Annotated in this window: 48 protein-coding genes and 4 pseudogenes (1 of these 52 cut by a window edge); 30 read left to right on the top strand and 22 right to left on the bottom strand. The window is 74.0% G+C overall.

The window, feature by feature from the left end; translation table 11 throughout:
- From ACFV0O_RS33985 to ACFV0O_RS33965, 5 genes and pseudogenes are all read left to right on the top strand, one after another.
- Positions 1-97 (top strand): annotated as a pseudogene (locus ACFV0O_RS33985) (RidA family protein) (its annotated part extends 86 nt beyond the left edge of the window); the annotation flags it as partial.
- A gap of 79 nt (positions 98-176) precedes the next feature.
- Positions 177-686, top strand: coding sequence for a DUF6232 family protein (locus ACFV0O_RS33980; RefSeq protein ID WP_380347595.1), 510 nt, complete (start codon positions 177-179; stop codon positions 684-686).
- Complete coding sequence (locus ACFV0O_RS33975) at positions 686-1,009, top strand: hypothetical protein (RefSeq protein WP_380347594.1); 324 nt, start codon at positions 686-688, stop codon at positions 1,007-1,009. Before ACFV0O_RS33980 ends, ACFV0O_RS33975 begins: the two co-directional genes overlap by 1 nt.
- 138 nt (positions 1,010-1,147) lie before the next feature.
- Positions 1,148-1,789 (top strand): TetR/AcrR family transcriptional regulator, encoded by a 642-nt coding sequence (locus ACFV0O_RS33970; protein WP_380347593.1) that lies wholly within the window; start codon positions 1,148-1,150, stop codon positions 1,787-1,789.
- A 10-nt stretch (positions 1,790-1,799) separates the two neighbouring features.
- On the top strand, positions 1,800-2,534 hold the full coding sequence (locus tag ACFV0O_RS33965; RefSeq protein ID WP_380347592.1) for a tyrosine-protein phosphatase: 735 nt from the start codon (positions 1,800-1,802) through the stop codon (positions 2,532-2,534).
- Positions 2,535-2,614: 80 nt separating this feature from the next.
- On the opposite strand, the gene ACFV0O_RS33960 is transcribed toward ACFV0O_RS33965, so the two are convergent.
- On the bottom strand, positions 2,615-3,559 hold the full coding sequence (locus ACFV0O_RS33960) for a pentapeptide repeat-containing protein (RefSeq protein ID WP_380347591.1): 945 nt from the start codon (positions 3,557-3,559) through the stop codon (positions 2,615-2,617).
- 125 nt (positions 3,560-3,684) lie between these two features.
- On the opposite strand from ACFV0O_RS33960, the gene ACFV0O_RS33955 reads away from it, so the two are divergent.
- A complete protein-coding gene (locus ACFV0O_RS33955; RefSeq protein ID WP_380347590.1) occupies positions 3,685-4,338 on the top strand; it encodes a GNAT family N-acetyltransferase in 654 nt (217 codons plus the stop codon).
- A 44-nt stretch (positions 4,339-4,382) separates the two neighbouring features.
- Here ACFV0O_RS33955 and ACFV0O_RS33950 read toward each other — a convergent pair whose 3' ends face one another.
- Positions 4,383-5,168 carry an SGNH/GDSL hydrolase family protein gene (locus ACFV0O_RS33950; protein ID WP_380347589.1) on the bottom strand — a complete coding sequence of 262 codons (786 nt, stop codon included), beginning with the start codon at positions 5,166-5,168 and terminating at the stop codon, positions 4,383-4,385.
- Positions 5,169-5,520: 352 nt separating this feature from the next.
- Positions 5,521-5,874: pseudogene (locus tag ACFV0O_RS33945) on the bottom strand (winged helix-turn-helix transcriptional regulator); the annotation flags it as partial.
- Between the two features lie 97 nt (positions 5,875-5,971).
- On the opposite strand from ACFV0O_RS33945, the gene ACFV0O_RS33940 reads away from it, so the two are divergent.
- Together ACFV0O_RS33940 and ACFV0O_RS33935 are read left to right on the top strand one after the other, a co-directional pair.
- Complete coding sequence (locus tag ACFV0O_RS33940; RefSeq protein WP_360259910.1) at positions 5,972-7,186, top strand: pyridoxal phosphate-dependent aminotransferase; 1,215 nt, start codon at positions 5,972-5,974, stop codon at positions 7,184-7,186.
- Between the two features lie 18 nt (positions 7,187-7,204).
- Positions 7,205-7,537, top strand: a complete 333-nt coding sequence (locus ACFV0O_RS33935; RefSeq protein WP_380347588.1) for a YnfA family protein — start codon at positions 7,205-7,207, stop codon at positions 7,535-7,537.
- A gap of 60 nt (positions 7,538-7,597) precedes the next feature.
- Here ACFV0O_RS33935 and ACFV0O_RS33930 read toward each other — a convergent pair whose 3' ends face one another.
- From ACFV0O_RS33930 to ACFV0O_RS33915, 4 genes are all read right to left on the bottom strand, one after another.
- Positions 7,598-9,265: a fibronectin type III domain-containing protein gene (locus ACFV0O_RS33930; RefSeq protein WP_380347587.1), complete on the bottom strand. Its 1,668-nt coding sequence runs from the start codon at positions 9,263-9,265 to the stop codon at positions 7,598-7,600.
- A gap of 231 nt (positions 9,266-9,496) precedes the next feature.
- Positions 9,497-9,748: a hypothetical protein gene (locus ACFV0O_RS33925; protein ID WP_360259916.1), complete on the bottom strand. Its 252-nt coding sequence runs from the start codon at positions 9,746-9,748 to the stop codon at positions 9,497-9,499.
- Positions 9,749-9,864: 116 nt separating this feature from the next.
- Complete coding sequence (locus tag ACFV0O_RS33920; RefSeq protein WP_360259918.1) at positions 9,865-10,293, bottom strand: (2Fe-2S) ferredoxin domain-containing protein; 429 nt, start codon at positions 10,291-10,293, stop codon at positions 9,865-9,867.
- A 273-nt stretch (positions 10,294-10,566) separates the two neighbouring features.
- Positions 10,567-12,222, bottom strand: coding sequence for an FAD-binding dehydrogenase (locus ACFV0O_RS33915; protein ID WP_380347586.1), 1,656 nt, complete (start codon positions 12,220-12,222; stop codon positions 10,567-10,569).
- A 336-nt stretch (positions 12,223-12,558) separates the two neighbouring features.
- Between ACFV0O_RS33915 and ACFV0O_RS33910 the strand changes: the two genes are divergently transcribed.
- Positions 12,559-13,497, top strand: coding sequence for an SGNH/GDSL hydrolase family protein (locus tag ACFV0O_RS33910; protein WP_380347585.1), 939 nt, complete (start codon positions 12,559-12,561; stop codon positions 13,495-13,497).
- A 105-nt stretch (positions 13,498-13,602) separates the two neighbouring features.
- On the opposite strand, the gene ACFV0O_RS33905 is transcribed toward ACFV0O_RS33910, so the two are convergent.
- Complete coding sequence (locus ACFV0O_RS33905; protein ID WP_360259927.1) at positions 13,603-14,718, bottom strand: HoxN/HupN/NixA family nickel/cobalt transporter; 1,116 nt, start codon at positions 14,716-14,718, stop codon at positions 13,603-13,605.
- 236 nt (positions 14,719-14,954) lie between these two features.
- On the opposite strand from ACFV0O_RS33905, the gene ACFV0O_RS33900 reads away from it, so the two are divergent.
- The 4 genes from ACFV0O_RS33900 (at position 14,955) to ACFV0O_RS33885 (ending at position 19,592) form a co-directional block, all read left to right on the top strand.
- Positions 14,955-15,890 carry a hydrolase gene (locus tag ACFV0O_RS33900; protein WP_380347584.1) on the top strand — a complete coding sequence of 312 codons (936 nt, stop codon included), beginning with the start codon at positions 14,955-14,957 and terminating at the stop codon, positions 15,888-15,890.
- Between the two features lie 153 nt (positions 15,891-16,043).
- The gene (locus ACFV0O_RS33895) at positions 16,044-17,897 is read left to right on the top strand and encodes a CocE/NonD family hydrolase (protein ID WP_380347583.1); all 1,854 of its coding nucleotides are present in this window, start codon (positions 16,044-16,046) and stop codon (positions 17,895-17,897) included.
- Between the two features lie 54 nt (positions 17,898-17,951).
- Positions 17,952-18,647 (top strand): aspartate/glutamate racemase family protein, encoded by a 696-nt coding sequence (locus tag ACFV0O_RS33890; RefSeq protein WP_380347582.1) that lies wholly within the window; start codon positions 17,952-17,954, stop codon positions 18,645-18,647.
- Between the two features lie 189 nt (positions 18,648-18,836).
- Positions 18,837-19,592, top strand: a complete 756-nt coding sequence (locus ACFV0O_RS33885) for an alpha/beta hydrolase (RefSeq protein WP_380347581.1) — start codon at positions 18,837-18,839, stop codon at positions 19,590-19,592.
- A gap of 284 nt (positions 19,593-19,876) precedes the next feature.
- Here the strand turns inward: ACFV0O_RS33885 and ACFV0O_RS33880 are convergent, their stop codons facing one another.
- A complete protein-coding gene (locus ACFV0O_RS33880) occupies positions 19,877-20,185 on the bottom strand; it encodes a cupin domain-containing protein (protein ID WP_380347580.1) in 309 nt (102 codons plus the stop codon).
- A 36-nt stretch (positions 20,186-20,221) separates the two neighbouring features.
- Here ACFV0O_RS33880 and ACFV0O_RS33875 point away from each other — a divergent pair, with 36 nt between their 5' ends.
- Positions 20,222-21,079, top strand: coding sequence for a hypothetical protein (locus ACFV0O_RS33875; RefSeq protein ID WP_380347579.1), 858 nt, complete (start codon positions 20,222-20,224; stop codon positions 21,077-21,079).
- Positions 21,080-21,274: 195 nt separating this feature from the next.
- Here ACFV0O_RS33875 and ACFV0O_RS33870 read toward each other — a convergent pair whose 3' ends face one another.
- Positions 21,275-22,162: an aminoglycoside phosphotransferase family protein gene (locus tag ACFV0O_RS33870; protein WP_380347578.1), complete on the bottom strand. Its 888-nt coding sequence runs from the start codon at positions 22,160-22,162 to the stop codon at positions 21,275-21,277.
- Positions 22,163-22,204: 42 nt separating this feature from the next.
- Positions 22,205-22,900, bottom strand: a complete 696-nt coding sequence (locus tag ACFV0O_RS33865) for an SDR family oxidoreductase (RefSeq protein ID WP_380347577.1) — start codon at positions 22,898-22,900, stop codon at positions 22,205-22,207.
- A 69-nt stretch (positions 22,901-22,969) separates the two neighbouring features.
- Between ACFV0O_RS33865 and ACFV0O_RS33860 the strand changes: the two genes are divergently transcribed.
- Positions 22,970-23,803, top strand: a complete 834-nt coding sequence (locus ACFV0O_RS33860) for a LysR family transcriptional regulator (RefSeq protein WP_380347576.1) — start codon at positions 22,970-22,972, stop codon at positions 23,801-23,803.
- Here ACFV0O_RS33860 and ACFV0O_RS33855 read toward each other — a convergent pair.
- Positions 23,793-24,647 carry a helix-turn-helix transcriptional regulator gene (locus ACFV0O_RS33855; RefSeq protein ID WP_380347575.1) on the bottom strand — a complete coding sequence of 285 codons (855 nt, stop codon included), beginning with the start codon at positions 24,645-24,647 and terminating at the stop codon, positions 23,793-23,795. The genes ACFV0O_RS33860 and ACFV0O_RS33855 overlap by 11 nt on opposite strands.
- Positions 24,648-24,749: 102 nt before the next feature.
- Here ACFV0O_RS33855 and ACFV0O_RS33850 point away from each other — a divergent pair, with 102 nt between their 5' ends.
- Positions 24,750-25,493, top strand: a complete 744-nt coding sequence (locus ACFV0O_RS33850) for an SDR family oxidoreductase (protein ID WP_380347574.1) — start codon at positions 24,750-24,752, stop codon at positions 25,491-25,493.
- Here the strand turns inward: ACFV0O_RS33850 and ACFV0O_RS33845 are convergent.
- The 4 genes and pseudogenes from ACFV0O_RS33845 to ACFV0O_RS33830 form a co-directional block, all read right to left on the bottom strand.
- Positions 25,481-26,146, bottom strand: coding sequence for an HAD family hydrolase (locus ACFV0O_RS33845; RefSeq protein WP_380347573.1), 666 nt, complete (start codon positions 26,144-26,146; stop codon positions 25,481-25,483). The two genes, ACFV0O_RS33850 and ACFV0O_RS33845, sit on opposite strands and share 13 nt — an antisense overlap.
- Before the next feature lie 86 nt (positions 26,147-26,232).
- Positions 26,233-26,952 (bottom strand): annotated as a pseudogene (locus tag ACFV0O_RS33840) (putative Ig domain-containing protein); the annotation flags it as partial.
- Between the two features lie 213 nt (positions 26,953-27,165).
- Positions 27,166-27,762, bottom strand: a pseudogene (locus ACFV0O_RS33835) (trypsin-like peptidase domain-containing protein); the annotation flags it as partial.
- 214 nt (positions 27,763-27,976) lie between these two features.
- Complete coding sequence (locus ACFV0O_RS33830) at positions 27,977-28,882, bottom strand: hypothetical protein (RefSeq protein WP_380347572.1); 906 nt, start codon at positions 28,880-28,882, stop codon at positions 27,977-27,979.
- 170 nt (positions 28,883-29,052) lie between these two features.
- Between ACFV0O_RS33830 and ACFV0O_RS33825 the strand changes: the two genes are divergently transcribed.
- Both ACFV0O_RS33825 and ACFV0O_RS33820 read left to right on the top strand, forming a co-directional pair.
- Positions 29,053-30,174: an alpha/beta hydrolase gene (locus tag ACFV0O_RS33825; RefSeq protein ID WP_380347571.1), complete on the top strand. Its 1,122-nt coding sequence runs from the start codon at positions 29,053-29,055 to the stop codon at positions 30,172-30,174.
- 121 nt (positions 30,175-30,295) lie between these two features.
- Entirely contained in the window at positions 30,296-32,785 is a 2,490-nt protein-coding gene (locus tag ACFV0O_RS33820) for a glycosyltransferase family 39 protein (RefSeq protein ID WP_380347570.1), read from the top strand.
- Between the two features lie 86 nt (positions 32,786-32,871).
- Here ACFV0O_RS33820 and ACFV0O_RS33815 read toward each other — a convergent pair whose 3' ends face one another.
- From ACFV0O_RS33815 to moaA, 3 genes are all read right to left on the bottom strand, one after another.
- Complete coding sequence (locus ACFV0O_RS33815) at positions 32,872-34,449, bottom strand: alpha/beta hydrolase (RefSeq protein WP_380347569.1); 1,578 nt, start codon at positions 34,447-34,449, stop codon at positions 32,872-32,874.
- A 104-nt stretch (positions 34,450-34,553) separates the two neighbouring features.
- A complete protein-coding gene (locus tag ACFV0O_RS33810; protein ID WP_380347568.1) occupies positions 34,554-35,327 on the bottom strand; it encodes an HNH endonuclease family protein in 774 nt (257 codons plus the stop codon).
- Between the two features lie 235 nt (positions 35,328-35,562).
- Positions 35,563-36,558, bottom strand: coding sequence for a GTP 3',8-cyclase MoaA (gene moaA / locus ACFV0O_RS33805; protein WP_380347567.1), 996 nt, complete (start codon positions 36,556-36,558; stop codon positions 35,563-35,565).
- A 129-nt stretch (positions 36,559-36,687) separates the two neighbouring features.
- On the opposite strand from moaA, the gene ACFV0O_RS33800 reads away from it, so the two are divergent.
- The 5 genes from ACFV0O_RS33800 to ACFV0O_RS33780 all read left to right on the top strand — a co-directional run bounded on the left by ACFV0O_RS33800 (position 36,688) and on the right by ACFV0O_RS33780 (position 41,773).
- Entirely contained in the window at positions 36,688-37,305 is a 618-nt protein-coding gene (locus ACFV0O_RS33800; protein ID WP_380347566.1) for an NTP transferase domain-containing protein, read from the top strand.
- Positions 37,306-37,457: 152 nt separating this feature from the next.
- On the top strand, positions 37,458-38,312 hold the full coding sequence (locus ACFV0O_RS33795; protein WP_380347565.1) for a hypothetical protein: 855 nt from the start codon (positions 37,458-37,460) through the stop codon (positions 38,310-38,312).
- A gap of 227 nt (positions 38,313-38,539) precedes the next feature.
- Complete coding sequence (locus tag ACFV0O_RS33790; RefSeq protein WP_380347564.1) at positions 38,540-39,382, top strand: hypothetical protein; 843 nt, start codon at positions 38,540-38,542, stop codon at positions 39,380-39,382.
- Between the two features lie 159 nt (positions 39,383-39,541).
- Positions 39,542-40,456 carry a (2Fe-2S)-binding protein gene (locus ACFV0O_RS33785; protein ID WP_380347563.1) on the top strand — a complete coding sequence of 305 codons (915 nt, stop codon included), beginning with the start codon at positions 39,542-39,544 and terminating at the stop codon, positions 40,454-40,456.
- 213 nt (positions 40,457-40,669) lie between these two features.
- Positions 40,670-41,773: a DUF2637 domain-containing protein gene (locus tag ACFV0O_RS33780; protein ID WP_380347562.1), complete on the top strand. Its 1,104-nt coding sequence runs from the start codon at positions 40,670-40,672 to the stop codon at positions 41,771-41,773.
- 74 nt (positions 41,774-41,847) lie between these two features.
- Here ACFV0O_RS33780 and ACFV0O_RS33775 read toward each other — a convergent pair whose 3' ends face one another.
- Together ACFV0O_RS33775 and ACFV0O_RS33770 are read right to left on the bottom strand one after the other, a co-directional pair.
- On the bottom strand, positions 41,848-44,268 hold the full coding sequence (locus tag ACFV0O_RS33775) for a SpoIIE family protein phosphatase (protein ID WP_380347561.1): 2,421 nt from the start codon (positions 44,266-44,268) through the stop codon (positions 41,848-41,850).
- A 284-nt stretch (positions 44,269-44,552) separates the two neighbouring features.
- Complete coding sequence (locus ACFV0O_RS33770) at positions 44,553-45,140, bottom strand: ATP-binding protein (RefSeq protein ID WP_380347560.1); 588 nt, start codon at positions 45,138-45,140, stop codon at positions 44,553-44,555.
- A gap of 538 nt (positions 45,141-45,678) precedes the next feature.
- On the opposite strand from ACFV0O_RS33770, the gene ACFV0O_RS33765 reads away from it, so the two are divergent.
- From ACFV0O_RS33765 to ACFV0O_RS33750, 4 genes are all read left to right on the top strand, one after another.
- On the top strand, positions 45,679-46,389 hold the full coding sequence (locus ACFV0O_RS33765; RefSeq protein WP_360264890.1) for an urease subunit gamma: 711 nt from the start codon (positions 45,679-45,681) through the stop codon (positions 46,387-46,389).
- Positions 46,386-48,107 carry an urease subunit alpha gene (locus ACFV0O_RS33760; RefSeq protein ID WP_380347559.1) on the top strand — a complete coding sequence of 574 codons (1,722 nt, stop codon included), beginning with the start codon at positions 46,386-46,388 and terminating at the stop codon, positions 48,105-48,107. The genes ACFV0O_RS33765 and ACFV0O_RS33760 overlap by 4 nt, the downstream gene beginning before the upstream one ends.
- Positions 48,108-48,134: 27 nt before the next feature.
- The gene (locus ACFV0O_RS33755) at positions 48,135-49,184 is read left to right on the top strand and encodes an agmatine/peptidylarginine deiminase (protein WP_380347558.1); all 1,050 of its coding nucleotides are present in this window, start codon (positions 48,135-48,137) and stop codon (positions 49,182-49,184) included.
- A 198-nt stretch (positions 49,185-49,382) separates the two neighbouring features.
- Positions 49,383-49,982: a TetR/AcrR family transcriptional regulator gene (locus tag ACFV0O_RS33750; RefSeq protein ID WP_380347557.1), complete on the top strand. Its 600-nt coding sequence runs from the start codon at positions 49,383-49,385 to the stop codon at positions 49,980-49,982.
- A gap of 593 nt (positions 49,983-50,575) precedes the next feature.
- Here ACFV0O_RS33750 and ACFV0O_RS33745 read toward each other — a convergent pair.
- Positions 50,576-51,388 carry a protein phosphatase 2C domain-containing protein gene (locus tag ACFV0O_RS33745; RefSeq protein ID WP_380347556.1) on the bottom strand — a complete coding sequence of 271 codons (813 nt, stop codon included), beginning with the start codon at positions 51,386-51,388 and terminating at the stop codon, positions 50,576-50,578.
- Between the two features lie 1,680 nt (positions 51,389-53,068).
- Between ACFV0O_RS33745 and ACFV0O_RS33740 the strand changes: the two genes are divergently transcribed.
- From ACFV0O_RS33740 to ACFV0O_RS33730, 3 genes are all read left to right on the top strand, one after another.
- Positions 53,069-53,635, top strand: a complete 567-nt coding sequence (locus tag ACFV0O_RS33740; protein WP_380347555.1) for a hypothetical protein — start codon at positions 53,069-53,071, stop codon at positions 53,633-53,635.
- Between the two features lie 102 nt (positions 53,636-53,737).
- Complete coding sequence (locus tag ACFV0O_RS33735; protein ID WP_380347554.1) at positions 53,738-54,403, top strand: DUF3105 domain-containing protein; 666 nt, start codon at positions 53,738-53,740, stop codon at positions 54,401-54,403.
- A 122-nt stretch (positions 54,404-54,525) separates the two neighbouring features.
- A complete protein-coding gene (locus ACFV0O_RS33730; RefSeq protein ID WP_360264939.1) occupies positions 54,526-55,155 on the top strand; it encodes a DUF305 domain-containing protein in 630 nt (209 codons plus the stop codon).
- The last annotated feature ends 226 nt before the right edge of the window (positions 55,156-55,381 follow it).

The raw sequence follows: 55,381 nt of genomic DNA, 5'->3' as shown, positions 1-55,381 counted from the left end.
CGACGCCCGACCGGCCGCCACGATGCAGGTGTGCGGGCTCGCCGACCCCCGGATGAGGATCGAGGTCGAGGTCACCGCCCGCCTGGCCGCGGCCTGACCCGTACGGATGATCCACCGTCACGATGTCGGTACCGGTTGCTATGGTGCTCCCGCCACTACGCTCAGGGGGAACGGACTTGGCCCGGAACGTGATCGACGTCAGCGTGAGCCGGCGGGTGCTGTGGATCGGTGGCGACGCGTACCCGTTGCAGCACATCGCCCGGGCGCGACAGTTGGTCTGGTGGCCGCCCAAGCGCTCGTGGACGATCATCCGGTTCGTCCGGCAGCTGTTCGGGCTGGTGTTCGCCACCGCCATCCTCGGCACCCTCGTCCGGAACTCGGTCGAGACGTCGCAGGCGGCGGTCCTCCCGGGGCTGTTGCTGCTCGCCGGCCTGGCCTTCATCACCTACCGTCTGGTCACCAGGCTGCGCCGGCGGGCGCTGTACAAGCTGGTCATCGAGACCTCCAACTCCTCGACCACTGCGGTGGTGAGCCATGACCCGCGGCAGATCGGCGACCTGATCCAGATGATCATGGAGGCGATCGACAACCCCCAGGCCGAGTTCGCCCTCCAGGTGGAGAACGTCCACATCGGCGACAAGATCAACCAGTACGGCGACCACAACATCGGGAAGCAGGTGGGCTGATGACCGGCAACATCCACTTCGGCGACTCCGTCACCCAGCACGGCGACCACAACATCGGCATCGTCAAGAACCAGGCCCCGGCCGACCCCCAGGCCGCGATGCGCGAACTCGTCGCCGCCGTGCACGCCCTGCGCGGACAGGTGCCGGCCGAGGACCGCGAGGTGCTGGACGAGTCGCTGGAGGCCCTCGGTGACGGCACCGCCACACCGCCGACCGTCCTGCGGCGCGCACTGCGGAACATCTCCGGCGTCGCCTCCCTGGTGACGGCGGGCGCCCCGGTGGTCGAGTCGATCCGCCGGATCCTGGAGTCGCTCGGCTCCTGAGGACCGGATGCCCGCGGGAACGACGGATGCGGGAACGGCGGACGCCGGGCAGCGGGCAGCGGGAACCGGGCAGCGGGCAGCGGCGGCAAGACCGGGTAAGAAACCTTCCCGAGTCAAGCGTCCTGTTAGCCTGACCCCATGAGCGGACTGCGCGAGCGCAAGAAGGAGCAGACCCGGCGGGCCATCTCGGAGGCCGCCATCGCCCTCTTCCTGGAGCACGGCTTCGACCGGGTGTCGGTGGCGGAGGTCGCGGCGGCCGCCGAGGTCTCCAAGCCGACACTGTTCTCCTACTTCCCCAGCAAGGAGGATCTGGTCGTCCACCGCTTCGCCGACCACCAGGAACAGGCGGCGGAGGTCGTCCGCACCCGGCTCCCCGGCGAGCCCGTGATCGAAGCCCTGCTCCGCGACTTCCTGACCGGCCTCACCCGGCGCGACCCCGTCACCGGCCTCAACGACCACCCCGCCGTGCTCGCCTTCACCGCCCTGGTCCACGGCACCCCCAGCCTGGCCGCCCGGGTCGGCGAGTACGTGGCCCGTGCCGAACGGTCCCTGGCCGACGCCCTGCGCGAGACCCCCGACCTCCCCGAGCCCCGCGAGCTCTCCGCCGCACTGCTCGCCGCCCAGGTCACCGCCACCCAGCGGGTCCTCGCCCTGCACAACTGGCGCCGCATCCAGGACGGCGGCCGCACCGCCGACGACCTGCACGCCGAGGCGGCCGGCGACGCCACCCGCGCCTTCGACCACCTCGCCCACGGCTACGGTCCGCCCACCGCTGGCTAGAGTGCCGCACATGACAACGCGTCACCACGCCTTCGATGCCCTGCACAACTTCCGCGACCTGGGCGGCTATCCGGCCACCGGGGGACGGTCCGTCCGGTGGGGCCTGCTCTACCGCTCCGACTCGCTCGGCAAGCTCGCCTCGCCCGCCGACCTCGACCGGCTCCGGGCACTCGGCGTCCGCACCGTGATCGACCTCCGCTACCCCTGGGAGATCGCCGCCAAGGGCCGGATGCCCGACGTGGCCGGGGTGGAGTACCACAACCTCTCCATCGAGCACCGCCCGTACGACCAGGCCGAGATCGACCCCGAGCTCGACCCCTGGCGCTACCTCGCCGACCGCTTCGCCGAGGTCGCCGAGGACGGGGTGAAGGAGATCCGCCAGGTCCTCGACGTGATCACCGACGCCGACGCCCCGGTGGTCTTCCACTGCGCCTCCGGCAAGGACCGCACCGGGCTCGTCGCCGCCCTGCTGCTCACCCTGCTCGGCGTCGCCGAGGACGACATCGCCGCCGACTTCGCCCTCACCGAACTCGCCACCGCGCACTTCGTCGCCGAGTGGCACGCCGCCCACCCCGGCCGCACCCTGCGCTGGCCCGGCTACGGCCGCGCACCGGAGGCCGTCATCCGCCTCACCCTCGCCGACCTGGCCGCCCGCCACGGCTCCGTCGAGGGCTACCTCACCGGCACCCTCGGCATCGACCGCGACCGGATCGACGCCCTGCGCACCCGGCTGCTGACCGACTGAACCGCACCGCGCGCGGGAGACCGGCCGCCCCGGCCCAGCGGCCTCCCGGCCCCTGATCCCTGCCCTCGTGGCCTCGTGGCCTAGCGGCGGCGCCCCCGGGCCGGACGGCCGTCACCCTTGCCGGCCGCGGCGCCCGGCCGTGCACCCGACCGGGGCTTCGCCGCCCGGCCCGCCGCCGGCGCCGCCGTGGCGGGCCAGTGGGCGGGCCGGGTGAGGCCGGCCGGGAGGCGGGTGGCGGCGTCGCCGCGGGCGGCGTGCAGCTGGGCCTGGGTGAGGTAGAGGGCCGTGCTGAGGTCGGCGCCGGCCAGGTCGGTGTCGCGCAGGTCGGCGCCGATCAGGTCGGCCAGGCGCAGGTCGGCGCCGGAGAGGTCGGCGGCCACCAGGAGCGCCCCGCGCAGGTTGGCCCCCTGCAGGTCGGCGCCGCGCAGCCGGGCGCCGAAGAGGTCCCCGCCGCGGTGCTCGCGGCGGCGCGGGACGGCGGCGCGGACGAGTTCGCTCGCGCGCAGCAGGAGGTCGCTGACGCGCCGGCGGTGGGCCGGGACGTCGACGGCGAGGATCTCCTCGGGGGTGCCGCCGGCCAGCCGGTCGGTCTCCTCCAGGGCCTGCCGCAGGTCGGCGTGGACGGAGCGGGCGGGTTCGAAGGTGAGCGCCTCGGTGAGGTAGCGGAGGAGTTCGTGCAGCTGCCGCACGACCGGGAAGACCTCGAACATCGGCCCGGCGCTGTCAGGCTCCTCGCGCCAGCTGCGGCCGCCGAAGGTCACCTGGGAGACCCGCTGCCCGGCGCCGAAGCAGTCGTAGACGGTGCAGCCCTGGAAGCCGCTGTCGCGCAGCCGGGCGTGGATGCCGCAGGTGAAGTCGGTCCGCAGGTTGCGGCAGGGGCTGCCGGCGGCCTTGTTCACGGCGAAGTCGGTGCCGGCCGAGAACGGCAGGGCGACGCAGCAGAGCCCGAAGCAACTGCCGCAGTCGGACCGGAGCGGGGTCGGTTCGGCCGCCGTGGGGTCCTGCGGCGGCTCGGTCTCGCGCACGTTCCGGGTCCTTCCAGCCGGGCGCCGGTGCGACGCCGTGGTCCGGGAAATCCTACTGGGCAGACCCCCCGCAGCGCCGGTAAGGTATCCATGACAGGAGAGACCATTACACGGGGGTACGCGCCATGCAGGAACCGGGCATCAGGGAGCTGGTCCGGATGTGGATCTCGGGCTGGGCCGTCTCGCGCGGCTCCGCCGAGCCGGTGGACCAGCCCTGGGGCTGGACCATCGACGTCGGCGCGCCGGTCGGCGAGGTGGGCCGGCACGTGCTGCCCGAGCCGACCGAGACCGAGGTCCGCAAGATCGCCGCGGACACCACCGCGCCGACCACCTGGCTGAAGCTCTTCGCCGAGGACGCCACCGTCCGCCCCTGGCTGGGGCCGCAGTGGCGGCTGGACGCGCCGGGCTTCCTGATGAGCGTCCCGCTCGCCCCCGAGCGGCCCGAGCCCCCGGCCGGTTTCACCGTGACCACCTGGGAGCGCGGCGGCGTCCTCCGGGTCCTGGTGCGCACCGGTGCCGGGCACCTCGCGGCACGCGGCCAGGCGGGCCTGGCCGGCCCGGTGGCCGTCCCGGACCAGATCACCACCGCGCCGGAGTTCCGCCGCCGGGGCCTGGGCGTCCTGGTGATGAGTACGCTGCAGTCCGCCGCGTACGAGCGGGGCGCGCGCACCGGCGTGCTGGTCGGCACGCCGGAAGGGCAGGCGCTCTACACCGCGCTCGGCTGGACCACCCACGCCCCGATGGCGAGCCTCGTCCTGGAGCCGACGGACAGTCACTGACCGCCCGGGGACGAGCGCGGCCGAGCCCCCGGTCCGGCCTGGGGCTACGAGTACGGCAGCAGCTCGGCCCGCTTCGGCGGGCGGCCGTCGCCGGAGGAGCGGCCGGTCAGGCGGCGGCCGATCCAGGGGCCGAGGTGGGTGCGCAGCCAGCGGGCGTCGGCGCGCATCCGTTCGGCGCGACCGGGCGGGGCGGCGGCGGGCAGCGGGGCGCGCCAGTCGAAGGAGGCGGGGCGGCCGAGGGCTTCCAGGACGCCTTCGGCGACCCGCCGGTGGCCCTCCGGGGAGAGGTGCAGCCGGTCCTCGGCCCACAGCCGGCGGTCGTCGAAGCAGGGTGCGGAGAAGAGGTCGACGACGGCGAAGCCGTCCTGGGCGCCCAGCTCCTGCACGAAGGCCTTCATCCTCAGGATGGTGGGCAGCAGCCGGGCGCCGCCCGCCATCCTGCGGGTGGGGTCGGTGCTGGTGAACAGGACGACGGTGGCGCCGGTGGCCCGCAGTTCGCGGGCGCAGTCCCCGAGCAGCCGCTCGACCCGGTCGATGTCGCAGCCGGGGCGCAGCACGTCGTTGAGGCCGCCGGCGAGGGTGACCAGGTCGGCGCCCATGGTGGCGGCGGGGGCGAGCTGCTCGTCGTGGATCTGGCCGATGAGCTTGCCGCGGACAGCGAGGTTGGCGTACCGGAAGCCGCCGTCCGCGCGTTCCGCCGCCAGCGCCGAGGCGACCCGGTCGGCCCAGCCGCGGTAGTGGCCGTCGGGCAGCAGGTCGTCGCACATGCCTTCGGTGAAGGAGTCGCCGAGGGCGACGTAGTCGGCGTAGCTGCGGTGGGTGGTGGGCACGGGCTGGCCTCCGCTCTCCTGGGACGGCGTCGCGGTCCGACGATCGTACGTGTGCGCCTGCGCGGCCCTGCGGCGAGGCCCCTGACCTCGGCGCTCATCGCACACCGACCGTTCGTTTATCGGCCCGCGCCATCCTGGGGTCACGGGGCGGCGGCCGGCGACGGGGGCCTTGCCGCCGCCCCGTTCGCCGCTCCGGCCGCTCCGGCCGCTCCGCCTGTGCCGCCCGCGCCCCCGGGCCACCCGAGTCGCCCGGGTCGCCGGCACCGCCGAGTGCGTGCACCGTCCGTGGCGCACCGTCCGTGGCGCGTCAGCCCTCGACGGGCGCCGACGCGTCCTCCGTCTTCCGGGGCGTGAACCAGTGCTCGCGCACGGCGTCGGTGGGCCGCTGCTCGCCGAGGGCGGCCAGGCCCCACTCACCCAGCGCCTCGATGACCGGGCGCAGTTCGCGGCCGCGCCCGGTCAGCTCGTAGACCGTCGCGTTGGCCGGGCGTTCCAGCCGCCGCCTGGTGACCAGTCCTTCGCCCTCCAGCTGCTTGAGCCGGCCGGCCAGGATGTCGGTGGAGACCCCGGGCAGGTCGGCGTGCAGGTCGGTGTAGCGGCGCGGACCGTCGAGGAGTTCACGGGCGATCAGGAGGCTCCAGCGCTCCCCCACCGCGTCCAGGGCGCGGGCGACGGCGCAGTACTGGTCGTAGCTTCGGCGTGACATGTCGATCAGCATAGCCAAAAGGTTGGACTTTCCAAGTGCCAACTTGGTAGAACAAAGTGGAAGCAGCGGAGCGGTGGTGACGGTCGGGAGGCCACAGATGGAGTTTCGGCAGTCCAGCAAGCTGAATGACGTGTGCTACGAGATCCGCGGGCCGGTGGTCGACCAGGCCAACGCCCTGGAGGAGGCCGGGCACACGGTGCTGCGGCTGAACACCGGCAACCCCGCCCCGTTCGGCTTCGAGGCGCCCGAGGAGATCGTCCAGGACATCATCCGCAACCTGCCGAAGGCGCACGGCTACAGCGACTCGCGCGGCATCCTGCCGGCCCGCCGCGCCGTGGTGCAGTACTACCAGCAGCGCGGGGTCCAGGGCGTCGGCGTCAATGACGTCTACCTCGGCAACGGCGCCTCCGAGCTGATCCAGATGGCCGTCACCGCGCTGGTGGACGACGGCGACGAGGTGCTCGTGCCGATGCCCGACTACCCGCTCTGGACGGCCGTGGTCCGGCTGGCCGGCGGAAAGGCCGTGCACTACCTGTGCGACGAAGGGGCCGAGTGGTACCCGGACCTGGACGACATCGCCGCCAAGATCACCGCCCGCACCAAGGCGATCGTCGTCATCAACCCCAACAACCCCACCGGCGCGGTCTACCCGAAGGAACTGCTGGAGGGCATCCTCGACCTGGCCCGCCGCCACCAGCTGATGGTCCTCGCCGACGAGATCTACGACAAGATCCTCTACGACGGCACCGAGCACCACTGCCTGGCCGCGCTCGCCGACGACGTGCTCACCCTCACCTTCAACGGCCTCTCCAAGTCCTACCGGGTGGCCGGCTTCCGCAGCGGCTGGCTGGTCGTCTCCGGTCCCAAGCAGCACGCCACCGACTACCTGGAGGGCCTCACCATGCTCTCCGGCATGCGGCTGTGCCCCAACGTGCCCGCCCAGTTCGCCGTCCAGGCCGCGCTCGGCGGCCACCAGTCCATCAACGACCTGGTGCTGCCCGGCGGCCGGCTCACCGAGCAGCGCGACATCGCGGTCCGGGCGCTCAACGAGATCCCCGGCGTCAGCTGCGTCAAGCCCAAGGGCGCCCTGTACGCCTTCGCCAAGCTGGACCCGGCGGTGCACCGGATCGTCGACGACGAGCAGTTCGTGCTGGACCTGCTGCTGCGCGAGAAGATCCACGTCGTCCAGGGCACCGGCTTCAACTGGCCCCGCCCGGACCACTTCCGCTTCGTCACCCTGCCCCGGGCCGACGACCTGGAGACGGCCATCAACCGGATCGGCCGCTTCCTGGCGACGTACCGCCAGGGCTGAACACCTACGCTCGGCCTCATGACCGTCCTGCGCTCCGTCGCCCTGTTCGCCCTCGCCGCGCTCGCCGAGATCGGCGGCTGCTGGCTGGTCTGGCAGAGCGTGCGCGAGCAACGGCCCTGGTGGCTCGCCGGGTTGGGTGTGGTGGCGCTCGGCGCCTACGGCTTCGTCGCGGCGCTGCAGCCGGACAGCCAGTTCGGCCGGGTGCTGGCCGCGTACGGCGGGGTGTTCGTGGCCGGCTCGCTGGCCTGGGGCGTGGTGGCGGACGGCTTCCGGCCGACCCGCTACGACATCGCGGGCGCGCTGATCTGCCTGGCCGGGGTCGCCGTCATCATGTACGGCCCCCGGCGCTGAACGCGCCGGTGCCCCGGTGTCGGAGGAACCGACGCCGGGGCACCGTCACGACCGCCGGGACTACCAGCCCCAGCCGCCGCCCTCGCCGTCGTCGTCGCGGTTCGAGTCCCAGCCCTCGCCGACCTTGCGCAGGATCGAGTAGTTGTCGATCTGCGTGCCGTCCTCGGCCAGCGCGGTGACCTTCATGACCGACTTCTGGCCCAGGTGGGCCGGGGTGACGTCGACCTTGATGAAGGAGTAGCCGGTGTAGCGCACCCGCGACCACTGGATGGTCTCGGGGGTCTTCACCCGGCCCTTGCTCCAGTAGTAGGTGGTGACCTCGTCCTGGTGGTTCTCGTGCCCCTCGTAGGTGTCCGGCACGTCGAACTTGTACAGGCTGCGGCCGGCCGCGCCCGCGGTCACGTAGACCACGCCGTCCTTCTCGGGCTCGATGGTGGCGCCGCTCGGCACCTGCTTCGAGACCTTGTTGCCCAGGATGGCGTCGGTGCGCTCGTAGATGTGGTTGTGGCCGTTGATGACCAGGTCCACGCGGTACTTCTCGAACAGCGGCACCCAGGCCTCGCGGACGCCGCCCTCGGAGGCGTGCGCGACGGTGGTGGAGAAGGCGCAGTGGTGGAAGAAGACCACGACGAAGTCGATCGTCTCGTCGTTCCGCAGGTCCTTGAGGGTGCGCTCCAGCCACTTGGTCTGCTTGCCCGCCGAGAGGCCCAGGTTGGCCGGGATCTCGTAGGAGACGTCGTTGGCGTCCAGGGAGATGACGCCGACGTTCTTGTAGCGGAAGGTGTAGACGCCGGGGACGTTGCGCGGGTCCGGACCGTTGTTCGGCAGGAAGAAGCGGGTGTTCTCCCCGCCGTAGCCGTTGGGCGAGTACCAGGCCTCGACGTCGTGGTTGCCGTAGGCGACCATCCACGGGATCTCGGCGGCGACCGTCTCGGTCTGGACCAGGAAGTCGTCCCAGGTCTTCGCGTTGAAGACGGACTTGTCCGGGTCGGTGCCGGAGCCGGCCGGGTCGGCGTAGCAGATGTCGCCGGCGTGCAGGTGGAAGGCCGGCTTCTGCGCCTTGATGACGTGGTCGTTGCCCGCCGCGTGCGCGCTGACGCCCTGGTCGCCGAAGGCGGTGAAGGTGAACGGCTCGTACACCTTGCCCCAGCGGTGGTCGCGGGAGGGCGCGGTGCGGAAGGTGTGCAGGGTTGAGATCTGCTGCTGCGAGGCGGGGTCGAAGCCCTCGTGGCCGACACCGTAGTAGTAGGTGGTGTCGGGGTGCAGGTCCTCCAGCGCCACGTGCAGGTAGTACTGGTCCACCGGCTGGCCGGTGGGGGTCAGCGCCGGGGTGTGCAGCGCGCGGACCTCGGCCTGGACCTTGTGGCTGAGCTCCCACGGGGTCTTGCCGAAGCGCAGGAACGGCTTCTTGACCGGCGCCGGGACCTGCCAGGAGACGCGGAACTGGGTGTCCGGCTCGGGGCCGAACTGGAGGTGGCGGCCGACCGGCGCGACCAGCGCGCCGTCGATGCCGTCCGTCGTGCCGCCCGTCAGCAGCTGCGGGCCGGCCGGCGCCGCGAAGGCGGTGCCGCTGCCCAGGGCGCCGCCGACGGCGACGGCGCCGACGGTCACGGCGCCGGCGCGCAGCATCCGGCGGCGGGAGTAGCGGGCCCGCAGGTACTCGTGCTGCTCGGCCGTGCTCATGCGGTCGGCGAGCTTGGCCGGCACGCCCATCTTGGGGATATCCATGCGCGGGACTCTGTCAGCGGCTCGTGGATCGCACACGGACGCGCGGTGAACGGGCCGCAGCGTATCCCCCATTCGAACGCCAATGTTCGACCATGGCTTGGCAAAGGACGCGTCCGCGGCCACCCGACCCCGGATCATGACCCCGATCCGTCACGTCACCTGAGGGAGCGTCGACGGAGCCCCTTCCGGCGGGCGCGGGGCTCCGGAGGGTCAGGAGGAGGGGTAGGAGGGTCAGGAGGGATCGTCCCACCGCGTGGGGGCCCGGTTGCCGGTGCCGTCGCAGGTGCGGCAGATCTCGTCCCGGTAGGCGTGCTTGGTGCCGCCCGCGTCCACCCGGTAGCGCACGTACACGCCGGTGCCGTCGCACAGGAAGCAGTTGCCGCCCCCGCCGCCCACCTCGGTGGTACCGGTGCCCTGGCAGGTCCGGCAGTTGAGGCCGGCGGTCCGGCCGGTGCCCGCGCAGATGCGGCAGACCGTCGTCATCGTCTTCCTCCCTCGCGCGGAACGGCTCGACGCCACCGGTCATGGTAGTGGCGCGGGCTCCCCTGCCACCCCGGGACGGGTATCTGACGATGCATCAGGCGACCCGGGCGCGACCGCTACTCCGGCAGGCCCTCGCGGACCCGGCGGGACACCGAGATCAGCTGGAGGTCGAGCAGGCCGGGCGGATCGGCGAGGCCGGGGCCGCCCGCGCGCACCCAGGCGGCTATGTCGTCGATCATCTCGTCCATCAGCACGAAGCCGAGCCACACCGGCCGTCCGCCCGCGGCCCGCCCCTCGCTGGAGGGGCCGACCACCACCACGTTGGACTGGGAGCACACGTCCAGGCACTTCACGGCACGGACCCGGCCCGCCGGGCCCACCGCCGTCCGCAGCCGCTCGTACTGCCCCGCGTGGTCCACCCCGGGGTGCTTCGCCTCGGTGCCGCAGCAGCAGCCGCGGCAGACGGTGACGGTCACCGGGGAACCGGCGCCCCGCTTCCGGTCGTGGTCCCGGGCGCCGTCGCGGTCGCGGTCTCGGCGGCTCATCGGTCCTGGTACCCCTCGTCGTCGGCGGCGCGCTCTGCACCCGCACTGTACCCGCCGGTCAGGGGGCGCCCGCCAGGCCCTTGGGATGCGCACGGTTCACGAGCACGGCGGAAGGGGCGGGCGGATACCGAGAGGGAGGGGCCGGGCCCCGTGGGCGTCGGTGGCCACGGGGGGCGCGGGCCTCCTGTGCATCGCCGTCGGGTCCGCCGCGATCGGCTCCCGGCCCGACACCGGGGACGGACAGCAGGGCACCGGCACCCCCGCAACGGGCCGCTACCCCACGGCCCGTGCCACGGCCCGGCCCGCGGTGCGGCCCGAGAACAGGCACCCGCCGAGGAACGTCCCCTCCAACGAGCGGTAGCCGTGCACGCCCCCGCCGCCGAAGCCCGCGGCCTCGCCCGCCGCGTAGAGCCCGGGCAGCACCTCCCCGTCGGGCCGCAGCACCCGCGAGGACAGGTCCGTCTCCAGGCCGCCCAGCGACTTGCGGGTGAGGATGTTGAGCCGGACGGCGATCAGCGGGGCGGCGTCCGGGTCGAGGATCCGGTGCGGGGCGGCGGTGCGGACGAGCTTGTCGCCGAGGTAGCGGCGGGCGCCGTGGATGGCGGTGACCTGGAGGTCCTTGGCGAAGGGGTTGGCCAGCTGCCGGTCGCGGTCCTCGACGGTGCGGCGCAGCGCGTCCGGGTCGATCAGCGGCTCGCGGGTCTTGGCGTTCATGCCCCGGGCGAGGTCGGCGAGGTTGCCCGCGATGACGAAGTCCCGTCCGTGCCGGAGGTGGCCGCGGACCGGCCCGGTGGCGCCGGGCAGGGCACGGCGGAGGACGCCGCGCACGGACTTCCCGGTCAGGTCGGGGTTCTGCTCGGAGCCGGAGAGGGTGAACTCCTTCTCGATGATGCGCTGGTTCAGCACGAACCAGGTGTACCCGTACCCGGTGGACATGATGTGTTCGAGCGTCCCGAGGGTGTCGAAGCCGGGGAACAACGGGACGGGCAGCCGTCGGCCGCGCGCGTCCAGCCAGAGCGAGGACGGGCCGGGCAGGATCCGGATACCGTGCCGGGCCCAGATCGGGTCCCGGTTCTCGATGCCCTCGGTGTAGTGCCACATCCGGTCGCCGTTGATCAGGCTGGCCCCGGCCGCGCCGGCGATCCCCAGCATCAGGCCGTCCACGTGTGCGGGCACGCCGGAGAGCAGTGTGGCGGGCGGGGTGCCGAGCCGGGCGGGCCAGGCCCCGCGGACCAGGTCGTGGTTGCCGCCGATGCCGCCCGAGGTGACCACCACGGCTTGGGCGCGCAGGTCGAAGTGCCCGGCGACCGTGCGGGAGCTGGCCTCGCCCCGGGCGGCCGGGCTCGGCTCCAGCACTTCGCCGGTGACGGTGTCGACGGCGCCCGCGGTGGCGGCCAGTCCGGTGACGCGGTGCCGGAAGCGCAGGTCGACCAGGCCGCGCGCGGCGGCGTCGCGGACCCGGCGGAGGAAGGGTTCGAGCAGCCCGGGGCCGGTGCCCCAGGTGATGTGGAAGCGCGGCACCGAGTTGCCGGGCCCGTCGGCGAGGAGGCCGCCGCGCTCGGCCCAGCCGACCACCGGGAAGAACCGCACGCCCATCCCGTGCAGCCAGGACCGCTTCTCGCCCGCCGCGAAGTCCACGTAGGCCTCGGCCCAGCGGCGGGGCCAGGCGTCCTCGGGGCGGTCGAAGCCGGCCGTGCCGAGCCAGTCCTGCCAGGCGAGGGCGTGCGAGTCGCGGATCCGCATCCGGCGCTGCTCGGGCGAGTCGACCAGGAAGAGGCCGCCGAAGGACCAGTGCGCCTGTCCGCCGAGCGAGGCCGCCGGTTCCTGGTCGAGCAGGATCACCTTCCGTCCGGCGTCGGCGAGTTCGGCGGTGGCGGCGAGGCCGGCGAGTCCCGCTCCGATGACGATGACGTCGGCGTCCAGGGCCATGCGCAGTCCTCCGTCGCGGCTCGCGGTGGCGACGGGCCGGGGGCGCGCCGTCGCGGTGCGCCCGATACTGCGGCCTGCGGTGACGTCCGGTCAACCGCCGGTCGGCCCGTGGGTGACAAGTGCGTGCGTGAATTCCGCTCCATGGCGTTTCGGAAATACCTCCGATACACGGTGGAGCGAAATTCGAAATGCGAGCGGAGCCCATCTGACGGAATTTCGGCAATTTCCGCGCAAACCATGGACGGCCGCGAAACCTGGCAGTAACTTACCTGCGAGTAGCTGTGGCCCGGCTCGGCATGACCCCCCACCCGTCGTTTCTCTCCCCCAGGAGGAACCGTGCTCCGCCCTGCCCGGAAATCCCGGCACCTCCGGAATTCCACCGCGCTCGCCGCAGTCGCCCTCGGCGCTGCCCTGGCGCTCACCTCCACCACCGCCCAGGCCGCCACGCCCGCCCCGAAGCACTACGTGGCGCTCGGCGACTCCTACGCCGCGGGCGCCGGCGTGCCCGGCCAGTCCGCCGGACTCTGCCTGCGCTCCGACCGCAACTACGGCCACCTGGTGGCCGGCGCCCTCAAGGCCGGCACCTACACCGACGTGACCTGCTCCGCCGCCAAGATCAAGGCGATGACGCAGCCCCAGTACGACGCGTTCATCCGGGTCAACGACCCGCAGTTCGACGCCCTGACCGCCGACACCGACCTGGTCACCCTCGGGATCGGCGGCAACGACCTCGCGGCCAGCGACCTCGGCCTCGGCGAACTGGTCGCCACCTGCATCGCCGGCGCGGTCGTCAACCCGCTCGGCACGCCCTGCAAGGACGTCTACCACCACGGCTACTGGGACTGGAGCACGTGGTCCTGGCGGTACGGGAACGACGACCTGGCCGAGCGGATCGGCTCCACCATCACCCCGCAGATCGCCACCACCCTCCGGCAGATCCACGCCAAGGCCCCCAACGCCAAGGTGCTGCTGGTCGGCTACCCGTCCGTGCTGCCCGCCGACGGCTCGACGTGCGTGCTGCGCCAGCCGGTGACGCCGGGCGACGTCGAGTACATGTACGGCGTGCTCACCAAGCTGAACGCCGCCCTGCGGTCCACCGCGGCGGCGAACGGCGCGACGTACGTGGACACCGCGACGCCGACGGTCGGGCACGACGTCTGCTCGGACGACCGCTGGATCGAGGGCGCGCTGCCCGGCTCGCCCGCCGTGCCGTTCCACCCGAACGCGACCGGCGAGAAGGCGATGGCGGACGCGGTGCTCGCCGCCCTGCGCTAGCCGGGCCCGGCGGCCCCGCGCCGCACGGTCCCGCCCGGCCCCGGAAAGCCCCGAGGGGTCGGTGACCAGACCCCGGTCACCGACCCCTCGGTCCGTCCCCGGACGCTACTCGGACTTCGCGGAGGCGGCGGAGGCGGAGGCGGCGGCCAGCCCGGCCGACCACTTCTCCTCGACGTTGCCGAATTTCCAGTAGGCGATCGCCGCCGCCCAGGTGAGCACGAACAGCCCGACGATCGCGTAACCGACGAAGTTGAGGTCCAGTCCGCCGACCCAGGCGATCGGCCCGCTGGTGATGTCCAGCTTCTCGCCGAGCAGGCCGATCAGCTCGATCGAGCCGATGACCAGCGCGACCAGCACCGACAGGCCGGTGACGGTCAGGTTGTAGTAGATCTTGCGGACCGGCTTGGAGAACGCCCACTCGTAGGCGAAGTTCATGAACGAGCCGTCGATGGTGTCCAGCAGGCTCATCCCGGCCGCGAACAGGATCGGCAGCGTGAGCAGCGCGTACCAGGGCAGCGAGAAGGCCGCCGCGCCGCCCGCGAGCACCAGCAGGGACACCTCGGTGGCGGTGTCGAAGCCCAGGCCGAACAGCAGGCCCACCGGGTACATGTGCCAGGGCTTGGTGACGGCCCTGGTCACCCGGCCGAGGATGCGGTTCATCAGGCCGCGCCGCTCCAGCTGGCGCTCCAGCTCGTCCTCGTCGTACTCGCCCTCGCGCATCCTGCGGAAGACCTTGAGGATGCCGTTGAAGGCGCCCAGGTTGATCAGGCCGAGCAGCAGCAGGAAGGTGCCGGACACGGTGACGCCGATCAGGCCGGTCATCTCGTGCAGCGTCGAGTCGTCGGACTCCACCTGGCCGGCCAGCGAGCGGATGCCGAAGGCCAGCAGCGCGCAGAGGCCGAAGACGATCGAGGAGTGCCCGAGCGAGAACCAGAAGCCGACCGACAGCGGCCGCTTGCCCTGGCCCATCAGCTTGCGGGTGGTGTTGTCGATGGCGGCGATGTGGTCGGCGTCGAAGGCGTGTCGCATGCCGAGGGTGTAGGCGGTGAGGCCCATGCCCGCGCCGAACACCTGCCCGCCGACGGTGTAGTGCTCGGGCGCGACCAGCGCGAGCAGGGTGAACCAGCCGATGACGTGCAGCGCGAGGATGAACCCGCCCATTCCGGCCAGGCGGATCCACTCCTCACGGGTGAGCCGGTCGCGCCAGCGAGGGGCGGTCATCGTGGTGTCCTTTCGGTGGAGCGGGGAGAGCTGGGCCATCTTTCCGCCTGGGCGCGCGCAGTTGCAAGTCATACGCAATTACAGCTTGGTCTCCACCCACCCCGAGATCACCACGCTCCGTACAGGACTTCGTCACCTTCCGGGACTACCTCCGGCCGCTCTACGCGCGGATACTCCAGTTCCACGCGCGAAAACTCGGGCGCCGAACACCTCAACTCCCCACGGAGGAACGGCACATGACGATCCGTATCCGAACTGTCGCGGCCCTCTCCGGCGCGGCCCTGCTCGCAGCCGGCCTCACCACCCTCGCCCCGGCCGCCACCGCCACCACCGCGACCGGCGCCACCCCGCACCGGGTGCTGTTCGACAACAGCAAGGCCGAGACCGCCGGCAACGCCGACTGGATCATCAGCACCAGCCAGCCCGACCCGCTCGCCCAGAACGCCAACCCCACCACCGAGAAGAGCTGGACCGGCGCACTGTCCGCCTGGGGCGTCGCCCTGCAGAAGACCGGCCAGTACAGCCTCAAGACCCTCCCGTCCGGCTCGACCATCACCTACGGCACCGGCGGCGCGCTCGACCTCGCCAACTTCGACACCTTCGTCGTCCCGGAGCCCAACATCCGGTTCAGCGCGGCCGAGAAGACCGCGATCATGAAGTTCGTCCAGAACGGCGGCGGGCTCTTCCTGGTCTCCGACCACAACAACAGCGACCGCAACAACGACGGCTGGGACTCGCCGAAGATCATCAACGACCTGCTGACCAGCAACGGGGTGAACAACAACGACCCGTTCGGCTTCTCGGTCGACCTGCTCAACATCACCACCGACAACCCGCGCGCCGTCAACGACGCCGCCGACCCCGTCCTGCACGGCCCCTTCGGCACCGTCACCGGCTCGATCCTGCGCAACGGCACCACCTTCACCCTCAAGCCCGCCGACAACCCGTCGGTCAAGGGCCTGGTCTACCGGACCGGCTACAGCGGCAACACCGGCGCCTTCTTCGTCACCAGCACCTTCGGCTCGGGCCGGGTCGCGATCTGGGGCGACAGCTCACCGATCGACGACGGCACCGGCCAGTCCGGCAACACCCTGTACAACGGCTGGGACGACCCGGCCGGCACCGACGCCGCCCTCGCCCTCAACGCCACCGCCTGGCTGAGCAAGGCGTAACCGCCGCAGCGCACTCATCAGGAAAACGGGCGGCACCTCCCCTAGGGTCGGAATGCCGACGCCCGCGGCGCGCACGTACGGAGCGAGCCCCCGTACCGCGTGCGCTGCGGGCCCGCCGGCCCCCACCCGGCCCGGGATCCGATGGGAGCGGCCATGCCGTCCTACCCCTTCCACACCACCCGCGAGGACGTCCGCATCCCGCTGCCCGACGGCACGCACCTGGCCGCCCGCCTGTGGCGGCCCGTCGTCGACGAGCCCGTCCCCGCGCTGCTGGAGTACTCCGGCGACCGCCTCACCGACCGGACCGCCGCCGAGGACGCCCGCCGCCACCCCTGGTACGCCGGCCACGGCTACGCCACCCTGCGGGTCGACACCCGCGGGCACGGCAACTCCGGCGGCACCCCCGGCGAACCCGGCGGCGAACAGGAGCTGACCGACGGCGCCGTGGTGGTCGACTGGCTCGCCCGCCGCCCCTGGTCCACCGGCCGGATCGGCCTGCTCGGCGTGGGCGCCGCCGGCACCACCGCGCTGCGCCTCGCCGCCCGGGCACCGGACACCGTCGGCGCCGCCGTCACCGCCTGCCCCGAGGGCGGCCACCGGCTCGGCGGCGCCGTGCTCGCCGCCGACCTGCACACCCGGCTCACCGCCCTGGTCGCCGACGCCGCCCTGCCGCCGGACCCGCGCCACGTCGGCGACGCCTGGCGCGGTCGCTGGCTGACCCGGCTGGAGTCCCTGGAGCCGCCCGTCGACACCTGGCTCGCCGCCGGCGAGACGACCGTGCCGGTCCCGGTGCCCACCCTCGCGCTCGCCGGCTGGGGCGACCCGTCCTGCTCCTTCGTGCTGCGCCTGCTCGCCGAGTCCCCCACCGCGCGCGCCCTGATCGGCCCCTGGCCGCACGGCCTGCCCGAGGACGCCCTGCCGGAGACCCTGCGCTGGTGGGACCACTGGCTGCGCGGCGTCGACACCGGTGCCACCAGGGAACCCGCCCTGCGCAGCTGGATCAGCACCCGCTGGACCGGCGACGACGCCTGGCCCTCCCCCGACGTCCGCGAGATCCACTACGGCCTCGACGGGCCGCTGCGCACCGCCGGCACCGCCTCCGACGACCGCTACGTCCACGTCCGCTCCCCGCAGCACACCGGCCTCAACGCCGGCGCCTACGTCCCGCACGGACGCCCCGCCGACCAGCCGCCCGATCAGCGCGAGGAGGACGGCCGCTCGGTCTGCTTCGACTCCCAGCCACTGCCCGAGCCGGTCGAACTGCTCGGCGCACCGACCGTACGGCTACGGCTGCGGGACGGCGGGCCCGCCCCGCTGGTGGCGGTCCGGCTCTGCGCGGTCGGCCCCGACGGCACCTCGGAGCTGGTCACCCGGGGCGTGCTGGTCGCCGACGGACCGGACGCCGAGGTGGAACTCGCGGCCTGCGCCCGGACCTTCCCGTCCGGACACCGGCTGCGGCTCGCCTTCTCCTCCGTCTACTGGCCGTGGGTGTGGCCCCCGGCGGAGGCCGCCGGGTACGCCCTCGACCCGTCGCGCTCCGCACTGAGCCTGCCCGTCCGCCACCTCGCCGCGGACATCGGCTCCGCACCCGTCTCCCTGGAGGCCCCCTCGCTGCCCGAACCGCTCGACGTCCACCTCACCGAGCCGCTCACCGCCCGGCCCGAATACCTCACCGTGCACGACATCGGCCGCCACGAGTGGCGCACCGAGCTCTCCCCCGCGACCGACGGGACCCGCACCCACCCCGACGGCCTGGTCCGCGACGAGCACACCGTGACCGCCTACCGCGTCCTCACCGACGCCCCGCTCAGCGCCCAGGCCCGCACCGACCGCACCGTCCGGCTGGAGCGGCCCGACATCGGCTGGGACGTCACCGTCCAGACCCGCGCCCAACTGCGCTGCGACGCGGGGCATTTCCTCAGCATCGTGCAGCTGCGCGCACTGGAGGCCGGGTCGGTGGTGTTCGCCCGCGAGTGGCAGCACCGGGTGCCCCGGGAGAGGCAATAAAAGATATCCTTATATATTTGCCTATATTCTCGGCTTTGCCTTATAAATGACCGCATGAAGACCCTGGGCCTGATCGGCGGCATGAGCTGGGAATCCACCGCCGAGTACTACCGGCTGATCAACGAACTCACCCGCGACCGCCTCGGCGGACTGCACTCCGCCCGGCTCGTCCTCCACTCGGTCGACTTCGCCGAGATCGAGCAGCTGCAGGCCGCCGGACGCTGGGAGGAGGCCGGACAGGTCCTGGCCGGCGCCGCCCGGTCCCTGGAGGCGGCGGGCGCCGACCTCCTGCTGATCTGCACCAACACCATGCACAAGGTCGCCGACCAGGTCGAGGCGGCCGTCTCCGTCCCCCTGCTGCACCTCGCCGACGCCACCGCGGACGCCGTCCGGGCCGCCGGACTGCGCCGGGTCGGACTCCTCGGGACGGCGTTCACCATGGAACAGGACTTCTACCGCGGACGGCTGGCGTCCGGCGGCCTCGACGTCCTCGTCCCGGGCGCCGGTGCGCGCGCCCTGGTCCACCGGGTGATCTACGAGGAACTGTGCGTCGGCGTGGTCCGGGAGGAGTCCCGGGCCGCCTACCGGGAGGTGATCGGGGAGCTGGTCGCCGCCGGCGCGCAGGGGATCGTCCTCGGCTGCACCGAGATCGAACTGCTGGTCCGTCAGGCCGACAGCCCGGTCCCGGTGTTCCCCACCGCCCGGCTGCACGCACAGGCCGCCGTGGCCGCCGCCCTCGACGGCCGGTGACGGGAAAGGAGGTTGCGCGCACGGCACGTCGGAATGCATGATCTCCCCCGACCGAGACACCGTCAGAGGAGGTGAGACCCGTGAAGTCCGTACCGACGTGGGTGCTCCCCCTCCTTGTCACGGTCGGCGACTGACACAGCCGTCGCCGGGAGCGCCCGGACATTCCGCGCTCCCGAAAGGCAACACGCCATGCACTCTCTCCAGTTCACCGCCGATTCCGCCACGAACGGCATGCGCGAACGCGACTTCACCGTGGGCGGCGTCCCCGGAGTCCTCTGGTCGCCGGCCTCCGGCACCGGCCGCGCACCCCTCGTCCTGCTGGGCCACGGCGGCGGCAACCACAAGAAGCACCCGGCGATGAGCGGCCGCGCCCGGCTCCTCGTCGAGGGCCACGGCTACCACGTCGCCGTCCTCGACGCCCCCGGCCACGGCGACCGGCCGCGCACGGCGCACGACGAGGCCGAGATCGCCGAACTGTTCCGCGCACGGGCGGCCGGCGAACCCGAAGGCCCGATCGTCGTCCGCTACAACGACCACCTGGCGAAGCTCGCCGTACCCGAGTACCGGGCCGCCCTGGACGCCCTCCAGCAGCTCCCCGAGATCGGCACCGACGGCCCGGTCGGCTACTTCGGCATCAACATGGGCACCGCGATCGGCATCCCCTTCGTCGCCGCCGAGCCCAGGATCACCGCCGCGGTCTTCGGCCAGCACTGGCCCGACGTCCTCGCCGAACCGGCCGGGCGGATCACCATCCCGGTCGAGTTCGACCTGCAGTGGGACGACGAGCACATCTCCCGCGAGGACGGACTCGCCCTGTTCGACGCCTTCGCCTCGACGGAGAAGTCCCTGCACGTGAACGCGGGCCGGCACAAGGAGCTGCCCCGCTTCGAAGCCGACAGCGCCGCCCGGTTCCTCGCCCGCCACCTCGGCCGGCCCGCCGGCTGACCCGCGCCCCGGGGGGCCCGCCCCCCCCCGCGGGCGCCCCCCCCGCCCCCCCCCCCCCCCCGCGGCCGCCCCCCGCCCCCCCCGCCCCGGGCGCCGCCCCCCCCCCCGCGGCCCCCCCCCCCCCCGGGCGGCCCCCCCACCGCGCCCCCGCCCGCCACCGTGCGCCTCCATCGGGACCGCGCACCTTCGTCGAGGGCGGGACAGCCCCCGCGGACACGCTCGGCACCCAGGTCACCCCACTTCGACGACCCCGACCTCGGGCGGCGGCGCGGACGAGCTCGCCGTCACCCCTCCTCCGGAACCTCCACGATCAGCAGCGTCCCCCGGCTGCCCGCCCGCACCGCGTGCCGCGCGCCCGCCGGCACCACCCGCAGCTCCCCCGCCCGGACGGTCGACTCCTCGGAGTCCAGCAGGAGTTCGAGACGTCCCTCGGCCACGAACAGCACCTCCGCCGTCCCGTGCACCTCCGGTTCCAACTCCCGCCCGTCCATCCGCAGCACCTTCACCGCCGCCGTCCCGACCCGCCCCAGCACCTGGGAACGCCAGGCCTCGGGCAGCCGCGCCGCCCGCTCGTTCACATCGACCACGCTCATGGCCCTGGACGCTACCCACTCCGGACGGACGATTGGTTGACCGTTCGGCAAAACCTCACCATGATCGCTCCGGTGAAGGCGCGCACGCTGTACCACGAACTGCTCGGCCACGACGGACCGCACGAAGCCGCCGTCGACCACTGGCTCGGCCGGCCGGGCGCCCCGGCCTACCGCGAGCGCCTGCGCACCGCCGCCGTCCACGCCACCGCCTGGTGGGCCGACGAGCCACCCGACGGACCGACCCTGGTCGAGGAGCTCTACGCCCTCGGCCGGGTCGCCGACGTCCTGCTGCTCGACCCGCGGTTCCCCTGCTACCTCCGCCTCTTCACCGCCCTCGGCATGACCCCGTTCGACGGCGTCGCGCCCTTCGACCCCTTCCTGCACGAGATCGCCGAGGTCGAGCAGGCCGAGGACCCGCAGGCGCCGATCGAGGTCCTGGAGGTCCGCCACCCCGGGCTGATGCTCGGCGAACTGCTCTTCGCCCGCGCCGCGGTCCGGATCCGGGCCGGCTCGGCGCACGCCGAACGCGGGGTCGCCGACCGCTTCCCGCTCTACTGGACGTTCCGCCGCGCCGACCGGACCACCCGCGACCTCTCCCACGGCTGGGGAAGCAACTCCCAGTGGAGCACCGACTTCCGGCTCGACTACCGGACCCCGGAGGGCGACCACCTCAACGTCGCCGAGGACGGCTCGGTCGACGGCCGCCCCGACCTCGGGCACTACCAGGACCTGGCCCCCGAGGAACGCCTCCTCACCCCCGCCGAGCGCCGCGAACTGCTGCGCAACCGCTGCCTCCTGCGCACCCCGCGGGCGGCCGCCGACCTGGCCGCCTCGCCCGGCTGGGAGGACGACCTCTTCCCCTTCGCGTGGCGGCTGCCCGCCGGGGAGGCCTGACCGGGGGCCGCCACGCGGTGGCCGCCGGGGCCCCCGCCGGACCGGTTCACCACCGGGCGAGCCCCCGGGGCCGGCCCGGCCACGAGCGGCGGCACGACGACCGCCGGCAGGGCCCGGCCGGCACCGAAGGACACGCGCCGTCGCCGGACAGCACCGGTCGTCGCACCCACCGCCCCGCCGTCGACCCGGTCGTGGTCAGATCCGGACCTCGGCGATCACGCGGCGGGCGATGGCCGCCATCCGCGGATTGGTGTCGCGGTAGTAGTCCAGTTCCATCAGGGCAACGGACAGCGCCCAGCCCCTACCGCGGGCCCACGCGGCGCCGTCGGCGCCGGCGGCCGTCCGGAAGGCGTCCCGGGCCGCGGCCGGGAGCACGTACCAGGCGGCGATCAGGTCCACCGCCGGGTCGCCGAGGCCCAGGCAGCCGAAGTCGATGACGGCGCTCAACCGGCCCCGCCCGTCCACCAGGAGGTTGCCGGGCTGGAGGTCCGCGTGGATCCAGACCGGCGCCCCGCCGTGGGCGGGCGCCCGAAGTGCGGCCTCCCACACGGCGGTCGCCGCCCCCGCGTCGATGACGTCGGCCAGTGCCGCGATCGCCGCCCTGGTCCGGCCGTCCCGCTCCCCCAGCGGCTCGCTGCGGTAGGCGGCCGGGCCGCCCGCCGGGTCCACCCGGTGCAGCGCGGTGACGAACGCCGCCAGGTCGGCGGCCAGCAGGACCGGTTCGGCCACGCCTCCGGCCTCCGGGTTGGCGCCGTCCAGCCACCGCAGGACCGACCACGGCCACGGGCAGCCCTCGCCCGGCTCGCCCGACCCCACCCGCACCGGTACGGCGACCGGCAGTTCGGGCGCCAGACGGGGCAGCCAGGCGCGTTCCTTCGTGATGTCCTCGACCGCCCCCGGGACGCGCGGGATCCGGACCACCAGGTCCGCGCCCAGCCGGTACATCGCGTTGCTGGTGCCGACCGGTTCCACCGGCTCGACCGGCAGTGCGGCCCACTGCGGGAACTGCGCGGCCACCAGTCGGCGCACCAGCGCCTCGTCGATGTCGAGTTCGTCCGCGTGCATCTTCGGGGAGGGCGACATGGCGCCCGACCCTTCCAGCACCTGCCGTACCCGGCAAGCGAATTACCAGGGCACGACCTGCCCCAGGTGGTCGACGAAGTGCAGCCCGCCCTTCCCCCGGTGCCGCTCGATCGTCCCCGCCACGCCGGGCACGCTCTCCTCCACGCTGAGCTCGGCCTCGAAGCCGCCGAGCCCGGTGCGCACCCAGCCGGGGTCCATCAGCAGCAGCGTCCGCGGGTCGGCCGCGCGGCGGGCCGCGTAGCAGCGCATCAGCTGGTTCAGGGCGGACTTGCTCGCCCGGTACAGGTCCTGCCCGCCCTCGGTGTTGAGCGCGATGCTGCCCTGGTCGGAGGACATCACACCGATGGTCCCGGCCGGCGCGACCAGCGGGCCGAGCGCCTCCACGACGCGCATCGGGCTCAGCGCGTTGGTCACCATGACCTCGGTGAACATATCCGTCGGGACCTCCCCGATCGGCAGGTCGCCGCGCGTGACGGCGGCGTTGACGAAGAGCAGGTCGAGGGTGCGGTGGGCCAGCCGGTCCCGCAGTGCCGCGATCTGCCCGGGGTCGGTCATCTCCAACGACTCGACGGTCAGCCGCCCGCCGGAGGAGTCCGCCAGGTCGTGCAGGCCGGTGCGCCGGGTGCCGCGGACCGTACCGATGACGTCCCAGTCGCGGTGGAGGAACTCGGCGGCGAGCCCGAGGCCCAGGGTCCGGGAGGCGCCGATGATCAGGGCGGTGCTGCGGGTGTCGGTCATGGTCCGAGTCTCCGAGCGGCCCGGGTCCGGCGTCCAATGCCCTTTCGAGCGCATTGATACCGTGCGGGCATGGATCTGGACCTGCGCAAGCTCCGCTACTTCGTCGCGGTCGCCGACCACGGGCGGTTCGGCCGCGCCGCGGACGCGCTGTTCATCACCCAGCCGGTCCTGAGTCGGCAGATCCGCGCACTCGAACGGGAGTTGGGCTGCACGCTGTTCACGCGGACCACGCGCAGCGTCGAACTGACCCCCGCCGGGCGGACGTTGTACGAGGAGGCGGGCCGGATCACCACGACGGTGGACGCGGCCCTGCGACGCGTGCAGGAGGCGGCGCGGAGCGAGCGGCGGATCGTCGTCGCCTTCTCGCCCGGCCTGCGCGTGTCGGAGGCGATCCGGGCGTTCACGGCCCGGCACCCCGAGGTCGGAGTCGACGTGCTGCCGCTGCGCTGGTGGGAACAGGACGCGCCGCTGCGGGACGGCCGCGCGCACCTCGGGTACCTGCGCCACCCCTTCGACGACACGGGGCTGCACACCGTCCCCGTCGGGCGCGAGAACAAGGTCGCGTGCCTGCCCGCGGCCCATCCGCTCACCCGCCGCGACAGCCTCACCCCGGCCGACCTGGACGGTGAGCCGGTCCTCGACGCCCGGGCGCGACGGGCCTACACGCTGGACGAGAAGTTCGAACTCATCGCCTCGGGCCAGGGCGTCGCCCTCGTCCCGGTGAGCGTCGCGGCCTCCTACTCCCGCCCCGACCTCGTCTACCTGCCCGTCGTCGGCCTCCCGCCCGTCGTGACCTGCCTGGCCGTCCCGCAGGACCACGACGACACCGGCCCCGTACGGGACTTCCTCGACATCGCCCTCGCCACCCTGCGCCCCGCCACCCCGGGCCCGCTCACTCCCTGACCGCGAGGTCCTGGCTGCCCACCACCTTGAGCAGCCGCAACGCCGAGTGCGAAGGGCTGCCGGGCACGGCGGTGTAGAAGATCGTCCACTGGTCCCGGTGCGGGTCGTGCAGCGCCTCGCAGTCGAGGTCGAGCGGACCGACCACCGGGTGCACGATGCGCTTGCGGGTGGAGCGGCGCACCTCGACGTCCTGGCGGGCCCACAGTTCGCGGAACTCCTCGCTGCCCGCGAGCAGCCGGTCGACCAGCCGGCGCACACCGCTGTCGGCGGGGTAGCGGGCGGCGGCGGAGCGCAGATCGGCGACCGCGCGGCAGGCGAACCGGGCCTGGCCGGTGGGGTCGTGGCGGGCCCGGGTGCCCGGGTCGGTGAAGAAGCGCCAGATGATGTTGCGCTCGCCCGGCGGCAGGGCCGAGAAGTCGCCGAGCAGCGCCGCCGCCATGGCGTTCCAGGCGAGCACGTCGCGGGCGGCGCTGCAGACCATGGCCGGGGTGTCGTCCAGCCGGTCGAGCAGGTGCAGGACGCCCGGCCGGACGTCCCGCGGCAGCGCGCTCGGGGGCAGCGGCGGCTCACCAACCAGGTGGTGCAGGTGGGCGGCCTCGTCCTCGGACAGCCGCAGGGCCCGGCTGATCGCGCCGATCATCTGCCGGGACGGGCGCGGGCCCCGGCCCTGTTCGAGCCGGATGTAGTACTCCACCGACATGCCCGCGAGCTGCGCGACCTCCTGGCGGCGCAGGCCCGGGGTGCGGCGCCGCCCGCCGGCCGGCAGGCCGACGTCGGCGGGCTGGATGCGGGCGCGCCAGCGCCGCAGGAAGGCGGCCAGCTCCGCCCGGTCCACGTGTTCCACGCCCCCAGTCTCGCCCGGCCGGCCCGTGCCGACCATGGGACCGCCGGTACCACCATCGACGGTGCCCTCCCGCCCGGCCGCCGACCCGGCCACGGTGGAGCCATGACCACCACAGCGAAGAACCGCATCGTCCTGATCACCGGCGCCAACAAGGGCATCGGCCTGGCCACCGCCCGCGAACTCGCCCGCGCCGGGCACACCGTGCTGATCGGCGCCCGCGACCCCGAGCGCGGCTCCGCGGCCGCCGCCGGACTCACCGCCGAAGGCCTGGACGCCCGCTTCGTCCACCTGGACGTGACCGACCCGGCCACCATCGCCGCCGCGGCCGGACTGATCACCGCCGAGTACGGGCGGCTGGACACCCTGGTCAACAACGCGGGCATCGCCCTGGACTGGCAGCGCACACCGGAGGAGCTGCCGGTCGAGGCGGTGCGCGACACGTACGAGACCAACGTGTTCGGCGCCGTCGCCGTCATCAACGCCATGCTGCCGCTGCTGCGCAAGTCCGCGGCCGGGCTGATCGGCAACGTCTCCAGCGGCCTCGGCAGCTTCTCCTTCCTGGCCGACCCGGACAACCCGGTCTGGGAGCACGCGACACTGCTCGCCTACAACTCCTCCAAGGCGGCGCTGAACGCCGTCACCCTGGTCTACGCCCGGGCGCTGCGCGAGTCGGGCATCAAGGTCAGCTCGCTGGAGCCGGGCTACTGCGCGACCGACCTCAACCGGCACAGCGGCCACGCGACGTCGGAGGAGGGCGGTCGCCGGATCGCCCGGCAGCTCGGCGAGGCCGGGGCCGGGGCCACCGGCCGGTTCCTCACCGCGGAGGGCGGCACCTACCCCTGGTGAACCGCGCCGGCCGCGATCAGCCCGGGCAGCTCGCGCATGTCGTGGAAGACGACCGTGTCCGGGCCGGCCAGCCGCTCCGCCGCCGTGACGCCGCCGGCGTAGCCGAGCGCGCGCATCCCGGCGGCGCGGGCGGCCCGGACGCCGGGCCCGCTGTCCTCGACGACGACGCAGGAGGCCGGCTCCACGCCCATGCTCCGGGCCGCGTGCAGGAACAGGTCGGGCGCGGGCTTGCCGCGCCCGACCTCGGTGGCGCTGAAGATCCGCCCCTCGAAGCGCTCGTACAGCCCGGTCCGGCCGAGGGTGTGCCGCATCTTCTCGTGGGTGCCACTGGACGCCACGCACGTCGGCAGGGTGATCGCAGCCAGCGCCTCCGGCAGGCCGTCCACCGGCGTCAGCCCGGCGTCCACGGCCTCGGCGTGCAGCTCACGGAAACGCTTGTCGAACAGCGTCGCGGTCTCCTCGTCGAACCGCTCGGCGACCATCGCGTGGTTGGCCGCCTCCGAACGCCCGACGAACCTCTCGATCACCTCGGCCTCACTCAGCGGCCAGCCCAGCTCGGCCGTCAGCTGCGCCACCACGCGCACGGCGATCACCTCGCTGTCCACCAGCACGCCGTCGCAGTCGAATATCACCAGCTCAATCGGCTTGATCATCCAGGCAGCATACGGCGGCCCGAAGCCGAGCAGGGCCCGGCGGCCGAAGCCACCGGGCCCTGCCGGCACTGCGCCGTCGGACGGCGTCAGCCGGTCTGGATCGAGGTGTCGTCGATGACGAAGCTCGTCTGCAGCGAGGAGTCCTCGACGCCGTTGAACTTCACGGTGACGCTCTGGCCCGCGTAGGCCGAGAGGTCGAAGGTGCGCTGCTGGTAACCAGCCGCGGCGTCCACGTTGGAGTAGGTCTTCAGCGTGGTGCCGTTGACCGACACGGTCAGCTTGTCGTACGCCGTGGTACCCGACTCCGCGGTGTCGATGTGCAGCCAGAAGCTCAGCGTCGCCTTGCAGCCCGCCGGGATGCTCACCGTCTGCGACAGCGAGTCGGTGTGCGTGGAGCCGTAGCCGTTCATCCACGCCTTCCAGGAACCGCCGTGCGCGGCCTGGCCGGAGCTGTTGTCGACCACGCCGGAGCTCGCCGTCCACGGCGCCGCCGAACCGGTCTCGAAGCCCTGGTTGCCCAGCAGCTGCGCCGGGGTGCAGCCACCGCCGCCACCCGAGGTCACGGTCCAGGTGAAGCTCGTCGAACCGGTCTTGCCCGCCGAGTCCTTCGCCGTCACCGTCACGTTCGAGGTGCCCGCCGCGGTCGGCGTACCCGTGATCGCACCCGTCGAGGCGTTGATCACCAGACCGGCCGGCAGACCCGTCGCCGAGTACGACAGCGGAGCCGTGCCGCCGGACGCGGCGATCTGCAGGTTCACCGCGCCGCCGACGGCGGTCGACTGGTCACCGGGGCTGGTCACCGAGACCGCGCCGCTGCCGGCCGGCTTGGTGAGCAGGCAGCCGGCCACGTTGAGGTCGATGGCCCGGGTGGAGTTCAGGCAGGTGGTGAACCAGTAGGTCTCCTGGCCGTAGCTCTGGCCCTTGACGGCCGTGGTGGTGCCGTCGGCGGCGACCTCGCACGGGTTGTCGAGGGTGCACATCTCGCCGTTGTCGTTACCGGTGTTGTTGATGCCGATGATCCGCCCGCTGGCGGAGTCGATGATCGGCGATCCGGAGGTGCCGTGCGTGGTGTTACAGCCCAGGTTGTAGCGCAGCGAGTCGTGAGAGGTCCACTGGTCCTCGCGCAGGGTGGGCACGAACCCGTTGACGGAGCAGTTCCAGACCTGCTTCCAGTACGAGGAGGGTATGTACATCGAGGCGCCGTCGACCGGGTGCGTGTCGTTGATGGTCAGCGCGGTGGCGCCGTACTTGGAGGTGATCGAGCCGTAGGTGTCGGTGAGCTGGTAGAGCGCGACGTCGGTGCCGGTCATCGTCCCGTAGAGCACCTTGTCGGCCTGGACGGTGCCCAGGCTGTTGCCCGCACCGTCGAGCAGGGTGCCGCTGCGGCTGGTGCTCTGGTTCTGGATGACCACGCCGGCCGAGGGCATGGTCGGCAGGCAGTGCCCGTTGGTGAGCATCAGCGCCCGGTCACCGGCCACCGAGGTGGGGTAGCGGACCAGCGAGGCCGAGCAGTTGCTCAGGGCGATGGTGGACGTCAGGTCGGCCGCCTGGACGGCGTGCGCGGGGGCGGCGGCGAAGGCCAACCCGCCCGCGACGACGGCACTCGTACCGGCCATCGCGACAAGTCTCTTGAACATGGCTCTCCTTGTGGGGGATCGCGGGGTGTACGACTGGTCGCCGAGGCCCGCGCCGCACGAAAGTGCCATGGCCACTTCAAAGGGTCAACCGTTCTGGACGAACTCGCCACTCCTCATCGCCTGTTGTGCCACCCGGCAGTCACCACCCGTCCCGGTATGCCCGTTACGCACTACGGCTGCGGGGCGGACCGCACTACGGCTGCGGGACGGAGTTCGCGGTCTGCCACTCGGACTTGGCATTGCCCTTGCCGTCCTCCGCGCGGAGCTTGATCGTCCAGATCGTCCCGCCGCCGCCCGGCTCGAACTCGTGCGTGTCCCCGACCTTGACGAACCGGCAGTTCTGGGTGAACTGCTTCGCCTCGGAGTCCCAGTCCGTCCCGGTGGTGTAGAAGATCTCGTAGGACCCGTCCTTGACGCCGTCGATGGTGGCGATCTGACCCTTGACCGCGTACGCCGAGGCCACCGCCTTGCCGTCGGCGGCGAGCGTGAAGACGGCGTCCACGGAGCCGTTGTTGTTGAACTTCAGCGTGCCCTTGCCGTGGTTGCCCCCGTCGCGGACCACGGCGCCGTTCTCCAGGGCCCGCGGTTGCGGCTGGGGCTTCGGCAGCTCCGGAACGGTGAAGGCGGCCTGGTAGCCGGCCGTCGCCAGTTCGGCCACGGCGGCCGGGACCGCCGCCAGTCCCTGGCCGGCGCCGAACTTGGCCTGCACGACACCGACGGTGCACAGCTTCTTGTCGTTGAGCTCGACGCGGATCGACAACGCCTCGGAGGAGAGCGAGTTGAGGCCGTTGACCAGGTCGGTGCGGGCCGTGTCGGCGCCGGCCGGTGCGGTGACGGCGTTCAGGCTCCGGACGGCCCGGTCGGCGCCGGACTCGACGATGGCGAGCGCGATGCCGAGTTCGTCCGTGGTCTTGGCCGCCGCCACCTTCCCCAGGCCGGTGCCGACCGGTTCGAGGACCTGGGCGAGCGTCGTGCCGTACGGCGTCGCCGAGGCGCTCGGCGTCGCCGAGGCACTCGGCGCGGCCGTCCCGCCACCCCCGCCGCCCGAGCACCCGGCGAGCAGCAGCACCCCGCCGACGACCGGACCTGACCTGAACACGGACCCTATGGACTTCACGACCCCACCCCTGTTGTCATCCGGCACGCGCTCCCCACGCGCACACGAACGGACATGGTGCCGAGTACGAACCACACCGGTCAACAAGGCCCGTACGATCATCGGACGGGCCCGCCCCGGCTCGCCCGTCAGGGTCAACTACGATCGGGCACGTGCTCAGTCTCACCGGCCTCCCCCTCCAGATCGTCGCCTCGGTCATCGCGATCGCCGTCTTCGCCGCCACCATGTGGCTCTGGCCGCGGTTCGGCGGCAAGGGCTGGAAGTCCTGGTTGGGCCGGCTCGGCGCCTTCCTGGCCGCCCAGGTCTCGGTGCTGGTCGCGATGGGTCTGATCGCCAACAGCTACTTCGGCTTCTACAGCTCCTGGACCGACCTGCTCGGCACCAGCGGCAAGCTGGGCACGGTGGTCGACCACACCCCGAACGCCTCCGGCATCGCCGTCACCGGTGAGCAGAAGTTCTACTCCTCCCAGGGCTCGGACCCGGAGCGCTCCGGGATGATCCAGCAGGTCGCCATCAAAGGAGCGGGCAGCGGTCTGAGCACCGACGCCTACGTCTACCTGCCGCCGCAGTACTTCCAGCCGGACTTCACCAAGCAGCGGTTCCCGATGGCCCTGGTGCTCACCGGCTACCCGGGCATCCCGGAGAAGCTGATCTCCCTGATGCAGTACCCGGCGTCGACCCTCGCCGCGATCGAGCAGAAGAAGCTGCCGCCGACCATCCTGGTGATGGCCCGGCCCACGCTCGTCGGCAACCGGGACACCGAGTGCGTCGACGTGCCGAACGGCCCGCAGGTGGAGACGTTCTTCACCAGCGACCTGCCCAAGGCCCTCGCCACGACGTACCGGATCGGCACCGACCCGGCCAACCGGGCCGTGATCGGCAACTCCACCGGCGGCTACTGCGCGCTCAAGTTCGCGCTGCGCAAGCCCGACTCCTACCCCGCGGCGATCGCGCTCTCCGGCTACTACAGCGCCGCCCACGACGAGACCACCGGCGACCTGTTCGGCGGCAGTGCCCAGCTGAAGCAGGAGAACGACCTGCTGTGGCGGCTCAAGAACCAGCCGGCCGCCCCGGTCTCGCTGCTGCTGACCAGCGCCTACGACGAGAACAACTACGACGAGACCAAGGCCATGGTCGCCGCCTTCAAGGCCCCCACCACGATGTCCACGATCACCCTGGACACCGCCGGCCACAACTTCCACACCTGGACCCGGGAGATCCCCCCGGCCCTGGAGTGGCTGGGCAAGCACATCACGATGCCCGCCCCCGCGTAACCGGGACGCCTGGAGCCGGAAAGCCGCGAAGCCCGCGAACCGGGAAGCGGACGGGCAGATCACACCCGTCTCACAGTCCCGTCTCACGGTTCTCTCAGTCGCGCCACGCACCGTATGGCGCATGACCACGAGCAGCTACTCCCCTCCGGCCGGCGACCCGTGGCCCGAGGCCTCGGACTTCCCGCCGCCGGAGGCGCCGCAGCCCGACCCCGCACCGCCGGCCCCGGCACCGCTCTTCCCCGAGCAGCCCCTGCCACCCGCCGGACCCAAGGGGCCGGCCTCCTGGTCCGGCCGGCTGCGCACCCTCCCGGCCCGCGCCTGGCGCGGGCGCGCGGACGACCCGCGCTGGGTGCGCCCGGCCCTGCTGGCGCTGCTGGCCGCGACCGCCGTCCTCTACCTGTGGGGTCTGAGCGCCTCCGGCTGGGCCAACGCCTTCTACTCGGCCGCCGTCCAGGCCGGCACCCAGAGCTGGAAGGCCTTCTTCTTCGGCTCCTCCGACGCCGGGAACTTCATCACCGTCGACAAGCCCCCGGCCTCGCTGTGGCCGATGGTGCTCTCGGCCCGGGTCTTCGGCCTGTCCTCCTGGTCGGTGCTGGCCCCGCAGGCGCTGATGGGCGCGACCACCGTCGGGGTGCTGTACGCGACGGTGCGCCGCCGCTTCTCCCCGCTCGGCGGTCTGCTGGCGGGCGCAGCGCTGGCGCTCACCCCGGTGGCGGCGCTGATGTTCCGGTTCAACAACCCGGACGCGCTGCTGGTGCTGCTGCTGACCCTGGCCGCCTACGGGATGGTGCGGGCGATCGAGGCGGCCGGCACCCGGTGGCTGCTGTTCACCGGGGTGATGTTCGGCCTCGCCTTCCTCACCAAGACGCTGGCGGCGTTCCTGATCCTGCCCGCCTTCGCGGTGATCTACCTGGTCGTGGCGCCGACCGGCTTCTGGCGGCGGGTGCGGCAGACCCTGCTGGCGGGCGTGGCCCTGGTGGTCTCGGGCGGCTGGTGGGTCGCGATCGTCGAGCTGATGCCCGCGTCGGCCCGCCCGTACGTCGGCGGCTCGCAGGACAACAGCTTCCTGTCGCTGACCTTCGGCTACAACGGCCTCGGCCGGGTGGACGGCAACGAGCGCGGCAGCGTGGGCGGCGGCAGCCGGCTCCCGGCCGGGATGGACCTGCCGGGCGGGGCGATGCCCGGCGGCGGCCGCGGCTGGGGCCAGACCGGCCTGACCCGGATGTTCGGCACCGACATCGGCGGGCAGATCGCCTGGCTGATTCCGGCGGCGCTGATCCTGCTGGTGGTCGGCCTCTGGGCGACCCGCCGCTACGCGCGGACCGACAGCGCCCGGGCGGCGTTCCTGGTCTGGGGCGGCTGGCTGCTCTCCACCGCGCTGATCTTCAGCTTCATGTCCGGGATCTTCCACCAGTACTACACGGTGGCGCTGGCCCCGGCCGTCGCGGCGCTGGTCGGCATGGGCGTGGACGGGCTGTGGCGGGCGCGGCACCGGCTGCCGTGGGCGCTGGTGCTGGCCGGGACGCTGGCGGTGACGGCGGTCTGGGCGTTCGTGCTGCTCGGCCGCAGCTCGGACTTCCTGCCGTGGCTGCGCTGGGCGGTGCTGGTCGGCGGGCTGGTCGCGGCGGCCGCGCTGGTCGGCGGACAGGTCGTCGGACGGGCCTCCGGCCGGACCGGCGCGCGGATCGCCTCGGTGGCGGGCCTGGTGGGCCTGGCGGCGGCGCTCGGCGGTCCGGCGGCGTACGCGGTGGACACCGTCGGCACGGCGCACACCGGCTCGATCGTGACCGCCGGACCGGGCGTGCAGGGCGCGTTCGGGCCGGGCGGCGGCGGACGCAAGGGTGGCGCCAAGGGCTTCCCGGGCGGCGGCAACGGCCGCGGGTTCGGCCAGGGCGGCCAGGGCGGCCAAGGCGGCCAGCAGGGCTTCCCCGGCGGCCAGGGATCGCGCGGGCAAAACGGCGGGGGCTTCCCCGGCGGCGGCTTCCCCGGCGGGGGCTTCCCGGGCGGTACGGCAGGCGGCTCGGGCAACGGCTCCGGCTCCGGCTCCGACCACACGAACGGCCGCCACGAGCGCGGGACCGACGGCGGAAACGGTGTCACCGGCGGCAACGGCGCCTTCCCCGGCGGCGGCACGGGCGGCGGCTTCCCCGGCGGCGGCAACGGCGGGGGCTTCCCCGGCGGCATGGGCGGCGGCGGCATGGGCGGCCTGCTCGGCGGCACCAAGGTGACCGACGAGGCCGCCTCCCTGCTCAAGGCGGACGCCGACCACTACACCTGGGCGGCGGCCACCGTCGGCTCGCAGAACGCGGCGAGCTACCAGCTCGCCACCGACGAACCGGTGATGGCTCTCGGCGGCTTCAACGGCACCGACCCCTCGCTGAACCTGGCGGGCTTCCAGAAGTACGTCCAGGAGGGCAAGGTCCACTGGTTCATCGCCGGCGGCTCCCGTGGCGGCTTCGGCGGCGCGGGCGGCGGGACGTCCGACCGGACGGGCGGCGGTGAGCGCCAGGAGTCGGAGAACACCCGGATCGAGTCCTGGGTGGCCGCCCACTTCACCGCCAGGACGGTCGGCTCGGCCACCTTCTACGACCTGACGGCCCCGACCTCCTGATCCCGCCCGACCCCGAAGGGGGGCGTACCGCGCGAACGCGGTACGCCCCCCTTTCCCCGTGCCGCCGACCGCCGACGAGGGAGGGCTCAGTCGGACGGGCAGTGCGTGCCCGCCGTCGGCAGCCGGCCGTCCACCAGGAACGCGGCGACGGCCGTCCGCACGCAGGTGCTCTTGTCGTACGCGGTGTGCCCGTCGCCCTCCCGGGTGAGCAGCACGCCGTTCTCCAGCCCGGCGGCCAGCCGCTGCGACCACGCGTACGGGGTGACCGGGTCCCCGGTCGAGCCGATCACCAGGACCGGGGCGCTGCCGGGTGCCAGGACCGGGTGCGGGTGTTCGGTCGAACGGTAGGGCCAGGAGCGGCAGTCCGGGGCGAGCAGGGTGGCGACGGGGTTGTGCCGGCTGGTCAGCGGCGCCTGGGCCGCGAGGTCGGTGAGGGCGCCGCTCAGCTGTGCGTCGGTGAGCGGCGGGAGGTCCGCGCAGGAGATGGCCGCGAAGGCGTCCGCCGCGGTCTCGTAGTGGCCGTTCTCGTCGCGGCCGTTGGCGTTGTCGGCGAGTGCGAGCAGCGCGTCGGCGTTCCGCCGCTTGACGGCCGGGGTGAGGGCCTCCTGCAGGCGGTACCAGGAGCGGTGGCCGTCGTAGAGCACGTTGAGGGCGGCGGCCCAGGCGAGGGCGGAGGTGAGGGTGCGGCCGTCGGAGCCGCGCATCGGGCGGGTGCGCAGGCCGTCGAGGAAGTCGGCGAGGCGTTTCGGGGCGGTGTCCGGGTCGGCGCCGAACGGGCAGTCGCTTCCGTCGTCGGTGGCCCAGGCGGAGGCGAAGGCCCGGAGCGCGACCTCGCCGGCGACGGCCTGTTCGACGTCGAGGCGCATCGGGTCGGTGCCGTGTTCGACGGCGCCGTCGAGCACGAGCCGGCCGGTGCGGTTGGGGAACTCCTCGGCGTAGAGCGCGCCGAGGAGGGTGCCGTAGGAGAAGCCGATGAAGTCCAGCTTGCGTTCGCCGAGGGCGCCGCGCAGCACGTCGAGGTCGCGGGCGGTGTCGCGGGTGCCGAGGTGCGGGAGCAGGTCGGCGTGGGCGGCCCGGCAGGCGTCGGCGAGGACCCGGCCGCGGTCGTAGGCCGGGTCGTCGCTGGCGTTCCACTGGTCGCGGGTGCGGTCGTCGAGGCACTGGACGGGCGCGGTGTTCCCGGCGCCGCGCGGGTCGAAGCCGACCAGGTCGAAGCGGTCGTGCGGCGCCCCCTGGAAGCTCTGCCAGTCCTCGCGGATCATCCTGACGCCGGAGTTGCCGGGGCCGCCGGGGTTGACCATGAGGGCGCCGATCCGCTTGTCCGGTTCGGCGGCGAGCATCCGGGCGAGGGCGACGCCGGTGGTGCGGCCGCCGGGGTCGGCGTAGTCCAGCGGCACGGTGAGGGTGGCGCACTCGATGCCCGGTCCGTCCTGGCCGTCGGCGTCCCCGGGGCACGCCCGCCAGTCGATCCGCTGGTTGTAGAGCGCGCGCAGTGCCGGGGCGGTGGTCGCGGTGACCAGGTCGTCGAGCGGCGGCCGGGTGGCCGTTCGGCCGGCGCCGCCGGAGCCGGTGCAGCCGCTCAGCAGGGCGAGGGCGGTGCCGAGCGCGAGGGCGGACAGGGTGCGCCGGGGGAGCCGGGGGGTTCGGAGATACCGGGAGATCATCGGGGCCACCGCCCACGAATACCATCCGGCCCGCAACGGCCCCGCACCCGGGGGCGCACCAGGGACGTCCTGCGCTGCTCGCACGGCTCGGCCGTAACGTTCCGTCAGCCGCCGCACTGCTGCACCACGGCCTTCTTGTCGGCCCCGGTGACCGGCAGTCGGTACTTCGGCGATACCTGGGCGAAGCGCACCGCGTACGCGCAGCGGATCCCGGGGTCGGCGGGGAGCCAGGCGGCCGGTCCGGAGTCGCCCTTGGAGGCGTTCTGCGAGCCGTCGGCGGGGATCAGGTCGAGCGGGTCGTTGGCGATCCGGACCCGCTTGGCCCTGTCCCACGTGTCGGCGCCCATCTGCCAGTCGTAGGAGAGCGGCATCACGTGGTCGATCTGGATCTTGCTCGCCTGCTGCTTGGTCCACCGGACGGTCCTGCCGGTGTACGGGTCCCGGATGGTCATCGCGGTGACCGTGCAGTCCGAGCCGTCCTTGCGCTCGACAGCGGTGCCGTCCCGGGCGAGCAGGTCGTTGCGGGTCTCGCACGTGTTGCGGCCGAGCGGGACGCCGTCGACGTTGTCCGTCCAGGCCGGGCCGAACTCGTCGCGGTCGTAGCCGTCCTTGGTGCCGGCGGCGGCGGTGGCGACCGCGGCGATGACGTCCCGGCCGGCCTTCCGCTCCTCGGCGGTGGTCAGCGGGGCCAGGCCGGGCTCGGTGCCGTCGGGGTTCTGCAGCGGGCTGGTGCCCCGGCCGCCGGCGGGTGCGGCGGTGCCGCCGCCCTCCGGGCCGGTCGTCGGGTGGTCGCGGCCGCCGATCAGCCAGCCGACCAGCGCGAGCGCGCATATCAGGAACACCGTGGCGGCGGACTGGGTGGAGCGGCGGGCGGGCACGGAGAACTCCCGAGGTCAGGGGCGGGTTGACGGCGGACCAGCAGACCAGCCGCCCCGAGAGCGGGTCAAGCCGACGCCACGGGCGGCCGCGGAGCATGTCGAAGCTCACACCCGCTCGTACCCGGGCCGGTCCGCCTCCCTCCCCGGCCTCGCTCCCGCGACCTGTCCCCTCCCCCGGCCTCGCTCCCGCGGCCTGTCCTCGCTCCGCCTGCTGCCTGCCGCCTGCCGCGGGGTGTCAGCCGCCGATCGCGGACATCGGGCGGTCCGGCCGGACGAAGCCCGCGCTCCCGATGGCGTGTCCCGGCCCCTTGCCCGCCACCGATGCCCGCCAGGCCGCCTCGATCGCCGCGTCGTCCGCCCCGCCGCGCAGCAGCGCCCGCAGGTCGGACTCCTCCGTCGCGAACAGGCAGTTGCGCAGCTGCCCGTCGGCGGTCAGCCGGACCCGGTCGCAGCCGCCGCAGAACGGCCGGGTGACGGAGGCGATCACCCCGACCACCGCGTCCGTGCCCGCGATCCGCCACTCCTCCGCCGGGGCGCTGCCGTGCCGTCCCACCGGCACCAGGTCGAACCGCTCCGCGAGCGCGGCCAGGACCTCCTCCGCCGTCACCATCGCGGCCCGGTCCCACGCCCCCTGCGCGTCCAGCGGCATGGACTCGATGAACCGCATCAGGTACCCGTGCTCCACGGCGAACGCGGCCAGCGGGACGATCTCGTCCTCGTTCACCCCGCGCACCGGCACGGCGTTGACCTTCACCGGTCCCAGCCCCGCCGCCTTCGCCGCCGCCAGGCCCGCGAACACGTCACCGATCCGGTCCCGCCGGGTGATCGCCGCGAACCGCTCCGGACGCAGCGTGTCCAGGCTGACGTTCACCCGCCGCAACCCCGCCGCGCGCAGCGCGACGGCCGTGCGCGCCAGGCCGATCCCGTTCGTGGTCAGCGAGAGGTCGACCCCGAGTCCGGCCAGCCGTCCGACCAGCCCCGGCAGCCCGCGGCGCAGCAGCGGCTCCCCGCCGGTCAGCCGCACCGACGCGATGCCGAGCCGCTCCGCGGCGATCCGCACCAGCCGCACCACCTCGTCGTCGCCCAGCACCGAGTCCCGGGCGAGCCAGTCCAGCCCCTCCGCCGGCATGCAGTAGGTGCAGCGCAGGTTGCAGCGGTCGGTCAACGAGACCCGAAGATCGGTGTGGACCCGGCCGAAACGGTCCACCAGCGGGCGCGGTGCGGTGTTCATCGCCCCAGTACAGGCGGCGGGGGCCCGCAGGGCCAGCGGCCGAACCGCCGGGGAGCGGCCGCCACCTGCGGCGTCCCCTTGTGGATTCACACAATGCGCGACCCCGCCCGGTACCGGCAGGCTGGGCCCATGCAGACTGCGCCGACGCCCGCCGGGCCCGCCCCGGTCGCCGCCCTCGTGCTCGCCGCCGGGGGCGGCCGGCGCCTCGGCGGGCGGCCCAAGGCGCTGATCCGGTACGGGGGCCGGTCACTGGCGGAGCACGCGGTGGCGGTGGTCCGGGCCGGCGGCTGCGCGGACGTCACGGTGGTGCTGGGCGCGGCGGGCGACCGGGTCCGGGCCACCGCCCACCTGCCGGGCTGCCGTCTGGTGGCCAACCCGGACTGGGCGGGCGGCATGGGTTCCTCGCTGCGGGCCGGCCTGGCCGCGCTCCCGCCGCGGGCCGCGGCGGTGCTCGTGATGCTGGTGGACACCCCGGGCGTCACCCCGGCCGCCGTCGCCCGGCTGCTGGCCGCGCACCGGGCGGGCGCCGGGCTGGCCGCGGCGGCCTACGGCGGGCGGCGCGGCCACCCGGTGCTGATCGGCGCGCGGTACTTCGCCGAGGCGGCGGCGGGCGCCTCCGGCGACGCCGGCGCCCGCGCCCTGCTGGCGGCGCACGCGCCGGAGGTCGTCCTGGTCGAGTGCGCCGACGTCGCCGTGCCGGACGATCTGGACACCCCCGCCGACCTGGCCCGCTGGTCGGCCGGCTGACCGTCATCCTCCGGTCTGAGGCCGTCCCGCCCCCGGTGGTGAGGGGTCCCTGATCCGTCCCTGAGGATTGCCCCATTCCGCGCCCATCGCCGGACATTTCGGGGAGCATGGGAATCGTCCCACCCACCCGACACCGACGGACGGAGCCCGCGATGGCCGGACTGCCCGACGACTTCACCGGACACGACCCCACGCACCAAGGGGCGGGCGGTGGCGCCCGGGCGATCCGCTGCCCCGCCTGCCGTCGCGAGCACCTGTACGAGCCGCCGTCGCTGCCCTGTCCCTGCGGGGCCTCGCTCAAGGTGCCGCTGCTGCGCGGCGGGGTGCCGGTGCAGGTGCGCTTCCGGTCCTGGGAGGACTCCTGGCTGAACATGCGCTGCCCGCACTGCGGCCGCTCCGACCAGTGGCCGCAGCCCGAGTTCACCTGCAACTGCGGTGCGACCGTCCGGTTGCCGGTGGACCGCGCCACCCGGCTGGGCGGCGGCACGGCCGGCCCGCTCGCCGCGCCCGGTCCGCAGGCCTCCCGTCCCCACCCGGCGCACCCGATGGGGGCACCGGTGCCCGCCCCGCCCGCGGTGCCCGGCACCTCGGCCGGCCGTTCCCGTCCGTTCCGCCACCGCGCCCCGTTCCGTCCGCACCCGGTGCGCACCTCGCAGGACGCGGTGTTCACCGCCGCCCGCTACCTGGAGTGGCTCGGCTTCGACGACCTGGAGCTGACCGAGGCGCAGGAGCGCGACGGGGTCACCCTGCTGGGCAGCCGGATGGTCGCGCAGGTCGACACCTGGACCGAGCCGGCCGACGTGAAGTCGGTCGAGTGCCTGTGGCTGCAGACCCTGCACGCCGAGGAGATGGCCGCCGCGATGTTCACCCTCGCGGGCTATTCGCACCAGGCCACGGTGCGTGGCGAGCAGCTGCTGGTGGCCCTGTTCAGCCTGGACCTGGCGGGTGTGCCGCAGCCCGCGAACGGCGCCGCCGAGGCTCTGATGGAGACCGGCTGGACCTCCTGACCGCCGGGGTGCCCCGCCGGTCCGCCCCACCAGCGCCCCTCTAGATCATTTCTCCTCCGAAAGCAACAACCTCCGCTCGTGATCTGGTGCACAAGCTCACCCCCGTGTTGAATTGCCGCCACAGCGCGGGCCTTTCGCCCTGCCGTCGCCATGCGCACGAGTCATGGCGGCAGGGCCCCAGGGGGCGGGTCCGCGCCCCGCTGGATGGCGCACACAAGGAGGTGGCGTTGTCGGAGCACGGATGGGGCCCGAGCGACCCGGACGGGCGGGGGCGGGCGGCAACGGAGGAGCCGGGCGACACCGTGTGGCGACTGAGGTCCCGGGGGTGCTGGCAGGAGGCCGCCGAGCTGTTGCGCCCGGCCGCCGAGCACGACCCGGCAGCGGCCCTAGGGCGGGCCGAACTCCTCATCGAGCAGTGCCTGTTCACCGCGGCGCACTGGCCGCAGGCGGAGCAGGCGCTGCGCCTGGCGGAGGCACTGGCGGCCGGCACCGAGCAGCGCGCGGGCGCCGCCTGCGCCCGCGGCTTCCTGGCGTACGTGGCGAGCGTGCTCGGCCCGCGGGACCGGCTGGACGAGGCGCAGGCCGCGCTCGGCCGCACCTCGGCCCTGCTGCCGCCGGACGCTCCCGGCCGGCCGCTGCTGGACTTCCGGCGCGGGCTGGTCGCCGAGAACCTGCTGCGCGACCGCAGCGCCGCCTGGATCGCCTACCGCCGGGCGCACGAGGGCGCCGGTGAGCGCGGGGACGAACTGCTGCGCTCGTACACCTGGCGCCACCTGGCCGCCCTGGCGCTCTCCCGCGGGGACCGGAGCAACGCCCGGGAGGGTTTCGACGCCTCGCTGCGGCTGCGCGAGCAACTCGGCTTCACGGTGGGGGTGGCTCCGGCGCTCGCGGCGCTCGCCGAGGTGTCCGAGCCGGCCGAGGCCGCGCGGCTGCGCGCCGAGGCCGCCCGGCTGGTGCAGGCCCTGGGCGGGGTGCCGGTCTGGCTCGCGCGCCAGCTGGGCGCCGCCCGCGCGCCGGGGCCTCCCCCGGACGGGCGCATCGCCAGCGAGACCCGGGGAACAATCAGCTAAGGTGAGCCTAACCTGGCTGGGGTGAGCAGCGCCCCGGCCGGGTCGCCTTGCCGTTCCCCGGGCACCGCCATGCCCCGGTCCGGCCGCGCCCGGCACACCACCGCCGGGTGGCGCCGGGCGGTCCATGGGCGGGCCCGGTCGACCCGATGGGGCCCGCCCATGACCGCGAGCAGCACCCGGCCCGGCCCCGCGCCGCGCGCCCCCCGCAGCACCGGGGCGCACGCCCCCGCCCCCACCCCCGCGCTCTCCGCACCGGGCGCCCCCTCGTACCACCGGCTGACCGGGCTCACCCCCGTCCTGAGCGTGCGCTGCGCACCGCCCCGACGCGGCGGCGGCTGGCTGCCCGCGGCGGACCTGGTCGCCCGCCCCGAGGCGGTGCGCGAGCTGATCACCCACGATGCCCGGCAGGGTCTCGCCCGCTACGGGCGGCCGCTGCGCCCGGACGTCGCGGCCGGCTTCGGGCTGCACCGCTTCGTCTGGCCGGTCTCACTGCTGTTCACGCTGCCGTGGTTCCTGGAACGACGCGTCCCGCTGCTCGCCCTCGGCGACGTCTCGCTGCGCCGACGCCCCGGGATGGTGGAACTGACGGTCCGCACGGCGGAGTTCGCCTGCCTGCCGGACGATCCGGAGGCCGGCTCGCCGCAGGCCCGCACGGTGCCGGACGAAGCCGCGCTGGCCGCCGGACTGCGGGGCGCGCTGGGCGGGTTCCTCGATCCGGTGCTGGCCGCATTCCGCCCGCAGGCGCGGCGCGGGCCCCGGGTGCTGTGGGCGATGACGACGGACGCCGTGGTGGAGGGGCTCTGGTACGCGGGCGGGCTGCTCGGGGAGGCGGAGCGGGCGTGCGCCGAGCTGTCCGCGCTGCTGGCGCCCGCCGAGCCCGCGTGCGCGCCCGGCGCGGACGGCGGCCCCGCCCCCGCCCCGAGCCCCTTCACCCCGGGCGCCGGCTTCGCGCCCCCGGCTCCCGGGTGCGACGGCGCTCCGCGTGTGGAGCGGATCCGGGCCAGCTGCTGCCTCGTCTACACCGCGGAACCGCAGGACATGTGCACCGGCTGCCCCCGCGTCACACGGGGTTGACGAATGCCCGTGCGAAACCGGGTCCGAAAAGCCCGGAATTGCAGGAACAATCCACTTCGCATTAATCCGACAATCTTTTTGTTGCTGCGTCAGAAATCCCTCTCCCCAGCGCATTGACAGCAAATCGGTCATTCGCCCGCCGAGCATCCGCCATGATGGTCCCCGCCATCACGACGCAGGAACGCGACGCAGAAAGCGAGGCTGGTTCCGGCGATGAAATTGTCCGACATACCGCTCGGGTGGGCCGTCACCGGAGTCGCGGGGCTTCTGGTCAGCGCGCTCCTGGTGGCCCTGCTCCGCAACCGGGGATCCGCCGGCGCCCCGGGCACGGATTCCTGGGAACGTTCCGAGGAACGGCGCCGCCGCAAGGAATCCCTCTACGGCGCCGCCTCCTACACACTGTTGTTCTGCTGTGCCGGGGTCGCCGCCGCGCTGTCCTTCCACGGACTGGTCGGCTTCGGCGTGCAGAACCTGGGCCTGTCCGGCGGCTGGGAGTACCTCGTCCCGTTCGGCCTCGACGGCGCCGCGATGTTCTGCTCGGTGCTCGCCGTCCGCGAGGCCAGCCACGGTGACGCGGCGTTCGGATCGCGGCTGCTGGTCTGGGTCTTCGCCGGCGCCTCGGCCTGGTTCAACTGGGTGCACGCCCCGCGTGGCTTCGGCCACGCCGGCGCCCCCCAGTTCTTCTCCGGCATGTCCCTCTCGGCGGCGGTCCTGTTCGACCGGGCGCTGAAGCAGACCCGCCGGGCCGCGCTGCGCGAACAGGGGCTGGTCCCCCGGCCGCTGCCGCAGATCCGCATCGTCCGCTGGCTGCGCGCTCCCCGCGAAACCTACGCGGCCTGGTCGCTGATGCTCCTGGAGGGCGTGCGCAGCCTGGACGAGGCGGTGGACGAGGTCCGCGACGACAAGCGGGAACGCGCCCTGGACAAGGAGCGCCGCAAGCTGGCCGGGCGCCGCGAGCGGGCCGAGATCCGGGCGATCAACCGCTCCCACAGCGCCTGGCGCCGCGGCACCCCCGCACGCCGGCTGGAGTCCGGCTCGGAGCCCGCCATAGCCGACGGACCCGGGGCCGAACGGGTCACCGCCGAACGGGTCACCGCCGAACGCCCCGAGGTGGAGCGGACCGCCGCGCCCCGCGAGGTCGGTTCGGCGGCGCAGCGCGAGGTCGAACCCGCCGAGGGCGCGGTCGTCCAGCCCGGTCTGCCGGCCCGCCCGGAGCTGCGCACCATCGACCTGACCGTGGAGGAGGACACCGTCACACTGCCCCGGCTGGACTCGCTGGAACGCAAGCTGAAGGACCTGGAGCAGCAGTTCGGCTGACGCTCCGGGGCCCGGACGCCCCCGGAGCGCCGACGCTCACGGGGGCGTCGGCGCTCAGGCGGGGACCAGGGCGCTCAGGCCGCCGTCGCACCGCTGAGCTCGAACCACATCCGCTTGCCCGACCCGCGCGGCTCCACGCCCCAGGAGTCCGCAAGCGCCTCGACCAGCATCAGCCCACGCCCCGAGGAGGCCTGCTCCCCCGGCGTCCGACGGGTCGGCCACAGGTCCGACTCGTCCTCCACCTCGACCCGCAGCCGGGCCCGCCCGCCGTCGTCCTCGGACTCCCGGTACAGCCGGGCGGTGAACATGGCGTCCCGGTCGGTGTGCCGGATGGCGTTGGTGACCAGCTCGGAGGAGAGCAGTTCGGCGGTGTCGATGAACTCGGCGACGCCCCAGCGGCGCAGCGCGTCGCGCAGCTCGGCCCGCACCTCGGCGACCCGCGCCAGGTCGGCCTGACCGATCCGGCGGCGCAACTGCTGGGCGGCGAGGCCGCCCGCCGGTCCGTCCCAGCGCAGCAGCAGCAGCGCTATGTCGTCCTCGCGCTCGCTGGAGTCGGCGGCCTGGGAGGCGATCCGGTCGGCCAGCTCCTCCAGCGGGTCGCGGGCCGCCCGCTCGGCGGGCGGCAGCGGGTGGGCGAGCACCCGGGTGAGCCGGGCGATGCCCTCGTCCAGGTCCATGCCGCGCGCCTCGACCAGGCCGTCGGTGCAGAGCAGGACCGTCTCGCCCGGGTCCAGGCTGAACCGGGTGACCCGGTACTCCTGGTCCGGGTCGATGCCCAGCGGCAGTCCGCCGGCCACCGGCACCACGGCGGCGGTGCCGTCCGCGCGGCGCACCACCGGGTCGAGGTGGCCGGCCCGGACCGCGTAGACCACGCCGTAGTCCACGTTGACCTCGGCGTAGGTGCAGGTCGCGAAGTGGTCGGTGTCCAGGTCGGCGAGGAAGCGGGAGGCGCGGGCCATCACTGCGGCGGGCGGGTGGCCCTCGGCCGCGTAGGCGCGCAGCGCGATCCGCAGCTGGCCCATGATCCCGGCGGCGTGCACGTCGTGGCCCTGGACGTCGCCGATCACCAGGCCGACGTGCCCGCCGGGCAGCGGCACCACGTCGTACCAGTCGCCGCCGATCTGCAGGCCGGAGCCGGCCGCGAGGTAGCGCACGGCGGTGGTCACGCCCGGAACGGACGGGACGGTCCGCGGCAGCATCACCCGCTGCAGGCCGGCCGCCAGCTCGTGCTCGGCGTCGTGCAGCCGGGCGCGGGCCAGCGACTGGGCGACGAGTCCGCCCAGGGTGGTCAGCAGGGTGCGCTCGTCCGCGTCCAGCTCGCGCTCGTCGTCGAAGCTCACCACGCAGACGCCGATCGCCCGGCCGCTGGCCACCAGCGGCAGGTACGCCCAGGAACCGCGGCCGGTGCGGCTGGTCGGCTCCCACACGTCGGGGTAGCCGTCGCGGAACTCCTCGCGGGTCGAGACGAACACCGGCGTGCGGTGCCGCAGCGCCTCGGCGGCCGGGTGGCCGGCGGGCAGCACGGTGCGGTCCCAGACCGCCAGCGCGTCGGTGCGGTAGCCGGAGGCGCCGAGGATCCGGGCCCGTCCGGCCTCGAAGGACGCCAGCACCAGGCCGTCCGGCGGCAGTCCGGGCAGCGGCAGCTCGGTGAACACCCGGGCCACGTCACGGACGGTGACGGCTTCGGAGAGGGCGCGCGCCGCCTCCTTGATGAACCGGGAGCGCGCCTCGCGCAGCAGGGCCATCCGGTCGGCGTGGTCGCGCTTGTGCAGCTCGACGGTGGCGTCCCAGACGAAGCCGACCATCCGGGAGGCGCGGCCGAAGGCGTCCGCGAGCACCCGGCCGCGGAAGCGGACCGCGCGCATGGCGCCGTTCGGGCCGACGGTGCGGTAGTACGCGCCGCACTGGCCGAGCTCGGCGACCGCGCGCTCGACCCGGCGGCGCACCACCGGCGCGTCCTCGGGGTGCAACAGGGCCAGGAAGGAGGCGGCCGTGCGGTCGAAGCGGACCTGCGCCAGGGCGTCCAGGCCGATGATCGTGCAGGCCCGCGGGTCGCCCTCCAGGACGTCGCGGCGGATGTCCCAGTCGAAGGAGCCGATGCCGTTGGCGGCCATCGCGGGCTCCAGCCAGTCCGGCATGGTGTCGGCGGAGGCCGGCGGCAGCCCGCCGGACAGCACGGGCGCCAGCCGGGCGGCGGCGAGGCTCGGGGACGGGCGCGCGGCCGGGGCCCGCCGGGTCTGCTGCGCGGGCGGGCGGGCCCGGCCCGTCCCGCCGGTGGTGGCGTCGGCGACGGACTGAACGGGGGTCCGCGGGTCCGGGGCGGTCGGCTGTTCGACGACGCGCGGGCCGACGGTGCGTGGGTCCGCGGTGCGCGGGTCCGCGGTGCGTGGTTCGGCAGTGCGCGGCTCTGCGGTTCTGGGCTCCACGGCTCGCGGCTCGACGGCGGACGCGCCGGGAGGGAGCGCCGGCCCCGGCGACTCGGGCTCAGTGGGCATGCTGCTCCTGCCGCTGCCGTGGCGGACCGCGCCGACCGTCCGGACGGGCCGCGTGGCGGTGTGATGGTCGTGCTGGATAGGACGGTGCCGACGGACGGTGGTCAGTCGAGGTACGGTCTCCCCGCTGCTCCCGCACGTGGACACACATTCCCACCATCCTGGCCAATGTTCCGCCGAGCGGCAATGCCAACGGGCCGGAAATCTTCGGTTCCGCCTTCTGTTCAGGGCTTCCTTCGACGGCGAATCAATCGACCGCGAACGATCCTACGACCGCCGGGCCGGGATCAGGGCGACGCGAGTTCGAACCAGGTGACCTTGCCGTCGCCTCTCAGCTGCACGCCCCAGGAGTCCGCGAGCGCCTCCACCAGCATCAGGCCGCGCCCCGAGGTCGCGTACTCGGCCTCCGGGTCGCGCCGGCGGCCGGGCAGCCTGCTGGTGCCGTCCTGCACCTCGATGCGCAGCCGGTGGTCCGTGCCGAGCACCGCGTCGAAGACCGCGCCCTTGCCGGTGTGCAGCAGCGCGTTGGTGACCAGCTCGGAGGAGAGCAGCTCGGCGGTGTCACAGAGCTCCGGCACCCCCCAGTGGCTGAGCGCCGAGCGCAGCCGCCGCCGGACCGAGCCGACCGCGACCAGGTCGGCCGGGTCGAGCGTCAGGTGCAGCCGGCGGTGCAGCGCGCAGCCGGGGGCCGGCGTGCCCGGCAGGGTCGTCCCCGTCGCCCCGGCGGTCCCGGCGGTCCCGGGCGTTCCGGGCGTTCCGGTGGCCCCGGTCGCACCGGTCGCCCCGGTGCCGCCGACCGCGCCCTGGACCGGCCCGGAGCGGTAGGCGTCGCCCGAACTCGTCCGCTGCCGTGGGAATCGCGACTGACCGTCCATCACCACATGCCCCCGCCCTGGAATCCGGACCCCCGCCTCCGGATCCCCCGCCGGCCGGGTGGCCCACTCGATCTGACCACCATCCTCATGCCCAGTTGACGGCGTTTGCAACAGTGTGCGTCCGATCACGTGGGGTGAAAGGGGCACGGGGAGGTTCGCGTGATCCAACTGCCCGCGCCGGACGGGTTTGCGAAGCGCAGAGGCCGTTTTCGAACCCGCCACCTCTCGATCCCGCGCACACCCGGCGCCCGTCCGAACCGTGCGCCCGACCACGCGCCCCCCACTCCACTCCCGCCCGCTCCCCGGACCGCCGGCCGGCGGGTTCCCCCGCCGCCGCGGCCCTCACCCCCCACCGCCGCAGCCCTCACCCCACCGCCGTCCGAGAAGCCGAAGCGACGCGAACCGGCAACGCTGGACAGGGCGCCCCGGTCCGGGTTCAATGGCCCCAGATGTTTGAACGACGTTCTAACGTCACCCCGGAAGCCCCCGGGCCCCGCGCCCACCCCACCCCACCCCCGGCGACCGCGAGCGAGGAACCGTGCGACTGACCCCCACCGAGCGGGACCGGCTGCTGATCTTCACAGCAGCCGAGCTGGCCCGCGCCCGCCGAGCCCGGGGCGTACGCCTCAACATCCCCGAGGCCACCGCCCTGATCGCGGACACCGTCTGCGAGGCCGCCCGCGACGGCCGGCGCCTGGCCGAGGCCATCGAGGCCGGCCGCTCCGTGCTGACCGCCGACGACGTGCTGCCCGGCGTGCCGGACGTGGTCACCGTCATCCAGGTCGAGGCCGTCTTCGACGACGGCACCCGCCTCGCCGTCGTCAACGACCCGTTCAAGGGCGCCGGCTCGCTCGGCGACGAGGCCCCCGGCGGCGCGCTCATCGGCGACGGCGCCGGCTACGACCCGGTCGAGGAGACCCTGCTGCTCCCCGTCCACAACACCTCCGAGGTGCCGATCTCGGTCACCTCGCACTTCCACTTCTTCGAGGCCAACCCGCGCCTGGCCTTCGACCGCGCCGCCGCCTACGGCACCCACCTCGCCGTCCCGGCCGGCTCCTCGGTGCGCTTCGACCCGGGCGCCACCGTCGAGGTCGGCCTGGTGCCGATCGGCGGCGCGCGGGTCGCGATCGGCTTCGCCGGACTCGTGGACGGCCCCCTCGACGCGCCCGGCGCGAAGGAGGCCGCCCTGGCCAAGGCCCGCGCGACCGGCTACCTGACCGGCTTCGACGACTCGGAGGTGCCCTCGTGACCTCGATCACCCCGCACGACTACATCTCGGTCCACGGCCCGCGCGCCGGCGACCGGATCCGGCTCGGTGACAGCGGCCTGATCGTCCGCGTCGAATCCGACTCCCAGGCACCCGGCGACGAGTTCCTGGCCGGCTTCGGCAAGACCGCCCGGGACGGCCTGCACCTCAAGCCCGCCGCCGTCCGCGACACCTGCGACGTCGTGATCAGCAACGTCCTCGTCATCGACGCGGTCCAGGGCATCCGCAAGACCTCGATCGGCCTGATCGGCGGCCGGATCGCCTCGATCGGCCGGGCCGGCAACCCGGACACCCTGGACGGCGTGGACGTCGTCGTCGGCACCGGCACCACGATCGTCTCCGGCGAGGGCATGATCGCCACCGCCGGCGCCATCGACACCCACGTCCACCTGCTCTCGCCGCGGATCATGGAGGCCTCGCTGGCCTCCGGCGTCACCACGATCATCGGCCAGGAGTTCGGCCCGGTCTGGGGCGTCGGCGTCAACTCCCCCTGGGCGCTGCGCCACGCCTTCAACGCCTTCGACGCCTGGCCGGTCAACATCGGCTTCCTGGGCCGCGGTTCGTCCTCCGACCCGGCCCCGCTGGTCGAGGCCCTGGCCGAAGGCGGCGCGTCCGGGTTCAAGGTGCACGAGGACATGGGCGCGCACACCCGCGCCCTGGACACCGCACTGCGGGTCGCCGAGGAGTACGACGTCCAGGTCGCCCTGCACACCGACGGGTTGAACGAGTGCCTCTCCGTCGAGGACACCCTCAAGGTGCTGGAGGGCCGCACGATCCACGCCTTCCACATCGAGGGCTGCGGCGGCGGACACGTCCCCAACGTGCTGAAGATGGCCGGCGTGCCGAACGTCATCGGCTCCTCCACCAACCCGACGCTGCCGTTCGGCCGGGACGCCCTCGGCGAGCACTTCGGCATGATCGTCTCCGCGCACGACCTCAAGGTCGACCTGCCCGGCGACGCCGCCATGGCCCGCGACCGCATCCGGGCCGGCACCATGGGCGCCGAGGACGTGCTCCACGACCTCGGGGTCATCGGCATCACCTCCTCCGACGCCCAGGGCATGGGCCGCGCCGGCGAGACCGTGCGCCGCACCTTCGCCATGGCCGGCAAGATGAAGGCCGAACTCGGCCCGATGGACGGCAGCGGCTCCTACGGGACCGCCGAACGCGGCGACGACAACGAGCGCGTACTGCGCTACATCGCCAAGCTCACCATCAACCCGGCCATCGCCCACGGCCTCGCCCACGAGGTCGGCTCGATCGAGATCGGCAAGCTCGCCGACATCGTGCTCTGGCGCCCGGACCACTTCGGGGCCAAGCCGCAACTCGTCCTCAAGGCCGGCTTCCCCGCGTACGGCGTGGTCGGCGACCCCAACGCCTCCACCGACCGCTGCGAACCCCTCGTCCTCGGCCCGCAGTTCGGGGCCCACGGCGCGACCGCCGCCGACATCTCGGTGGCCTTCGTCGCCCAGGCCGCCGCCGACGGCGCCTACCTCGACCGCCCCGCCGACGGCCTGCCCACCCGCCGCCGCCGCGTCGGCGTCCGCGGCACCCGCGGCATCGGCCCCCGCGACATGGTGCGCAACGCCCGGGTCGGCCACGTCGAGGTCACCGAGACCGGACTGGTCTCCCTGGACGGCTCGCCGCTGCGCTCCGAGCCGGCCGACAGCGTCTCGCTCAGCCGCCTCTACTTCCTCTGATCGCCCCCGGTCTCCCCCAAGGACTCGATGATGACCACCCCCACGCCCGCCTCCCTCGGCTACCGGATGCCCGCCGAGTGGCACCCGCACGACCGCACCTGGATGGCCTTCCCGACCACCAACCCCACCTTCGACAGCCCCGAGGCGCTGCACGCCGGCCGCGAGGCCTGGGCCGCCGTCGCCGACACCATCGTCCGGTACGAGCCGGTGACGCTGATCGTCAACACCGGTGAGACCGCGGAGGCCCGCAAGTACGTCTCCGAGCGGGTCGAGATCGTCGAGCGCCCGCTGAACGACGCGTGGATGCGCGACATCGGCCCGTCCTTCCTGATCGACGGCAAGGGCTCGCGGGCCGCCGCCGACTGGATCTTCAACGGCTGGGGCGCCCAGTCCTGGGCCCGCTGGGACAAGGACCAGCACGTCGCCGAGCACATCGCCGAACTGACCGACGTCCAGCGCTTCGCCTCCCGCCTGATCAACGAGGGCGGCGGCATCCACGTCGACGGCGAGGGCACGGTGCTGGTCACCGAGACCGTGCAGCTCGGCGAGGGCCGCAACGCCGACTGGACCAAGGAGGAGGTCGAGGCCGAGCTGCATGCCTTCCTCGGCACCACCAAAGCGGTCTGGCTGCCGCGCGGACTCACCCGCGACTACGACGAGTTCGGCACCCGCGGCCACATCGACATCGTCGCCTCCTTCGTGCGCCCCGGCGTCGTGGTCGCCCACGTCCAGCCCGACCCCTCCCACCCGGACCACGAGGTCTGCCAGGAGCTCGTCGCCGTCCTGCGCGCCTCGACCGACGCCCAGGGCCGGCAGCTGGAGGTCATCGAACTGCCCGCCCCCACCGTCCTGCTGGACGAGGACGGCGAGCCGGTCGACTACTCCTACATCAACCACTACGTGGCCAACGGCGCCGTGATCCTCTGCGCCTTCGCCGACCCGCGCGACCAGGAAGCCGCCGACATCCTCGGCCGCGCCTACCCGGGCCGCACCGTCGAACTCGTGGACGCCCGCGAGATCTTCGCCAACGGCGGCGGCATCCACTGCATCACCCAGCAGCAGCCGAAGGCGCTCTGACACCCGCGGCTACCGGGGCCACCGGGGCCACTGCGGCTACCGGGGCCACCGGGGCTACCGGGGCTACCGGGGCTACCGGGGCTACCGGGGCTACCGGGGCTACCGGGGCTACCGGGGCTACCGGGGCTACCGGGGCGGGAGGCCCGCCCCCGCCCCGGTAGCCTCGAACCTCCGTTCCACCGAGGGAGAGCAACGCACATGGCCGACCCCCGCCCGCGCCGGCCGGCACGCCCCCGCGAGGAGGTCTTCGCCACCGCCCGGGCCGCCATCGCCGAACACGGGCTCGCCAAGCTCACCATGGCCGGGCTCGGCAAGCAGCTCCAGATGAGCGCCGGACATCTGCTCTACTACTTCGGCAGCAAGGACCAACTGCTACTGGAGACCCTCCGCTGGAGCGAGGAGCAGCTCGGCGCCCGCCGCCGCGACGCCCTCGCCGACCACGCCCTCGACCCCTGGCAGCGCCTCGACGCCTACCTGCGCCTCTACCTGCCCGAGGGCGCCGGCGACCCGCGCTGGATCCTCTGGGTCGAGGTGTGGGGCCGCTCCCCCGCGAGCGACGAGCTCCGCCAGGGCCAGCGGGAGATCGAGGCCCCCTGGCAGGTCGACCTGGTCGCTCTCGTCGAGGAGGGCACCGCCACCGGCCACTTCACCCCGGGCCCCGCCGCCGACCGCGCCACTCAGATCCGCGCCCTCCTCGACGGCCTCGCCGTTCCCATCGCCATCGGCCTCCCCGACGCCCACCCCCCGGCGGCCCTCACCCAGGCCACCGCCGTCGCCGGCATCCTGCTCCGCACCTGACGCGGGCCAACGGGGCACTTCGGGAAAATATGCAGACCGGTCTACTGAGTCTTCGCGCGCCAGCCCGCCGAACCCCCTGAGCCCGGGGCCGCCCGCCTGCCCCGCCCATCTGCCCGGCGCCGCCCGATGCCGGCGCGCGGAGGCGCGCACCGGCTGCACGAAAAGTCGATGAGGCCGACTTCTGGCGCAACGCCGCCCGCCTGCTTGCCCCCGGAAGAATCTGCAGATCGGTCTACAGGTTCGCCCGGCTCATCACCCAGGTGCGACACCTTCGGACAGTAGAAGTCGATGGGGCCGACTTCTGGTGCAGCGCCGACGCTCGACGACAGCCGAATATGCAGACCGGTCTACTGAATACGCCCCGCGCGACACACCCGCGTACAGGAAGTCGAACCGGCCGACTTCCCACGCAGGCCGCCCACCACGAGACCGGCAAGAAATATGGAGACCGGTCTACAGACTCACCCGCCAACACGAGAGCTACGCCCACACCCGCACCCGCCCCTGCCCCTGCACCAGAAGTCGATCAGGCCGACTTCCGGTGCAGGGGTGGCCCGCACGGTGAGGAGCAAAATATATAGACCGGTCTACATCTACTCGGTCCAGACGGCGGCGGCGGTGCGGTCGTCGGCGTAGCCCTTGGCGCGGACCTGCACCTGGCGCAGGAAGTCGACGGTGCCCGGCGGGTGCGGGTGCGCCCAGTGGGTGGAGAGGAAGTGGGCGACGGCCGGTTCGTCGGCGACCGGGCGGGCCAGCCCGGGAGTGCAGAGCAACAGGATGTCCCCCGGTGTGGCGGGGACCAACCGGAAGCGGAACGGGCGCGGCTCCGGGGCCGCAGCCCCCTCCGGCACCGGCGGCTGGCCGTCCGGGTGGTGCAGCAACCGGGCCCCGTACGCGTCGATCCAGTGACCGGAGCGCAGCAGGTAGAGGCCGCCCGGGCCGACGCCGAAGGCGGCGCGGTACCCCACCTCCGGGTCGAGCGACATCATCAGGCAGTGCAGCGAGGCCGGCGACGGGGTGTCGTCCCCCTCTGCCCGGGGCGCCAGCGCGCGCAGCGGAGCGGCGGCACCGGTGGCCAGCCGCTGCAGGCCGTAACGGAGCCGGTCCCGGGCGCCGTCGCGCAGGTCCGCGGCCAGCCCGGCCCGGCTGCGCCCGATCGCGGCGGCGAGCTGGCGGCAGGCCTCGCCCGTCCCGGTGGCGACGGCATCCGGCGTGACCGCGTCGTCCCCGGTGCCACCCACCCGGTCGAAACCGCCGAGTACGGCGAGCAGCAGTCCGTCCGGCCCGTCGCCGAAGCGGGTGACCAGCAGGGAGTCCTGGCGCGGTTCGCCCCGGTAGCGGGCGGAGTCGCCCCTTACGGAGGCGGCCCGCAGGACGGACGGCCCGTACTGCGCCCCCTCCAGCACGGTGTCCGGGACGAGCGCGCGGAGCGACGCCGGGTCCGCCTCCGGCAGGGCCGTCGGCTCGGGCCCGTACGTCGGGGGGCGTGGGGCGGCCGGGGGGGCGGGGCCCCCCCCCCCCGGGGGCGGGGGCGGGGGCGCCGGCGGCGGCGCGGGGGGGGGGCCGGCCGGGCGCGCCCCCGCCCGCGCGGCGGCGCGCGCCGGGCGGCGGGCCCCCCGCGCGGCCCGCCCCGGCCGGGGGGGGCGCGGCTCCCGCCGGGGGGGCGGGGGGCGCGCGCGGGGGGGGGGCCCCCCCCCCCCCCCCCCCGCCCCGCGGCGAGCGGCCAGCCGGACGGGGGTCGGGGACGGTCGCGGCGGGCGCCACCGGTTCCGGAGCGGGCTCGGGCGCCGGTCCGTGGTCGGGCTCCGGTTCGGGCGCCGGGACGGGGGTGGAGGCGGGGGCAGGGGTGGGGGCGGGGGCCGGCCGGCTGGCCGCTGCGGGGGCGTCGGGAATCCCGGGGGCGTCGGCGGCTTCTGCGGCGGTGGCGGCGGTGGCGGTGGCGGCTTCCGGCCGTTCGGATTCCTCGGCGGCCTCGGGCAGCTCGGAAACCTCCGGGACCTCGGCCGCGACGGGCTCGGGCTCGGGCTCGGGCTCGACCACCGGGTCCGTCCCGGCCACGGGCTCCGGCTCAGGGGCGGACGGCGAGTCGGTCTTCTCCAGCGAGACCGGGTCGGCTTCCGACCTGGTCGCTGGCTCCGGCTGCGGCTCGGGCGCCGGCTCCGCCTTCGGTGCGTCATCGGCGAAGGCGGGCGCCGGGAAGCGGTGGGTCTCCGCGGGCGTCCGCCACGACCCGGTCCCCTCGGTCACCTCGGTCGACCCGGTCGACCCGGTCGCCTCGACCGACCCGGTCGACCCCGTGCCGTCGATCACGCCGACCGCGGTGGCGAACCAGTCGTCGAGGCTGTCCCCGCTGCCCCCTTCGTCCTGCGCAGGCGGGCGAGTGGGCGCCTGCTCGGCTTCCGGCGCGGCCGCTTGCTCCGGTACCCGGGCCGGAGCCGGCCCGGCTTCCGGCGCCGCGGTCGGCACTGCTGTCAGGGGCACGGTCGGCTCCCCGGTCGGCTCCCCGGTCGCGGCCGGCTCCGCGGCCAGGGCCAGGGCCTCCTGCACCGTCGGCTCCGCCGTCGTCGCGGCCGCCGGCTCCGGCGGGCGCTGTTGCCCGATGAGCCCGACCGCCGTGTCGAACCAGTCGTCGACGCTGCCGTCCCCCGGGTCGGCGTGCGGGGTGTCGGGGAGGGTGCCCGCCGGGCCGTCGTAGACGGTGTCCCACCAGCCGTCGTCGGGCCGGTGCGGCTGTGCGGGTGCACCCTGCTTGCTCATCTGGCGGCTCCTGCTCGGGTCCGTGGTCGCGCCGCCCCCGGCGGGCCGGGCACGACGTCATTGTTCTCCACGTGCAACGACCCTGTCCGGGTTTCGGCGACAACCGGTCACCCAGCGGAGTATCCCGGCCACCGCGCCGACCAGCCGGTTCGCGGTCCGCGCCCCGGGTCCCGGCCGTGGGCGTCACCGCCCCGTCCGCTTCCGTTCCGTCCGTGCTTGCCGGATGTGCCCGGAGCAGGGTGTTTCCTGGACATCCGGGCGTGCTGATGCCCGAAAATCAGGGCCGATGGGGGGCATCGCTTCACACGTTCGGCTGATTAAATGTCCGCATGACCGCGTCGGCCCCCAGCTCACCCCGACCGGGGAGGGCCGCACCGGCGGGCCGCCCGGTGGGTGCGCTGTTGGTCCTGCTGCTCGTGGCCCTGCTGACGATGCTGCCCTGCGCGGGCCAGGCGAAGGCGTTGGACGGGCCCGCCCTTCCGGTGCCGGCCGCCGCCCCGGTCACTGCCGTCAGCGTCGTCAGCGTCCAGGTCGCGACGGGACAAACGCCCCACGCCGGCCACACCGCGCAGGCCACCAGGCCCGCCAAGGCCGCGAAGATCGCCGAGGTCGGCAAGGCCCCGAACGCCTCCGACCAGCGCCGGATCGCCGAGGAGCAGGGGCACTGGATCCTCTGCACCGCCGACGGCGAGCCCCCGCGCAACAACGGCTGCTCCAGCCACCCGTACTGCCCGCAGGACGCCCAGCTGCCCAATCCGCCGCCGCAGCCGCAGCCCGCCGTGTCACCCGTGACCCCGGCCGCGCCCGAGGCGCCGCCCCGGGTGGTGCCCGCGGGCCTGCTGGACGGTTCGCACCCGGCGCCCGACCTGCACGAGCTCCAGGTCCACCGGTCCTGAGCGGAACCCACCGTCGGCCCAGCCGCCGACGGATCCGCCACGCCACACACTCCAGCTGACCGCCGCCACCGACCCGTGCGCGGCGGAGACAAGGACACCGTCATGGGTTCCGCTTCGAAGCAGTCCAACAAGTCCGGCGGCAAGCAGGCCGGCCTCGACCGCCGTGCCCGGATCGCCGAGCTGCGCGCCGCCGAGCAGCGCCGCGACCGCCGCAACAAGGTCGTCGCCTCGGTGGTGGCCGGTGTGCTGGTGATCGCCGCGATAGCCACCGGCACCTGGGTCGTCATGGACCAGAACCAGAAGAAGAAGGACAAGGAAACCGCCGCCAACGCGGACATCCCCGGTGTGAAGACCTTCGGCGAGCTGACCCGCAACCACGTGAAGGAGAAGGTCACCTACCCGATGACCCCGCCCGTCGGCGGCGACCACAACGCGGTCTGGCTGGACTGCATGGGCCACGTCTACGACCAGCCGGTCGAGAACGAGCGCGCCGTCCACTCGCTGGAGCACGGCGCCGTGTGGGTGACCTACAACGGCAAGGCCACGCCGGACGACATCAAGACCCTCTCCGACAAGGTGAAGACCACCCAGTACTCGCTGATGAGCCCGTACCCGGACGAGCAGGGCACCATCACCCTGAACGCCTGGAGCACCCAGCTGGTCGTGGACAGCGCCAGCGACCCGCGGGTGAACGAGTTCTTCACCAAGTACGTCCAGGGCAAGCAGACCCAGGAGCCGGGCGCCTCCTGCACCATGGGGCAGATGTGACCGCCGACGCGGACCGCTCCGGGGGCGCCGCGGCCGAGGACGCCGTCGGGACGGCCGCGGAGGCCGTCACCGGGGCCGTCACCGCCGAGGACGGCGGAGCAGCGGCCCCGCGCCGCCGGCGCATGTGGTGGCCGGCCGCGCTGGCCGCCGCCGTGGCGCTGGCGCTGGGCGTGCCGGCGCTGGTCGCGAGCGGGACCTCCGCCTCCGGCACCTCGCTGTCCGTCCCGGCGGACGATTCGCCCGAGGCCGGCTTCGCCCGCGACATGGCGACCCACCACCAGCAGGCGGTGGACCTGTCGTTCGCGGTCCGGGACCGGACCGGCGACGAGCCGACCCGCACCCTCGCCTTCGACATCATCAACACCCAGGCCAACCAGCGCGGGATGATGATGGGCTGGCTGGACCAGTGGGGGCTGACCCAGCACTCGACCGCCAAGCCGATGGCGTGGATGAAGATGGGCCACGACTACCCGGCGCACGACGGTTCGCTGATGCCCGGCATGGCGACCAACACCCAGATCGCGAAGCTGCGTTCGCTCAGCGGGCGGGACGCCGAGGTGTTCTACCTGCAGCTGATGATCGAGCACCACAAGGGCGGCGTCGAGATGGCCCAGGGCTACGTGGACCTGGCCAGGAACGACACCGAGAAGCGGCTCGCGCAGTCGATGGTGGTCGCCCAGACCTCCGAGGTGCAGCTGATGACCGACATGCTCCAGGAGCGCGGCGCCGCCCCCGGCGTGCCCGCCTCCTGAGCCGGCTCCCCGACCGGCCTTCACCGCCTCGTTCCCCGGACGGCCGGGGCGCGGCCGACGGTCCCGTACCGTCACCACCGCGCCCCGGCCGTCCGCCGTTGCCCCCCCCCCCCCCCCCCCCCCCCCCCCCCCCCCCCCCCCGGCCCCCCCCGGCCCCCCCCCCCCCCCCCCCCCCCCCCCCCCCCCCCCCGCGCGCGCCCCCCCCCCCCCCCCCCGCGCCCCCCCC

Source organism: Kitasatospora sp. NPDC059577 (assembly GCF_042735475.1).
GTDB lineage: Bacteria > Actinomycetota > Actinomycetes > Streptomycetales > Streptomycetaceae > Kitasatospora.
This window is presented reverse-complemented; position numbering and strand designations above follow the sequence as displayed.

Excerpts from the sequence above, each read along its gene's own strand:
- ACFV0O_RS33975 (WP_380347594.1), top strand. The coding sequence starts at position 686 with ATGACCGGCAACATCCACTTCGGCGACTCCGTCACCCAGCACGGCGAC.
- ACFV0O_RS33970 (WP_380347593.1), top strand. The coding sequence starts at position 1,148 with ATGAGCGGACTGCGCGAGCGCAAGAAGGAGCAGACCCGGCGGGCCATC.
- ACFV0O_RS33965 (WP_380347592.1), top strand. The coding sequence starts at position 1,800 with ATGACAACGCGTCACCACGCCTTCGATGCCCTGCACAACTTCCGCGAC.
- ACFV0O_RS33955 (WP_380347590.1), top strand. The coding sequence starts at position 3,685 with ATGCAGGAACCGGGCATCAGGGAGCTGGTCCGGATGTGGATCTCGGGC.
- ACFV0O_RS33940 (WP_360259910.1), top strand. The coding sequence starts at position 5,972 with ATGGAGTTTCGGCAGTCCAGCAAGCTGAATGACGTGTGCTACGAGATC.
- ACFV0O_RS33935 (WP_380347588.1), top strand. The coding sequence starts at position 7,205 with ATGACCGTCCTGCGCTCCGTCGCCCTGTTCGCCCTCGCCGCGCTCGCC.
- ACFV0O_RS33930 (WP_380347587.1), bottom strand. The coding sequence starts at position 9,265 with ATGGATATCCCCAAGATGGGCGTGCCGGCCAAGCTCGCCGACCGCATG.
- ACFV0O_RS33925 (WP_360259916.1), bottom strand. The coding sequence starts at position 9,748 with ATGACGACGGTCTGCCGCATCTGCGCGGGCACCGGCCGGACCGCCGGC.
- ACFV0O_RS33920 (WP_360259918.1), bottom strand. The coding sequence starts at position 10,293 with ATGAGCCGCCGAGACCGCGACCGCGACGGCGCCCGGGACCACGACCGG.
- ACFV0O_RS33915 (WP_380347586.1), bottom strand. The coding sequence starts at position 12,222 with ATGGCCCTGGACGCCGACGTCATCGTCATCGGAGCGGGACTCGCCGGC.
- ACFV0O_RS33905 (WP_360259927.1), bottom strand. The coding sequence starts at position 14,718 with ATGACCGCCCCTCGCTGGCGCGACCGGCTCACCCGTGAGGAGTGGATC.
- ACFV0O_RS33900 (WP_380347584.1), top strand. The coding sequence starts at position 14,955 with ATGACGATCCGTATCCGAACTGTCGCGGCCCTCTCCGGCGCGGCCCTG.
- ACFV0O_RS33895 (WP_380347583.1), top strand. The coding sequence starts at position 16,044 with ATGCCGTCCTACCCCTTCCACACCACCCGCGAGGACGTCCGCATCCCG.
- ACFV0O_RS33890 (WP_380347582.1), top strand. The coding sequence starts at position 17,952 with ATGAAGACCCTGGGCCTGATCGGCGGCATGAGCTGGGAATCCACCGCC.
- ACFV0O_RS33885 (WP_380347581.1), top strand. The coding sequence starts at position 18,837 with ATGCACTCTCTCCAGTTCACCGCCGATTCCGCCACGAACGGCATGCGC.
- ACFV0O_RS33880 (WP_380347580.1), bottom strand. The coding sequence starts at position 20,185 with ATGAGCGTGGTCGATGTGAACGAGCGGGCGGCGCGGCTGCCCGAGGCC.
- ACFV0O_RS33870 (WP_380347578.1), bottom strand. The coding sequence starts at position 22,162 with ATGTCGCCCTCCCCGAAGATGCACGCGGACGAACTCGACATCGACGAG.
- ACFV0O_RS33865 (WP_380347577.1), bottom strand. The coding sequence starts at position 22,900 with ATGACCGACACCCGCAGCACCGCCCTGATCATCGGCGCCTCCCGGACC.
- ACFV0O_RS33860 (WP_380347576.1), top strand. The coding sequence starts at position 22,970 with ATGGATCTGGACCTGCGCAAGCTCCGCTACTTCGTCGCGGTCGCCGAC.
- ACFV0O_RS33850 (WP_380347574.1), top strand. The coding sequence starts at position 24,750 with ATGACCACCACAGCGAAGAACCGCATCGTCCTGATCACCGGCGCCAAC.
- ACFV0O_RS33845 (WP_380347573.1), bottom strand. The coding sequence starts at position 26,146 with ATGATCAAGCCGATTGAGCTGGTGATATTCGACTGCGACGGCGTGCTG.
- ACFV0O_RS33820 (WP_380347570.1), top strand. The coding sequence starts at position 30,296 with ATGACCACGAGCAGCTACTCCCCTCCGGCCGGCGACCCGTGGCCCGAG.
- ACFV0O_RS33815 (WP_380347569.1), bottom strand. The coding sequence starts at position 34,449 with ATGATCTCCCGGTATCTCCGAACCCCCCGGCTCCCCCGGCGCACCCTG.
- moaA (WP_380347567.1), bottom strand. The coding sequence starts at position 36,558 with ATGAACACCGCACCGCGCCCGCTGGTGGACCGTTTCGGCCGGGTCCAC.
- ACFV0O_RS33800 (WP_380347566.1), top strand. The coding sequence starts at position 36,688 with ATGCAGACTGCGCCGACGCCCGCCGGGCCCGCCCCGGTCGCCGCCCTC.
- ACFV0O_RS33795 (WP_380347565.1), top strand. The coding sequence starts at position 37,458 with ATGGCCGGACTGCCCGACGACTTCACCGGACACGACCCCACGCACCAA.
- ACFV0O_RS33785 (WP_380347563.1), top strand. The coding sequence starts at position 39,542 with ATGACCGCGAGCAGCACCCGGCCCGGCCCCGCGCCGCGCGCCCCCCGC.
- ACFV0O_RS33780 (WP_380347562.1), top strand. The coding sequence starts at position 40,670 with ATGAAATTGTCCGACATACCGCTCGGGTGGGCCGTCACCGGAGTCGCG.
- ACFV0O_RS33775 (WP_380347561.1), bottom strand. The coding sequence starts at position 44,268 with ATGCCCACTGAGCCCGAGTCGCCGGGGCCGGCGCTCCCTCCCGGCGCG.
- ACFV0O_RS33770 (WP_380347560.1), bottom strand. The coding sequence starts at position 45,140 with ATGGACGGTCAGTCGCGATTCCCACGGCAGCGGACGAGTTCGGGCGAC.
- ACFV0O_RS33755 (WP_380347558.1), top strand. The coding sequence starts at position 48,135 with ATGATGACCACCCCCACGCCCGCCTCCCTCGGCTACCGGATGCCCGCC.
- ACFV0O_RS33750 (WP_380347557.1), top strand. The coding sequence starts at position 49,383 with ATGGCCGACCCCCGCCCGCGCCGGCCGGCACGCCCCCGCGAGGAGGTC.
- ACFV0O_RS33740 (WP_380347555.1), top strand. The coding sequence starts at position 53,069 with ATGACCGCGTCGGCCCCCAGCTCACCCCGACCGGGGAGGGCCGCACCG.
- ACFV0O_RS33735 (WP_380347554.1), top strand. The coding sequence starts at position 53,738 with ATGGGTTCCGCTTCGAAGCAGTCCAACAAGTCCGGCGGCAAGCAGGCC.
- ACFV0O_RS33730 (WP_360264939.1), top strand. The coding sequence starts at position 54,526 with ATGTGGTGGCCGGCCGCGCTGGCCGCCGCCGTGGCGCTGGCGCTGGGC.